Below are 54,318 nucleotides of genomic sequence, written 5' to 3'. Positions count from 1 at the left end.
GTGCCAACGATGCCCCAACACACATGTAAACCATGCCCCAGGAGACCCCGTCAACCATGCCCCAAGACATGCGTCAACTATGCCCCGAGACAATACACCGACAGCTCCCCCTCAAAGGGGGAGCAAAGTGGGTTGCGCCCCCTGAGAAGGAGACAAAGTGGATTGCGCCCCCTTGAGAGGGGGCGCGAAGAGGATTGTCATGCGTGTGACGCATGGCGGATTGCGCCCCCTTCAGGGGGAGCTGGCCGGCGAAGCCGGACTGAGGGGGTGCGGAGGGTCCGCAATATGGAATGAGACATGGGCGGCGGTATGTCCAGTTCGCGATGTGAGACGCAACGGGAGGCGTCTTACCGGCGCGGACGTGCCGAAACCGTGACGAAACAAGGATTTCCACCCCGAAAACGTCGCTCCGCATGCCGACTACCTCAATAATCCGCAAAAATCAAGACTGTTGTTCCGGGAATTTTTTCTCTATCGTTCTGATGGATTGTGAAATTAGAGAGGAAGACCCTGGAATGTCCGCGTTGCTCAAGCGCGTTCCGGTGAAGCTCGTCGCGTTCGCCGGTGCGTTGATGATGATCGTGGCGATGGCCGTGACCCCGTTCGCCGCCGTCCCACAGACCGCGCTCGCCGCCGGCTCCTCGTCCGGACTGTCCTCCGCCACCAGCAAGGCCACGGACTACAAGACGTGGTCCGCGGTCTCCGAGGCGATGGCCGAGCAGCTGCAGGACGGCCAGCAGGAGTACGAGGACGGCAACACGTCCGGCGCGACTTCCGACTTCATGGCCGCGTACAACTCGATCTACGTCGCCTCCAACTTCACCGCCGTCGTGAACTCCACGATTGGCGCGGACAAGCAGACCTCCCAGCAGCAGGCGTTCCAGGACATCCAGAACCTCTCCTACGTGCCCGGCAACAACGATGAGCTCGATCAGAAGATCACCGCGCTCGTCGCCGACCTCGACGCCACCGCGCAGCAGCTCGACGGCAACGCGCAGCTCGCCAAGCCGAAGGCCTACGCCGAGGCCCTGCAGGCCGAGCTCGACAAGGAGCGCAAGGAGCTCGACGCCAAAAAGAAGAAGAACCCGGGCAAGGGCAACCGTTCCTGGACCGACGTGGCCAACGAGATGACCCCGATTCTCGACAACGCGTACAAGGCGTACGAGAACGGCGATGGCGCCAAGGGCGCCACGCTCGTCAACGACGCGTACTACCAGTACTACGAGAAGCTCGGTTTCGAGAAGAACGTGATGAACGCGATCTCCGGCAACCGCGTCTCGCAGGTCGAATACCAGTTCAAGATGACCCGTTCCGCGATGAACAAGGGCAAGGACCTCAAGTCCACGAAGAAGCTCGTCGACGACCTCAAGGCCATGCTCGTCAAGGACGCCGGCATCCTCGACGGCGGCGCCGCCGACAAGGAGGGCGGTTTCACCAAGTTCATCACCAGCGCCGTCGGCCAGGCGTTCCTCATCCTCATCCGCGAGGGTCTTGAGGCGTTGCTCGTCGTCGCCGCCGTGATCGCCTACCTCGTCAAGTCCGGCAACAAGCGTTTCACCAAGTGGATCTACCTGGGCGTCGTCGCCGGCCTCGCCGGCTCAGGCATCATCGCCGTGATCTTCACGCTCCTGTTCGGCGGCTCCGGCCCGCAGCAGGAGATCATGGAGGGCGTGTGCGCCCTGATCGCCATGGGCATGCTCCTGTGGACCAGCAACTGGATGCTCAACAAGTCGAGCGTCGAGGCGTGGAACCGCTACATCCGCACCAAGACCGAGGCAGCCGTCAAGTCCGTCTCCGCACAGGTCGAGGCCGGCGAGAAGGTGGCGTTCGGCACGATCGTCTCACTCGCCATGCTGAGCTTCCTCGCCGTGTTCCGCGAGGGTGCCGAGACCGTGATTTTCTATCAGTCCATCTACTCGATGAGCCAGGATTCGAAGGGCATGTGGACGGGCGGCATCGCCGCGGCCGTCGTGCTGGTGATCATCTTCCTGATTATCCGCTTCACCTCCGTGAAGATCCCGATCGGCCCGTTCTTCCTCGTCACGTCGATCCTGATGTCCGTGCTGGTCGTCGTCTTCGCCGGCGGCGGCGTGCACGCGCTCATCGAAGGCGACCTGCTGCCCGCCATCTACCTGGACGGCGTGCCGACGAACGACTGGCTCGGCTTCTACCCGTACGTCGAGTGCATCGTCGCGCAGGTGCTCGCGGCCGTCGCCGTGATCGCGCTGTTCGTGGTCGGTTTCGCCAAGCAGCGCAAGCTCAAGGCGTCCGCAGCGAAGGCCGGTTCCGCGAAGGCCGGTTCCGCCAAGTAAGACTTTCCCGAGTAATCGATAATTCAACCAACAAGCTGTGAAGTCCCTGTTGTGGGGTTCCTTCACTCCCACAAGAAAAGGATAGAGAAATGATGAAGAACAAGAAGATCGCCGCCCTGCTCGGCGTGCTGCTCGCCGGCTCCATGGCGTTCTCGCTGGCCGCCTGCGGCTCCTCCAGCGACACCTCCTCCGCCAAGTCGGACTCCTCCTCGCAGTCCTCCGACACCAAGTCCGACTCCTCCTCCGACGCCGGCACCGGCTTCGAAGAGGTCCCGGTCGGCCCGTCCGGCACCGCCGAAGAGCAGGATCAGGAAGTCGGCCCGCTGACCGTCGGCGCCGTCTACTTCCAGCCGATCGACATGGAGCCGTCCTCCATGGGCCTCAAGGCCGCGGACGCCTCCTTCCACCTCGAGGCCGACATCCACGCCAACAAGAAGGGCACCGAGCTCGGCTACGGCAAGGGCGACTTCATCCCTGACCTGACCGTCAACTACACGATCATCGACAAGTCCACCGGCAAGGAAGTCGAGGGCGGCACCGCCACCTCCGGCACCTTCATGCAGATGAACGCCTCCGACGGCCCGCACTACGGTGCCAACGTCAAGCTCGACAAGGCCGGCACCTACCAGCTGAAGCTCTCGATTGAGTCCCCGGCCAAGAAGGGCTGGATGCTCCACGTCGACCCGGAGACCGGCGTCAAGGGCCACTTCTGGACCGAGCCCCTCGAAGTCACCTTCGACAACTGGGAGTACACTCCGCGTCAGTGGTGATTTCCGTAGGAAATCACCACGGCGGAGTGGCCGAGCCGTGAAGCGAACAGCCGTTCGCGTAAGCGAACGTCCGTTATTCGCCGGTGATGCCTCCCTCTGACGGGACATCGCCGTGAAGCAAACGCCAGAGGCGTTTGTAGGTGATGTGCGAGCCGCCAGGCGAGCCGACATGAGGTCGGCCGCAGGCCGTCCGCAGTTGCGGACGAGGTGGCATCGCGAAGCGATGACGGAGGGAGAGAAGAAGAGCGGCGCAAGCCGCGGAGAACACGGTATCGGCCGAAGGCCGATTCCCTCTCATCACGGCTGCCGCCGCGGTCTCTCCCCCAGTCGGCTTCGCCGACAGCCCCCTCGTCAGAGGGGGCTTCAGTCCGTTTTGCGGTAATCTCTCCCTCAGTCCGCCTATGGCGGTCAGCTCCCTCATCGCAGGGAGTCGCATACAATCGAAAGGGCGCGAATGCTGGAACAATTCGTTGCGGTGATGCCGGGGACGCTGGCACCCGCGTTGCTGGTCATGTGCCTGAGCGTGACGCTCACGGTCGGCGAGGGCAAGGATAAACCGTTCAGCGCCCATTGGCGTCTCTACGGCCTGCTGCTCGGCACGGTCGCGGCCATCGTGTTCGCCGCCCTCAGGGCCACCGCCGTCATCAACCAGCGCACCTTCGTCAACCAGCCGGTGCTCACCGTGGCCGTCGTCGTCGACGTGCTCGCCATCGTGGCCGTCATCGCCGGGCACTGGATTACTACGGACTGGCGCAAACACGCGCCGCTCATGCACGCGGCCAACGCGGTCGGCGCCCTCGCCATCGCGCTCACCGTCTTCTACGCGCTGCCCGATGTGATCCTCCAGCTCACGATCTGGGTGGAGCCGGGCGAGACCGCGTTCACATCCGCGATGCTGCTGCGCGCGCTCGGTTTCGTGCTCGGCGTCGTCATGTCCGTCATCGTCGCGGCGATCTTCCGCACGATGCGCAACACCGCCGTGCGGCCCGCGTTCACCGCGGCCGCCGCACTGATGATGGCGATCCTGTTCGTCCAGCACGCGACCGGACTGCTGCAGATCATCCAGGCGCACTCGCTGCTCTTCCCGCACTTCCTGTTCCAGCCGCTCGTCTGGTCCATCAACCACAACACGCAGATGATCATCGCGCAGGGCGTCGTGTTCGTCATCCCCGCCATCGCGTCGATCGTCGCCGGCTTCCGCACGCCGACGAAACCGCGCGACGGCGAGAACGAGGCCGACGTGCGACGGCACAAGGCGTTCCGCCGTCGTGCCGTCGCCGCGGCCGTGTGGAGTCTCGTCGCCGCGATCGGCGTGACCGTGACGCTCACCGCGGGCGTCGCCGCGACCACGCGCACGATCACGCTGTCGCCGCCGGAAGCGTATTCGCTGAAGGACGGCGTGGCGACGATTCCGTTCAGCCAGGTCGAGGACGGGCATCTGCACCGCTTCGAATACAAGGCGAAGGACGGTACCTCGATGCGGTTCATCATCATCAAGAAGAACGGCGGCGCGTACGGCATCGGCCTCGACGCGTGCGAGAACTGCGGCGACGCCGGCTACTACGAGAAGGACGGCAAGATCATCTGCAAGAAGTGCGAGGTCGCGATCAACCTGGCGACCATCGGCTTCAAGGGCGGATGCAACCCGATCCCGTTCCCGTACAAGACCGGCAACGGCAAGATCACGATTCACACCGCCGACCTGGACGCCCTAAGCGCCCACTTCCAGTGACTATGCATGCGCCCCCTTCAGGGGGAGCGGGGTGGAACGTGAGATGGTCTCCCTCGTCAGAGGGAGGCAACAACGGAACAAGGAGGAACAATGTTCTTTCTGCGAATGATCGCGCGGTCGTTCACGCGCCAGTTGCGGCGGCGGCTGCTCATCGCACTCACCGTGTGCCTGTCGGCTACGGTGAGCGTCGCGATGCTCGGCGTCGTGTTCGACGTGGGCGACAAGCTCAACGCCGAACTGTCGACGTACGGCTCGAACATCACCGTGCAGCCGAAGTCGGACGCCGTCGTCTCCGATCTGTACAACACGGAGGGCGCGACGGGCGGCGCGGCCGCCGAATCCGACCCGACGTCGTTCCTCAAGGAGTCCGACGCGGCGAAGATCAAGACGATCTTCTGGGCATTCAACATCACGAACTTCGCGCCGCAGCTCAACGTGCACGCCGAGGTCTCGGGGGCGGACGGTGGCGCCAAGGCCACCGCGCCGATTGTCGGCACGTGGTTCAACAAGAAGCTGAAGCTCGAATCCGGTGAGACCACCGTCGTGGGCGTCGAGGGCATGCGCTCGTGGTGGACGCTCGACGGCACGTGGCCGAAGGACGATTCCGATCAGGGCGTGATCGGCGCGACGCTCGCGCAGCAGCTCGGCGTCAAGCGCGGCGACACGGTCACGCTCACCAAGAAGACCGCGTCCGGGCAGACGCATACGCAGAAGATCAGGCTGACTGGCGTCTACGATTCCGGAGACGACGAGAACGGTTCGCTGTACATCGCCTCGTCCACCGCGCAGGTGCTCGCCGACCTGCCCGATTCGATCGACAAGATCGAGGTGAAGGCGCTCACCACGCCGGAGAACGATCTGGCGCGCAAGGCCGCGAAGAATCCGGCCGCGTTGAGCCAGGACGAGTGGGAGACCTGGTACTGCACCGCCTACCCGAGTTCGATCGCCTACCAGATCGAAGAGGTGATTCCGGGGGCCGTCGCCAAGCAGGTGCGTCAGGTCGCCGCGCTGCAGGGCAACGTCCTGCAGAAGACGCAGGCCGTGATGATCCTGATGACGGTGCTGAGTTTGATCGCCGCCGCCGTGGCCGTCGCGAACCTGATGGTCGCGTCGATCGGCGAGCGCTCCAGCGAACTCGCGCTGCTCAAGGCGATCGGCGCGACCGACGGCGCGGTCTCCCGCCTGATGATGGCGGAGACGGCGACCGTCTCGCTGCTCGGCACCGTGGTCGGCGCGGGACTCGGTTCGGGCGTCGCGCAGATCATCGGGCAGGTGGTGTTCGGTTCCGGCATCACGATGCGTCCGATGGTGTTCGTACTCGTGTTCGTGCTGCTCGCGCTCACGGTCGCGCTGGCCAGCGCCTCGTCGATCCGCTCGATCCTGAGCCTCAAGCCCGCGGAGGTGCTCCATGGTCGCTGATCGTCAAACTATGCGGCCCCCTCTGATTGAGGGGGCTGTCAGCGAAGCTGACTGGGGGAGAGACGAGTGGTATGGTGACTACCCCTCAGTCGTCTGCCGACGACAGCTCCCCTGACAAGGGGAGCCAAGAACGTGAAGGAGGGTTGCGATGACGAATACCGGCATGTTCTTCCGGATGCTGTTCAGCGCCGTGTTCCGCCGCCGTTCGCGTGCGGTCATGGCGGTCATCGCGTCGATGGTCGGCGCGGCCACGCTGTTCTGCCTGGCGATGATCTGCATCGCCGTGCCGCAGCAGATGAACCAGGAGATGCGCGCGTACGGCGCGAACCTCATCGTCACGCCCACCGGCGATTCCGGTTCGAGTACGGAGTCCGACGCCTCGGCATCCGGCGATTCCGCGTCGGCATCCGGTGATTCCGATGCGAAATCCACCGGCATCGACGCGGCGATGGTGCGGCACACCACCGAGATGGTCGCGGCGAAGGGCTCGCAGAAGCACGCCGCCTACCGTTACGAGAACGTGCGCGTCAACGCCGCGCCGTACGTGATGGCCGGCGTGGACGCCGCCCAGGTGAAGAACCTCAACCATCATTGGGTGGTGGACGGCTCCTGGCCGACCGCCGGCAAGGTGCTCGTCGGCCGTGACGTCGCCGACGCGATGGGTTTGAAGGTCGGCGGCTCGATCACCATCGGCTACCGCGCCTCCGACAACGCCTCTTCCTCTTCGGCCTCCACCGCCGAATCCCCCGAATCCGACGCCGCCTCCCAGTCCTCGCAATCGTCGCAGCAGATGCGCGACGGCCGCGTCAACAGCGACATCATGGACACCACCGGAACCGAGTTCCGCGTGGCCGGCATCGTCGACACCGGCGGCAGCGAGGACTCCATCATCTACGCGACCAACGCCGACGTCGACAAACTCACCGGCGTGAAGCGCGGCGTGGACGTCATCGAATACTCGTCCGGTGCGAGCGACCTGAACGCGCTCGTCGCCAGCATCAACGACATGACGTCGATGCACGTGAAGGCGCAGCAGGTCACGAAGATCACCGCATCGGACACGCGCATCATCACGATGCTGCAGACCCTGTTCTGGATCGTCTCGCTCGTCGTGCTCGTGCTCACGCTCGTCGGCGTCGGCACGACCATCAGCTCGATCGTCTCGCAGCGGCGCAACGAGATCGGCCTGCGCAAGGCGCTCGGCGCGAGTTCCGCCGCGATCGGCGTCGAATTCTACGTCGAATCCGCGATGTACGGCCTGATCGGCGGTCTCGTCGGCACCGCGATCGGATACGGGCTCGCCAGCTGGCTGTGCGTCGCCGTGTTCGAACGCGCGATCGCGTTCAACTGGGCGCTCGGCGTCGCGTCCGTGGTGCTCGCCGCGCTCGTCGCCGTCGTCGCCTCCATCCCGCCCGTCCACCGCGCCACCCGCATCGACCCCGCCATCGTGCTTCGCGAGGAGTAAGAGGAGTAAGGAAAACCACCATGTTGCTTGAACTCGACCATATTTCGAAGATCTACGGCGACCTGCATGCCGTGGACGACCTGAACCTCACCGTGCCGGAAGGCGAATGGCTGGCGATCGTCGGCTCGTCCGGCTCCGGCAAGACCACGCTGATGAACATGATCGGCTGCATGGACTCCCCGTCGAAGGGTTCCGTGAAGCTCGAAGGCCGCAAGCTCGAGGACCTCAACGCCTCGCAGCTCGCCGACATGCGCAAGAACATGATCGGCCTCGTGTTCCAGAAGTTCTACCTCGTGCCGCATCTGACGGCCGTGGAGAACGTGATGGTCGCCCAGTACTACCATTCGGTCGTCGACGAGGACCAGGCCATGAAGGCGCTGGAGCGCGTCGGCCTCAAGGACCGCGCCCACCATCTGCCGAGCCAGCTGTCCGGCGGCGAGCAGCAGCGCGTGTGCATCGCGCGCGCCCTCATCAACGAGCCGAAGCTCATCCTCGCCGACGAGCCGACCGGCAACCTCGACGAGAAGAACGAGAAGATTGTGCTCGACCTGTTCCGCCAGCTGCACGAGCAGGGCACGACGATCATCGTCGTCACGCATGACGCGCTCGTCGCCAGCTGCGCCCAGCGCGAAATCATGCTCAACCACGGCGTGCTCGTCGGCGAGAAGTGGAACGACGAGGCGGCGCGCAAGGCGTACGAGGCCGCCGGCGGACGCCCGGCCTCCACCGGCGCGCAGGTCGAGGGCGCGCAGACCGGCGAGACCGCCATCGGCTTCGCCGACCCCACCAAGGCCGCCAAGACCGGCGGCGAGGACTGAGCGGCCGGCGGCTAGGATGGTCGATATGCACGAACAGAGGAACGACAACACACGGAAGGCCGTCAGGACGGTCGCGCTGACGGCCGCGACGCTGGTGCTGCTGGGCGGCGTCGCCGGCTGCGCCGAGTCGAAGGCCACGCCGATGGACGACCAGTACGCCGGCAATTCGGGCGAGACCGAGAAGTCGCAGGAGGAGCAGTCGCAGTCCGGCGACTCCTCCGACTCGTCCGGCTCGTCGTCCGATTCCAGCGATTCCTCCGCCGCGAAGGACACCGGCAACTACAAGGACGGCACGTATTCGATCAACGGCCAGTACGGCCCGGTGGGCGAGGACTCCATCGACGTCCACATCACAATCAAGGACCAGAACGTCCAGACCGTCGAGGTGATCGGTCACCCGTTCACATCGATTTCGAAGAAGCACCAGACCGATTTCGCGAACGCGATCAACGGCGTGGTGGACGGCAAGCCGCTCAAGGGCCTCAAGGTCGACAAGGTCGCCGGTGCCAGCTGGACGTCCGACGCGTTCAACAAGGCCCTCGACCTGGCCCGCGAGCAGGCCTCCATCCAGTAGCCATCCAATATCCGCCGGCCGCCGGTCTCTGGCCGCCGGTCTCCGGGGTCTCAACAGCGTCCCCGTCGCTTTTCGGCGCGACTATTCCCGGGAATACGCGGCTTCGTCCGGGAATCTTTGCACTGATTGGTCCTCAGCGCAATAAATCCCGGAAGAAAGTCCCATTTCCCGGGAAAACTTGCACTGACCGGTTCTCAGCGCAACTATTCCCGGACGATACCTCAGTTTTCCGGGATTCCTTGCGCCGAACGATGTGCAACCGTGAAGCCGCGTCGCCGTGAAGCCATGTCGCCGTGAAGCCGCGTACACTGGTGGGGTGTCTGAATGGGATACATGGTCATCCGCCGCGCGGACTCGGTCCGGCGTCGCGCGGGCCGGCTCCGGCATCATCCGCACCTGGCCTGCCGCCGCCCGCCTCTGGTTCGCCGACCGCCGGCCGTCGGCCTTCACCGTCGCATTGCGCGAGCGCTTCACCCTCTATCTCGCCCTGATCGTCGCGTGCTGGCTGCCGTGGATCGCGCTCACGTGGCCCGGTGCCATGCGCGACGACACGATGGCCCAGTATCTCCAGGCGATGGGCCTGCACCACTACTACACGCAGCATCCGCTCTTCGACACCCTGATTTTCGGGCTCTTCTGGCATCTCGGCGCCGCGGTCTTCGGCTCCCCGCTCGCCGGCCAGGCCGTCTACACGATCGTGCAGGCGCTCGCCCTCGCCGCCGGCATCGCATTCATGCTCTGCTACATCCGCAAGCTCGGCGCGCCCCTGTGGCTCGTCACCCTCGGCCTCGTCTACACCGCGACGAGTTACGTGGTCGTCGCCGCCTCGACCACGATGGGCAAGGATTCCCTCCACACGGTCTTCTTCCTCCCGATGGCGGTGATCTTCGCCGAAACATGCCTCACGCGCGGCCGCGTGTTGCGCCGCATGCCGGTCGCCGTCGCGTTCACGTTGCTCACGTTCGCGTCCGTCGCGTCGAAGCGCACGGCCCTGCCCATCGTCGTCTGCGCCGGCATCGGATTGCTGTGCGTTTGCGCTGGGCGGAAGCCCCGTCGTGATGATCTCCCCGCCGGCACCGCCGCGCCGCGCCTTTCCGACCGCGTTCGCGCCGCTATCTGCCTTGTCGTCGCCGTCCTCCTCGCGCAAGGACTGTTCGCACCGATCGCCGCCGCCGCGACCCATGCGACCCCATCGCCCGGTCGCGAGGTCTGGGGCATCGTCACGCAGCCGGTCGCGCGTCTCGCCCACGACGATCCGTCCGCGATTGACCCCGCCCAGCGCCGCGCATTGGACGGGATCATGGATCTCGACAAGGCCGCCACGACCATCAATCCGCACCGGTCCGACGAGACGTTCCATACGCTCAAGGAGCCGCGTCGCGCCGACGACGGCACCGTCGTCGCGCCCGGTCCGACGACCGCGCAGAAGCTCGCGGCCGTGCGCGCGTGGGCGCGGCTCGGCCTCGCGCATCCGCTCGTCTACGCGCGCACGTATGCCGCCCAGACGCGCGGATGGTGGGATCCGCGCGTCAATTTCGCCTACCCCACGGACTCCGACTATCTGCTGCGCGGCGGCTATCTGAAGCAGTGGTCCACGTATCTGACCGCCGCCAAGGTGCGCCGCGCTGGCGGCGGCACCGGCGGCTCCGGCACGTCCGCCGGGTCCGCGCGCATGGCCGCCATCGCGCGCGACCTCGCGCCGCTCGCCGGCACGTCGGCGCGGCCGCGGTGGGCGCGCGACACGTTGCGCTCGGTCCGCGACTGGGTGCGCGGCACGGGCGCCGGCACGGTCGCGGCGGCCTCCGGCACCGCCGCCGGCAATCCGTTCACGTCGATGGCGCTCTATGTCACGTGGATTCCGTCGGCAGCCGCGATCGCGTTGATTGCGGAGTCGGTGACGCGACGTCGCCGTCGCACCGTCATCGCCGATTCTCGTGATTTCCGTGATTCCCGTGATGACGGGGGATTGCTCGCGGGCGTCGACGCGTCGATCGGCCCGCGTGTCGCCGCGTTCGGATTGCTGGTCTTCACCGTGATGTCGCTGTACGCCTCGCCCGAGGCGCTGTTCTGGTATCCGATTCCGGTGTTCACCGGCCTGCCGCTGTTCACGGCCCTGCCGTTCCTCCGCGATGCTCACGGCTCGCTCCACGCCTGATACGGTTCGCTCCGGGATTCGGCACGGAAAACCGTGGCAAACCCCGGAGCGAACCGTGACGACGAGCGAGCGAACCGTGACGTTCCCGGACCGGACCCCTACGCCATGATCTTCGTGCTCTCCACCTTGGCCACGTACCACTGGTTGAACCGCACCAAAGGCTTCCTCAGCACGAGTCCGACGAGCAGGATCGGCGGGACGAACAGCAGCAGCGCGCCCAGCGCCCGCCAGTAGTCCATGTCGTAGATGCCGGCGATGGCCGCGCGGATCATCGTCACCGAGTGGGTGACGGGCAGCGCCGGACTGATCGCCCCGATCCAGTTGGGCAGCATCTGCAGCGGGTAGGCGGCGTTCGAACCGGAGATCTGCACGATGAGCATGAGCACGCCGATCGCCTTGCCTACGTTGCCGAAGCTCACCACCATCGTGTACGTGAAGAACGAGAACACCAGCGAGCTCACCCATCCGGTGAGCATGAACAGCAGCGGATGCACGGCCTGCACGTGGATGAACAGCAGCGCGCCGCCCAGCGAGAACGTGCTCTGCAGCAGCGCGATCAGCGCGAAGATTCCGTAGTGGCCGAGGTACATCTGGTGCGGCCGCGGATCACCGAGCTCCTTGCGCGTGCGGCGCGACACCGTGGTCTTCAGCGTGACGACCATGAGCAGTGCGCCCACCCATAGCGGCAGGAGGATGTACAGCGGCGCGAGCGACGAACCGAAGTCGCTCACCGGGAACAGTGCCTTGCGCGTGAGCTGGACCGGCGCCGCCAACGTGGCGGCCAGCGTATCCGGATTGTTGCCGAGCACCTCCCGGACCGTGCTCATGTCGCCGCTGTCCAACGCGGCCGCCAGCTTCTCGTCGAACGAGCCGAGCTCCTCGCCGGCCTTCGCGAGCTTGTCGGACACCGATTCCAGTGTCTCGCGCACGTCGGCCAGATTGGCCTGCGCGTCCGCCGTGGTCGTGTCGAGATCGCCGAGCGTGCTCCTGAGCCGCGTGGCGCCCGCGTCGAGCACCTGCGTGGCGTCGGTCACCGAGGCGTTCAGCTGCTTGAGCTGCGGTTTGACCTGCGTGTCGAAATCGGATTTCACGCCGGCGATCGCCTGTTTCGCCTGCGTGGCGAGACTCTTGACCTGCGCATGCTGGTTCTGCGCGTCCGTGTTCTTCGCGCGCACGGCGTTCGCCGCGTCGGTGAGCCGCGTCTGGATCGTCTGCTGCAGGGCGATCGCCGTGTCGAGACGGTCGAGCATCGGCTGCAGCGCGGGCTGCAGGTCGGTGGGCAGTTTGGCCTGCAAATCGGCGATCGACTGGCGGATCGTCTGGTAGTCAGCAATCTGCGTGCCCACGTGCTTCGCCTGCGTGTCGAGCGCGGCTGCCGTGTCCGTGGCCTGCTTGCCCGCGTTCGCATACAGGTCGTCGACCGAATCGGCGACCGCGCCGTAGCTGTTCGCGCTGGCGGCGAGCGCGCTGGCGAGCGTGTCGGCGGCGGTGGTCATCGCGCCGGAGAGGTCGGTCGCGCCCTGTTTTGCGGTTTCGAGCTGCGTTCCGGCGGCGTCCGCCGCGTCGGAGGCGGTGTCGAGCAGCGCGTCGGATTCGGTGAGCAGCGAGCTCGCCGATCCGGTGATCGTCGCGTAGCTGGACAGCATCGACGAGGTGTCGTTGAGCGTGGTCGCGAAGTCGCCGATGTTCGCGCTGAACCGGTCGAGCGCGGTCTTGGCGTTTGGCGAGGAGAGGTCGTCGGCGAGCTGCGACGCGATCGACAGGGCGGTGCCGGTGAGCGTCTTGGCGAACATCTGGTTGACCTGCGTGCTCACCTCGTTCGCGCCCTCGTTGGTGAGGTTCGGGGCGAGCGCGTTCTTCTTCTCGTTGTTGTAGAAGTCGATCTTCACGTGGTCGACGTCGGCGGAGAAGAAGGTCATCATCTTCTTGCTGAAGTCCTTGGGGATGACGATCGCCGCGTAGTATTTGCCGGATTTCGCGCCGTCGATCGCGTCGTCCTTCGTGGTGATCGTCCAGTCGAGCTGCGAGTTGGCGCGCAGCGTGTTGACGACCGTGTCGCCGATGGTGATCTTGATGGGGATCAGATCGGACTTGTAGCCTTCGTCGACGCTTGCGACCGCGAACTTCAGGTTCTTGAGGTTATCGAACGGGTTCCAGCTGGCCGCGATGTTGAACCAGGTGAACAGGCCGGGGATCGCGACCAGGCCGATCGTGATGATGATGGAGACGACGTTGCTGGTCATGCGCCTCACGTCGCCGGTGAACAGTCGCCAGATCGTCCTCATCGCGCGGACCTCCCCTCGTGGTGTTGGTTGCCGTTGTGCTGGTCGCCGCCGCGCGTGTCGAACGTCTCGAACGTGTACGTGAGCGGCTTGGCGAGCTTCTCCTTCACCCGCCGCCTGTTGCGCTCCCGCAGCCGCTCCTTGTCGCGGATGTACGCGCGGATCGCCTCGTCGTCCAGATTGCCGAGCTCCACCTGCCGGCGCAGGCTGTCGTTCATGAACTCGATGGTGACGAGGAACGCGATGATCAGCAGGATCCAGACGATCCACGTGAGCAGCGCCTCGAGCTTCGTGTTCGTGGTGAGCGAGAACGTGACGGCGAGCACGATCGGCACGACGATGCCGGCGACGAGCGCGCCGCGCTTGAGCCGCGGGTAGTGGACGGCGAAGCGCGCCGCCTGCCGCTCGATGCGCTCGCGGTAGCCTTCGTGGCTGGACAGCATGCGCACGGCCGTGGAGAGCCGGTATTCGGTGCCGGGCATGTGCACCGGCTCGCCGATGATCATGTCGCTCTCCTCGATCTCGCGCGCGAACAGGCGGTTCACGTTCGCCATGAGAGGGCGCACGATCAGGCCGAGCGCGAGGCCGATCACGGCGAACAGCAGCAGGTGCGCGATCCGGGTGAACCAGTGGGCGCCGTAGAATCCGCCGATCGTCTCGCGGAACGCGTCGATCGAATACGTGAACGGGAAGAACGGGTACAGGTTGCGGAAGAAGTCCGGCATCATCTCGATCGGATACAGGCCGGACGCGCCCGGGATCTGCAGGATGATCAGCGCCACGCACACGCCCTTGCCGACGTGCAGGAACGTGGTCGACAGCGCGTAGATGAGCGAGGCGTACACGAGCGACGTGATCACGCCGGTCAGGACGAACGCGAACGCGTTCACCGTCTGCACGCCGAGGATGAGGTCGCCCACCGTCGTCACGAATCCCTGCGCGGCCGCGAACACGGAGAACAGGGTGAAGCGGCCCAGATAGCCCTGCGTGATCGTCATGTTCTCGATGCCCTCGTCGTCGGTCTCGAGCTTCAGGATCACGGCGAGCGCGAACGCGCCCACCCACAGCGCCATGTTGGTGAACAGCGGCGCCATGCCGGAGCCGTACGCGTTCACCGGGTAGAGGATCTTCGTGTCGAGCACGGTGGGGGAGAGCATGAACTCGGCGATGCGCTTCGTGTCGAGCGTGATGCCGCCGTCCGCGCCGCTGGTGCCGAACAGTTCGCCGAGCATGCTGGACGTGTCGAGCGCGCGCAGGTCGGTGGCGACCGTGTCGAGCCGCGTCTGCACGCCGGCGAGCGCCTTGTCGGTGTCGCCGAGCGCGGTGACCGTGTCGGCGGCCGCGCGGTCGATCTGGTCGAGCACGACGTTCGTCTGGCTGATGAGCGTGCCCTGGCTGGTGAGGCCGCCGGCGAGCGTGCCGGTCGTGCCGGCGAGCGTGTTGAGGCCGCTGTTGAGCTGCGGCAGCGCGCCGGTGGTGAGCGTCTTGCGCGCGTCGGTCGTCGTCGTGAGCGTCGACTGGGTGGCCGTGTTGAAGGTCGTGGCGAGGCCGGAGACCGACGTGACGGTCTTCGCCGTGTCGTCGTTGAGGGTTTTCGCGTTGGCGAGCGTTTCGGCGGTGGCCGCGTTTTTATCTTCCAGATTTTTGATGATTCGGTTGAGCGTCTGTACGGCTGTGTCGTCCGTTGGCAACTGTCCGACGATGGCCTTGAGCTGGTCGAGGACCTGCTTGTTCGTCTGGTTGACCTGCGTGAGCGTCGTCACCGCGTCGCCGACCGCGCCGTTCGCGACGGTGATGCCGCCCGCCACCCGCGTGACGCCGTCCGTCGCCTGCTGCGAGGTCTGCGACAGCAGCGACGTGCCGGTGTCGAGCGTGCCCGACGTGGTCGCCACGAATGTGTTGAGCGTCGACTGCGTAGCGCCGATGAGCTGCGACGCGCTGCCGAGTCCGGTGCTCGCGTCGGCGGCGAGGCGCTGCACGTCGGCCAGCGCCTCACGCGCCTGTTGCGTCTTCTGCGGCGTCGTTTTGAGCGTTTCGGCGAGTTCCTTGACCTTGCCGCGCGTGTTCGTCACGTCGCGTAGCGCGTCGTCGAGGGATTGCAGCGTCTTCGTCTGGAGCGTGCCGGCGGTGGTCTCGACCGTGTCGGTCGCCTTGTTGACGGTTTCGGAGAGGACCTCGCTTACCGTGGAGACGAACGTGCCGTTGACCTGCGTGTCCACCGTGCTCGCGCCGATGTCCGTGATCTTCGGGGCGATGGCGCTCGCCTTCTCGTTCACGTAGTATTCGAGTTTCGGTCGCGCGCCGCCGGTCACGACGCCGGCGAGACGGTCGCTGAAGTCCTTGGGGATGACGATGGCCGCGTACGCCTTGCCGGATTGGACGCGGTTCATCGCCTCGGCCTCGTCGGCGAACGTCCAGCCGAGCTGGTGGTTCGCCTTGAGTTGTGTGATGATCTGGTTGCCGAGGTTCTGCTTGCCGATGAGCGCGCTGTTCGTGCCTTTGTCGTTGTTGGCGACGACCACCTGGATGCCTTGCGTGTTGCCGTACGGGTTCCAGAATCCCACGATGTTGAACCATGCGTACAGCGGGGGGATGAAAGTCAGTCCGGCGGCGATGACCCATGCGGCCGGCACTTTCAGCATGCGGATGAGGTCGCGTTTCACGATCGCGAGAACGTTGCCCATGCCTGTGATTCCTTCTACTTGCTGTCGTTCGATGCTGTTGCTCGAAACGATTTTTCAGTGTTCACCCTAGTGGAGGGTGATGAAGGAACCCCGCCGATTGCCGTGTCGCTAGTCAATCTGCCCAATTTGTGATGGCTGATGTGTGCTTATTTTTGGCCCCCCTCTGACGAGGGGGCTCCCGGCGAAGCCGGGTGGGGGAGAGATAGCTGGAACGTGACGTTCGCGGTATCTCTCCCCCAGCCAGCCGCCGGTCATGAGGCGATGGAATCGCCGGAGGTGGTGGAGCCGGATTCGGTGTCGGACGAACTGCTGGACGAACCGGAGCTGCTCGAACCGGAGCTGCTCGAACCGGACGAGTCGGAATCGCCGTTGGAGGAGCCGCCCTGGCCGTTGGACGAACCGCCGGGGCCCATGCCGCCGCTCGGCGGCTCGCCCATCTGGCCGCCCATGCCGCCGCCCTGGCCGTTGCCGTTCGAGGAGCCGCTGGGCATCTGGCCCATCTGGCTCGTGCCTTCGCCGCGGCCGGAATCGGAGAACGCGGTGACGACCGCGCCGCCCGCGATGCCGCCGAGCAGGCCGCACACCAGCGTCACGCCGGCGATGATCGCCACCGTCTTGCCGCCCAGCTTCGGATGCTTTGCCTTGCCGTCGCCGGGAGTGCCGGGGAAGCCGTTGGATGCGCCGGGAATACCGGTGCCGGGCGTTCCGGGCGCGCCGTTGCCGGTTGCGGCGACGGCCGGATCGCCCGGCGCATACGGTGCCTGCGGTGCGCCCGGCGCCGCGAACGCGTTCGGGTCGGCGGTGCCCGTACCGGTTCCGAATCCGGTGCCGTTGCCGGCCGGAGTACCGGCGTATCCGGCGTATCGGGACTGGTCGCCGACCGGCTGGTAGGCCGGCTGCTGGGCGGACGCCCACGCCGGCTTCGCGCCGGCGGCCGTCCGGGCTGCGTCACCGGTGGTGTTGCCGGTGACGCTTGCGGTGCCCGTGGCCGCGGTGCCGGCAACGCCACCCGTCGGCGGCAGGGTCTGCGTCGCCGCGGCGGCGCGCGCGTCGGCCGCCGCCGGGCGCTCCTTCTCGGGGATGACCTGCGTCGCGTCGGTCGCGGCGGTGGTCTTGGTGTCGAGCACCTGGGTCTTGTTCGTGTCGTTGGTGGTCATGGCGGGGTCCTTTCGCGGGAAGTGTGGGTGAAGTTGTGAGGTGGTCTCTCCCCCAGTCATCCTTCGGATGACAGCCCCCTCGTCAGAGGGGGCCGAGTCAGAGAGGCCGAGTTGGAGGGGTCACATCGTCCAGGTGGTGGAGGTGTTGAACTGGGTGTCGTAGTCGGAGCGGTCGATCAGGTCGGTGGCGAGCGTGGTGTCGTCGCCGGTGGCCGTGTCGGGCAGGGTCGTCGCGTAGTTGCCGGTCACGGTGACCGTCACGTCGGAATCGCCCTTCACGACGGTCTTGCCGTTCGCCTTGATCGTCACCGTGTTCCCGTCGGCGTCGACGACTTTGCCGCCGTCCGCGACGTTCAACGCGGAGACGGTCGTGCTGTCGGTCACGACCCACGTGGAGGAGCCGTCCACGTTCACCGTGATCGGCGCGTCGCTCGTCGTGCCGTCGCTCGCGCTCGCGTTCTCGGTGATGCTCGCGGCGCCGGTCCACGTCGATCCGTCGAGCAGGTTCAACGTGACCGACGAGATCGTGTCCGCGCTGACCGTGCCGGCGAGCGTCTGGTTGCGCCCGGTGAACGTGACGGTCGCGCCGTTCGATCCGGCGGACCCCCAGTTGTTCGCGTCGTTGCCGGCCGCGGTGATGAGCGCTGCCTTCGACGAGTCGAAGTCGAGCGTCGTGTTCGACAGGACCACGTCGGCGGTGGTGTTCGTGAAGTAGAACATCGAGCCGGATTCGATCGACGATTTCAGCGTCGAATCGGCGGCCTGGAACGTCGCGTGCTCGCCGGTCGAGGCTTCGGCGTCGCCGGAGGTCGACTGGTAGATGATCACGCCGTTGGCGACCGGGTCGCTGGCCGTCTTGTCCGTGATGGTGCTCGTCAGCGTCGAATCCTTGATGAGGATCGTGTTGAGGCCCTCCATGCCGGCGATCTGCGAGCCGGTGGACGTGCCGGTCACGTTCGTCACCTGCACGTCGCCGGTCGAGTAGAGGAGCGGCGAGCCGGAGCCCGCGGTCTTCAGGTCCGCCTCGTTGAGCGAGATCGAGCCGCCGCCGCGGTCGGTGGCGACGGTCGCGCTATGGTCGCCCTGCGTATCCGCGGTGACCTCGCCGGCGAGGATCGTGCCGGAGTAGGTCGCGTCGAGGGCGCGCGAATTGTCGCCGGTCGTCGAGATCGTCGTGTCGTGGACGAGCGCGGTGCCCGAGTCGGTCGCGAACACGCCGTTCGAGCCGGACGAGTCGGCGGTGAGCTTCGACCCGTCGATGACGGTCTTCGACTTTTTGTCGACGGTCAGGCTGACCGAGTTCGTGCCGTAGAAGTTGTTGTTGTCGGCGCTGTCGGAGTCGCCGGATTTGGTGAGCGTTGCGCCGGTGAGCGTCAGCGTGCCGCCGTTCTGGGCGAGGGCCGCGTTCTGGTCGGCGTTGGTCGCGGCGGTCGTGTCGGACGACGTGATTTCCTCGCCATCGGCGGTGAGCGCCGCCGTGTATGAGCCGGAGTAGTCGTAGGTCATCGTGTTCGCGCCGCCCATGCCGGCCATCTGCCCGGAGACGATCGTATTGCCGCCATGGGCCGAGGTGTTGCGCAGGATTGCCGTGCCTGCCGCGCCGCCGCCGAATCCGACGATGAGCGCCGTACCGGCGGCGATTGCGGCGAGCTTGCCGGTCGTGGCCTGCGCGGTGCGGGCGCCGCGGGTGTTGTGGGGGGCGGCGCGTGCCGCGGCCCGTGGCCGATTCGTGCGATTCGCGGAAGCTTGTGGAGGTGGTGCCGCCCCGCCGCTTGCCGGAGGTGTTCCTGATGCCCATGATCGTGCCTTTCGTCGTGCCCGCCGCGATGCTTGCGGTGGCGGGCCTTTCGTGCTTGCTGATATCAGTACACCGCCGGTTCCGGGGAAAGGGCTTGCGCGAACGTGCAGGTCGTCTGCGACCTTGCGAAGCAACCTCTGAACAATTCTTGACCGTTACCTGAAAGCCCCTCCGCCTTGGCCCCTCTCTCTGACTTGGCCCCCTCTGATGGGACATCGCCGTATAGCAAACGCCGGAGGCGTTTGTAGGCGATGTGTGAGCCGACAGGCGAGCTGATGTGGGGTCAGCCGAAGGCTGTCCGTGATTGCGGGGGCCGTATAGCAAACGCCGGAGGCGTTTGTAGGCGATGTGTGAGCCGACAGGCGAGCTGATGTGGGGTCAGCCGTAGGCTGTCCTTGATTGCGGTCGGACTCCCGGCGAAGCCGGGTGGGGGAGAGATAGCTGGAACGTGACTGTTCGTGGTATCTCTCCCTCCGACCGCCTTCGGCGGCCACCTCCCTCGTCAGAGGGAGGCAATTCGGGGCCGGACGGGTCGCGTCGTCCGCCGTGGACCACTTCCCCGTCAGAGGGAGGCACTGCTCCCCGCTCAAAAAAGGGGTGCCAAATGGACGATATTCCCGATTTACAGCGTCAAACACCCGTTTCGATGGGGGTGAAACGGGTGTTTCGCGCTGTAAATCCAGGAGAACGGGGGTTTGAACCGGGGTTTGTGATGTCTGGGGCCACCCTCAGTCCCGCTTCGCGGGCCCCGCAATCACGGACAGCCTGCGGCCGACCCCACATCGGCTCGCACATCGCCTACAAACGCCTCCGGCGTTTGCTTTACGGCGATGTCCCGCCGGCGGGAGCGCGTAGCCGGCATGTTAGCCTGTTGGCATCGTGCGTGGGAAGGAGTCGTCATGGGGAGGTCATCGAGGATTGGACCATCGGGGACCGAGTCATCGCGATCGCCGAAGGCCGAGTCATCGCAAGCCTCATCGTCGCAATCGTCGCGAAACGAGTCATCGCAAACGGAATCATCGCGAAACGGCGCCGCGACGGACGGACGATCGGTGACGGACGGACGCACGGCGGCGGGCGAGGAGGCGGCGGTGGCCGCCGACCTCGTCGCCGCCGAACTCGACGAACAGGACCGGCTCGACGCGCGACGGCTGCCGTGGCTCATCCGCATGTACGGCGTGCTGGTGCTGCTCGACGGCCTCGTCACGCTGCCGGTCGTCGTGCTCGCGTCCGTCGACGCCGTGCGCGCGATCATGCGCGGCGAACTCACGTTCCACGCGGCCAGCCTGACCGCCATCCTCACCGGACTGCAGGCGCTCGTCCTCATCGCCAACGCGGCCGCACTCATCGTGTTCGGCGTGCTGCTGCTGCGCAACTGGCGACGCTACGCGGCCCGCTGGGCATACGTGCTGATGCCGGTCACGCTCGCCGAAGGCATGCTGTCGCTCGCGCTCGACGGCCTCGGCGCGAACCTCATCGCGCCGGCCGTGCGCATGGCGATCCTCGTCGCCGTGTCCATCGCGTGCGATCCGGGGCTCGCCGAGGAACGACGGCTGCAGCGTGCGCTCAAACGCATGGACGACCGCGACGCCTACGAGCGCGCCGTCGAGGCGGGCATGCTCGGGCGCGACCCGTCCGGCAAAGGGTACATCGCGCTCGACTTCTTCAACATCTTCTGGCTGTTCACCGTGGCCTGCGTGTTCGGCCTCGCCGTCGAGACCGTGTACCACTTCGCGATGTACCACGGCGAGCTCCAGGACCGTGCGGGCCTGCTCTGGGGACCGTTCTCGCCGATTTACGGGTGCGGGGCGGTGCTCGTCACCGCGGCGCTGAACCGGTTGTGGAAGTCGAACCCGTTCCTGATCTTCTGCGCGAGCGCGGTGATCGGCGGCACGTTCGAATACGCGACCAGCTGGTTCATGGAGGTGGCGTTCGGCATCACCGCATGGGACTACACCGGGCAATGGTTGTCGATCGACGGGCGTACGTCCGGCAAATACATGGTGTTCTGGGGGCTGATCGGTGTGGTGTGGGTGCGCTGGATCCTGCCGCGGATGCTGCGGCTCATCAACCGGATTCCGTGGAAGGTGCGGTATTCGCTCACCGCCGTGTGCGCCGTGCTGATGCTCGTCGACATCGCGTTCACGCTGATGGCGCTCGACTGCTGGTACGGCCGCATGGCCGGGTTGCCGCAGGATTCGCCCATCACCCGATGGTTCGCCACGCACTACGGCGACGCGTACATGGCGAACCGCTTCCAGACGATGACCATCGACCCGAGCAAAGCCGGCAGGGTGTAGGGGTCGGCTGTCTTCATTTGGCCCCCTCTGACGAGGGGGCTCCCGGCGAAGCCGGGTGGGGGAGAGACGGCTGGAACATGGCTGTTCGCGGTATCTCTCCCTCCGACCGCCTTCGGCGGCCACCTCCCTCGTCAGAGGGAGGCGATGGAAAAGGAGCATCAGCGTTCCGTCACAGGCCGTACTGTTCGTGGGCGAACTTCTCCAGCGCGGGGATCGAGCGCTTGACCTTCTCCGTGTCGATGCAGTAGGCCATGCGGAAGTAGCCGGGCACGCCGAAGCTCTCCGACGGCACGAGGATCAGGTCGTACTCCTTCGCCTTGAGGCAGAACGCGGTCGCGTCCTCCTCGAGCGCCTTCGGGAAGATATAGAACGTGCCGCCGGGGCGCACCACGTCGAAGCCGATTGAGGTGAGCGCGTCGTACAGCAGGTTCATGTTCGTCTCGTACACGCTCAGGTCGCTCGTCTCGTCGAGCACCTTCGCGACGCCCAGCTGGATCGAGCTCGGCGGGCAGTTGTGGCCGGTGCCGCGCGAGATCTGGCCCATCATCGGCACGAGCAGGTCGGCGTCCGTGGCGGCCGGGTTCACCGCCACGTAGCCGATGCGCTCGCCCGGCAGGGAGAGCGACTTCGACCACGAGTAGCAGGTGAGCGTGTTCGCGTAGAAGTTCGCCGGGTACGGCTGCGTGCCGCCGTCGAACACGATCTCGCGGTACGGTTCGTCGCTGATGAGGAAGATGTCGTGGCCGTATTCGGTCTGCTTGGCGGAGAGGATCGCGGCGAGACGCTTCAGCGTCTCGGCCGAGTAGACGGCGCCGGACGGGTTGTTCGGCGTGTTGATGAGCACGGCCTGCACGTTCGGGTTGAGGGCCGCCTCGAACGCGTCGAAGTTGATCTGGAAGTTCGCGGTGTCCGCGGGGATGACGGTCAGGTGCGCGCCCGTGCCGTTCACGTACGGCTGGTATTCGGGGAAGTAGGGCGCGAACGTGATGATCTCGTCGCCCGGCTTGGTGACGGCGCGCATCGCGTGCGCGAGTGCGCCGGCCGCGCCGGTCGTCGGGAAGATGTGGTTGCCGGTGTAGCTGGTGCCGAAGCGGCGGTTCAACGAGTCGGCGATCGCCTCCTTGACGGACGGGATGCCGAGCGACGGGGAGTAGCCGTGGATGGCGACCGGATCGCCGTGCTCGTACAGGTCGACCATCGTCTTCGCGAAGTCCGGCGGGGCGGGCACGCTCGGATTGCCCAGCGAGTAGTCGAACACGTTCTCGTAGCCGATCTCCTTGCCGCGGGCGGTCGCGTACTCGCTCAGCTCGCGGATGACGGACTTGCCGCCCAGCATCGCCTTGTATTCCTCGTTGATCATGGGTCGCTCCTTGTTCGAAGTCAGATACCCCTATTCAACCACCGTTGCGTCCGATTCGTGGTGCTCCCTCCACGTATCAGCATGACGCGTGATGAATCGGCCGAGCCCGCCAACGGCCCAAAGAGGCAGGTTGGCGACCCATGACTCATCACGGTAGTTGGCGAGACTGGTTCGTATGGCATGGACGATAGGGAATCGCGCATACGCCACTTTCAGACTTCTTGCCCGCAGATTCTGCTCCGCCTTCACCTCGATGGGATACACGGCGCCGTCTTTCTCGATGGAGAAGTCGATCTCCGCGTGCCCCTGCGGATTCGACCAGTAGGTCGGCTCGTACCCTTGGGCCACCAGCTGTTGGCAGACGTATTGCTCGGTCAACGCCCCCTTGAATTCGGTGAACACGCGGCGGTTTTCGGTGACGACGGACGGGTCGAGGCCGGCCAGCGCACCGAGCAGGCCGATGTCCGACGTGAACATTTTGAACGCGGAGGTATCGATGTAGCTATTCAATGGTTCACGCAGCGCCGTGACGCAATGTACCTGTTGGATGATGCCATAATCCTTCAGCCACATGATGCTCTCCTCGAAGTCGCGTGCTCGCGCTCCGGGGCGTACCACGCCGTATACGAACTTGCGGTTCTCCTTGGCGAGTTGGGTCGGCAGGGTGCGCCATACCAATCGGATTCGTTCCAGCATCCGTGGTGGTGCGTGCTTGGAGAAATCCAGATCGTATGCGTCGAGAATCTCCTGTTGGATGGATCGGATTTCCTGCATCGGTGAACCTCCCAGATGAGCGGATACGGCGGCCGGCATGCCGCCGACCACCGTGTAGCGCTTCAACAGGTCGGTCAGGCGCGTAGCGAACGTCGGGTTGATGCGTTCGGGTTCTCCGTTTCTGATCAGATCCGCCAATCGTTGTTGGCCGGCGTTGTCCAGATACTCAAGAAAGGACAACGGGTGGAGGGTCATCATATTGACCTTGCCTACGGGGAACGATGCGTCCGGATGCTTGGACACACCCATATAGGAGCCGGTCGCGATGATGTGTTGCTCCGGAGTCTCCTCGCTCAGGTATTTCAATGCGGTGAGCGCTCGCGGACATTCCTGAATCTCGTCAAGGAAGATCAAGGTCTTGCCCGGCTGTATGTCCCTTCCGGCATAGATGGATAGATTGTCGAGGACGGTGTGAGGGTCGAGGGTGTGGTCGAACAGGCCGATGGCGTCGATGTCGCGCATGAAGTCGATGCGCAGGACGTCGTCGTAGAATCGTCTGCCGAATTCGCTGACGATCCATGTCTTTCCGGTCTGGCGGGCTCCCCGAAGCAGCAGGGGCTTGCGATTCGGCTGCTGCTTCCATGTCGACAGGTCGTTCATCAGGCCTCTGCTGAGTCGCTCACCCATGATTATCCTCCTAAAATGTGGTAGTCAGCCACATTTTATCATCTAAAAATGTGGCTGGCTCCCACATTTTTAGATGATAAAATGTGCGGCGCTCCGTGGTCCACGATTCCCCGGGTGAAAATCGTGAACCGGAATCGGGGGTATCACTTTACTTTCATGCAAGTAAAGTGATATACTAGTCATGTCGACAACGCCATCTCCTCCCGGTCGAATCATCATTCGCTTGTGTAATCAGACAGCCCATCGCACGGAACGTTTCGCGCGCCGCCGCAGGCGCGCCGTCATCAACGCAAGGAGACCCATCATGGCCACGACACCTCTGAGCACCGTCGGAATAGTCGGAACCGATACGTCAAGCACAACCGCCGGACCCCCGGACCGGACCGACAGCCGGACCGGCGCGCCGCAACCCGCCATCGACCCGGCGGCGGCCGCGGCGGCGCTGAACCAGATAGCCGCCGACCGCGACGGCAACGCCGAACGGCTGATGCCCCCGAAATGGTGGTATCCGGTCAACGGCGTGATCGCCGGGGTCATGTACCTGCTGTGTGCGCAATTGTTCGCACAGTTCGCCGTCATCGAATTCGATACGGGCGGCTGGCTCGTGGAGGCCCGATTCCCGTTGCTCGAATCGGTATCGTATATGACCGCGGCCGCAGCGCTGTGCTACGCGCTGTTCGAATTGGGGGAGTGGCGCAAACGCCAGATCGGCTCCGACTACAGCGTGTTCATGGGCGAACTGCGGCCACGGAACGTGTTCATGTGGGTCGTGCTGATTGCGCAGCTCATCGTCCAGATCGGCGTGTTCGTCCTGCTGCTCTGGTGGATGCTCCATCAATCGGCGATGCCGGAGATGCCCATGGTCGTCGGCGTTGTGATGGGCGCGGTGCTCGCCCTCTGGGATTACCTGTACGATCGATACTTCATCGCGACGATCAAGAAGGAGGGGCGGTGAGCGCCATGGGCAGTGATGCAGGCAAAGCGCCGGGCTTGGGCAAGGCTCCAGGCATCCGCGGCTTCGGTGCCGTCGAGCCCCGGTTCGACGCCGTCATCCACGAGCCGACGCGCCTGCGCATCTGCGGACTGCTTTCCTCGGTCAGGGAGATGCGTTTCGCCGACATCCGCGAGGCGCTCGGGCTGAGCGACGCGATGTGCTCCCGCCACCTCAACACGCTCGCCGGCGACGGGTACATCGCCCTGGTCAAGCGGCCGGGCGAATCGACCCGTCACATGGTCACATGGGCGGCCATCACGCCGGAGGGCCGCCGGGCGCTCGCCGGGCACCTGGCCGCGTTGCAGGCCATCGCCCAAGGGGCTGTTCTCTAGGGCCTCCGGTCCACGGTTCCGAGCTGGAGGGAATCGTGAACCGGAGGCCTGCCGATCGGGAATCAGAAGTCCCAATCGTCGTCGTCGGTCTCCTCGGCCTTGCCCATCACGTAGGAGGAGCCGGAACCGGAGAAGAAGTCGTGGTTCTCGTCCGCGTTGGGCGACAGGGACGCGATGATCGCCGGGTTCACGTCGCAGATCTCCGCCGGGAACAGCGCCGGGTAGCCGAGGTTCATCAGCGCCTTGTTGCCGTTGTAGCGCAGGAACTTCTCCACGTCCTCGGTCAACCCCACGCCGCCGTACAGCGACTCGGTGTACTCCACCTCGTTGTCGTACAGCTCGTTCAAGAGGTCGTACGTGTACTCGCGCAGCTCCTCGCGCTTCGCCTCGCCCACCAGCTCCAACCCGCGCTGGTACTTGTAGCCGATGTAGTAGCCGTGCACGGCCTCGTCGCGGATGATGAGGCGGATCACGTCGGCCGTGTTCGTGAGCTTCGCGTGGCTGGAGAAGTACATCGGCAGGTAGAAGCCCGAGTAGAAGAGGAACGATTCGAGCAGCGTCGAGGCGACCTTGCGCTTCAGCGGGCTGTCGCCCTCGTAGTAGTCGAGCACGATCTGCGCCTTCTTCTGCAGGTACTCGTTCTCCTCGCTCCACGCGAACGCGGCGTCGATTTGCTCGGTCGAGCACAGCGTGGAGAAGATCGACGAATACGACTTCGCATGCACGGACTCCATGAACGCGATGTTCGTGTACACGGCCTCCTCGTGCGGGGTGAGCGCGTCCGGGATCAGCGACACCGCGCCGACCGTGCCTTGGATAGTGTCGAGCAGGGTGAGACCGGTGAACACGCGCATCGTGAGCGTGTGCTCCTCCTCGCTCATCGCCTGCCACGAGGGGATGTCGTTCGAGACCGGCACCTTCTCCGGCAGCCAGAAGTTGCCGGTCAGACGGTCCCACACCTCGAGGTCCTTCTCGTCCTCGAGTCGGTTCCAGTTGATCGCGGAGACGCGGTCGATAAGCTTCAGCGGTTTGCGCGGCACGGAAATCGGCGCCATGATTCTCTCCTTTTCGGTTGGTTCATTACGTTTCGGTGATTCGGTGGTGCGTGTGTCCGATTGTTCCGAATACACCTGCCGGTGCATGCGTATCTCTTGCTCCCCCTGAAGGGGGAGCTGGCGGCCGAAGGCCGACTGAGGGGGGTGATTCGGAAGATCCGGGATTCAGTCGGTTTCGCTGTCGCGATCGTCGCGGTCCGCGAACTCCTCGGGCGCGGTGAGCCGCAGGATCATCCGGTACACGGTTTTCGACATGATGTTCCCCTTCTGATGTGGTGATGTGTGGTGCGATGACGTAGGTAAGTGGGCTGGGGCGTTTGTATGCCCCCTCAGTCCCGCTACGCGGGCCAGCTCCCCCTAAAGGGGGCGCAGAGACGGCGACGGTTCTTGGCCCCCTCTGACGGGACGTCGCCGTGGAGCAAACGCCAGAGGCGTTTGCAGGCGGTGTGCGAGCCGGCTTATTTCTTGGCCCCCTCTGACGAGGGGGCTCCCGGCGAAGCCGGGTGGGGGAGAGATAGCCGGAACGTAACGTCGGCGGTATCTCTCCCTCCGACCGCCTTCGGCGGCCACCTCCCTCGTCAGAGGGAGGCAAGATGGCACCCCCATGGAATCGTGCGTGATGTGTGCGGCGTCAAGGCGCGGCGGGCGAAGGCGTACGGAGGTACGTCGAGTCCGCCGCAACGCAGACGACGCTCCATCAGTCTGGTGTGTGCGGAGACCGCTGTCCGAGACCGAAGGCGTACAGGAGGTACGTCGAGCGTCGAGGAAAGGCGGTATACGCTCCATCAGAGCATGCAGGAGACGCAGCCGGCCACTTCGGTGCCTTCGAGCGCCTGCTGGCGGATGCGGATGTAGTAGAGCGTCTTGATGCCCTTGCGCCAGGCGTAGATCTGGGCTTTGTTCACGTCGCGCGTGGTGGCGGTGTCCGGGAAGAACAGCGTGAGCGAGAGGCCTTGGTCGACGTGGCGTGTGGCGGCCGCGTACGTATCGACGATCGCCTGCCATCCGATCTCGTAGGCGTCCTGGAAGTATTCGAGGTTGTCGTTGGTCATGTACGGCACCGGGTAGTACATGCGGCCGATCTTGCCTTCCTTGCGGATCTCGATCTTCGAGGCGATCGGGTGGATCGACGACGTGGAGTGGTTGATGTACGAGATCGATCCGGTGGGCGGCACGGCCTGCAGGTTCTGGTTGTACAGCCCGTCGCGCAGGATCGCGTCGCGCAGCGCCTCCCAATCGGCGACGGTCGGCACCGCGACCCCGTAGCGCGCGAACAGCTCGCGCACGCGCTCGGTGCGCGGCGCGGCGGGAGCGCGGCCGTCCGTGTACTTGTCGAAGTAGTTGCCCGCGCCGGCCGGCTTCGCGTAATCGGAACGTTCGAATCCGACGAACGCCTTGCCGCGCTCGACCGCCAGGTCGTGCGACGCACGGTAGGCGTGGTAGGCGACGGTCATGAAATACATGTCGGTGAAGTCGAGCGCCTCGTCGGAGCCGTAACGCAGGCCCTCGCGCGCGAGGAAGCCATGCAGGTTCATCTGGCCGAGGCCGATCGCGTGGCCTTCGTCGTTCGCACGTCGGATCGACGGCACCGCGTCGATCGACGTGTGCTCGGCGACGGCCGTCAGCGCGCGGATCGCCGTCTCGACCGTGCCGGCGAGACCGCCGTCCATCGCCTTCGCGATGTTAAGCGAGCCGAGGTTGCAGGACACGTCGCGGCCCACGTGCTCGTAGGAGAGGTCGTCGCGGTAGACGCTCGCCTCCTGCACCTGCAGGATCTCCGAGCACAGGTTCGACATCGTCACGCGGCCGTCGATCGGGTTCGCGCGGTTGACCGTGTCCTCGAAGACGAGATACGGGTAGCCGGATTCGAACTGCAGCTCGGCGAGCGTCGTGAAGAACTTGCGCGCGTCGATATACGTCTTCCTGATGCGGTCGTCGGCCAGCATCTCGTCGTACTTCTCGGTGACGGAGATGTCGGCGAACGGCTTGCCGTACACGCGCTCCACGTCGTACGGGCTGAACAGCGCCATCCGCTCCTTGCGTTTGGCGAGTTCGAACGTGATGTCCGGCACGACCACGCCCAGCGCGAGCGATTTGATGCGGATCTTCTCGTCCGCGTTCTCGCGCTTCGTATCGAGGAAGCGCATGATGTCCGGATGATGCGCGTTGAGGTACACGGCGCCGGCGCCCTGGCGTGCGCCCAGCTGGTTCGCGTACGAGAACGAGTCCTCGAGCAGCTTCATGACCGGCACGACGCCGCTCGACTGGTTCTCGATGTGCTTGATCGGCGCGCCCAGCTCGCGCAGGTTGGAGAGGAGCAGCGCCACGCCGCCGCCGCGCTTCGACAGCTGCAGGGCCGCGTTGATGCCGCGCGAGATCGACTCCATGTTGTCCTCGATGCGCACGAGGAAGCAGCTCACCGGCTCGCCGCGCTGCGCCTTGCCGAGATTCAGGAACGTCGGCGTGGCCGGCTGGAAACGGCCGGCGAGCATCTCGTCGAGATAGGCGGTGGCGGCGGATTCGTCGCCGGCGGCCAGGTCGAGGGCGACCGCGGCACAACGCTGCGGGAAGTCTTCGAGATACGTCTTGCCGTCGAACGACTTCAGTGCGTAGGAGCGGAAGAACTTGAACGCGCCGAGGAACGTCTCGAACTCGAAGCCGGCCGCCGCGGCGTGTGTGTAGAACGATTCGAGGAAGTCGGCACTGTAGCGGGCGAACACGTCGCCGTCGTAGTAGTCGTGGTCGATGAGCCAGCGCAGGCGCTCGCCGGCCGTGGCGAAACGCTTCGTGTTCGGCTCGATCTCGCCCGTGACGTAGGCGCGCTCGGCCTCCTTGTCCTTGCCGAACTGGATGAGCCCGTGCTCGTCGTACAGGTTGAGTATCGCGTTCAGCGCATGATAATCGGTCGACGGATCGTAGGTGGTGGTCATGGAATACCCTTCAGGAGATTGTTCGGTCACGGTTGGGCGTCGGTGGCTTTCGCCACGGTGAGATGTCGGGGTCTCTCCCTCCGTCACGGCTGCGCCGTGCCACCTCCCTCGTCAGAGGGAGGCTGCGTCGTGTCGTGTTGGGGAGGCGGCGTCGTTATACCGGTAAGGTGCTTGGCCCCCTCTGACGAGGGGGCTGTCGAACGGAGTGAGACTGGGGGAGAGACGGCGGCGCATGTCGCCGATTCGGCGGACTTACCTCACCGCGTGAAGAACCTGACGAGGCCGTCGCACACTTTGCGCGAGTCCTCGCGCGTGCCCATCAGTTCGAAGCGGTACAGGTACGGGACGCGGCATTTCGCGGCGATGATGTCGCCGGCCGCGCCGTACGCGGTGCCGAAGTTCGTGTTGCCGGAGGCAATCACGCCGCGGATCCACGCGCGGTTGCCCGCATGGTTGAGGAATCGTTTCACCTGCGGCGGCACGGCCTTGCGCGCGTCGCCGCCGCCGTATGTGGGCACCATGATGACGTACGGTTCGCGCACGTTGAGCATCGCCGCGTTCGGTTTCAGCGGAATCCGGTACACGTTGATCCCCGCCTCGCCGAGCTTCAATCCGGCGACGAATCGGGACGTGTTCTCCGATGCGGAGGAGAAGTACACGAGCGCGCCGATCGCCTTGGCGCGTCCGCCCGCCGCCGCCGTTTCCGGCGTGCCGGGCGTCGCGTCGTCGTGTTCCGGCGTCTCGCTCATCCCATGCAACGCGACGGGCGCGCTGCGGCGTCCCGCGCGCGTCGCGTCGCCGCCGTCCGCGTCGTCACGTCGCGCCGCGGCGGCGACGTGACGACGTCCGCCCGCCGCGACGCCGGTCAGCGCGGACAGGTCCCCCGCGCCCTGCGCGCGACGGACGGGCGTCGCTCCGGTCAGGCCGGACAGGTCGCCTCCTGCGCCGCCGCTCGCGTTCGGTGTGACGCTCATGCGACGACCGTGTGCTGCTCGGCGACCTGCGTCGTGTTCGCCGTCGCGGCCTTCGCGAGTTCGCGGATCAGGTCCGGACGGTAGCCGGTCCACGAGTTGTCCGGGGTGATGACGACCGGCGCCTGCCGGAACCCCGCCTGCTGCAGCTGTTCCAGCGTGGACGGGTTCTGCGTCAGGTCGACCGTCTCGAACGGGATGCCGAGCTTGTCGAGCTGGCGCTTGGTGGCGTCGCACTGCGGGCAACGCGGCTTGGTGAACACGGTGACGGTCATGATGGTCTCCGATCGGACGGGTGTGATGTGGTGCGGGAGACAGCCTATCGAGGATTGATTGACGAGTAAACACTATCCATAGTGGCGTGTCGTTGATGATTTCGCTAGATGTAGTGTCTGCGTCTGACGTCGGTAAATCATTGGAATCCCAAAGGACACGCCGTGGGCGAGGTCGGCCCGGCCGCGGCCGGAATCGCCGCAAAACGGAAAATGTCGTCTTCCTCACATCACGTCCTCCCTCCGGCTCCCCTTGCAGGGGAGTTGTCATGCTTCGCATGACTGAGGGGTAGTCCCGCCGCCCATACGGCCGCTTGACATAAGACGCCACTCGCGCATCGGCGCACAGCGGGATAGACTTTTCTCGGAACAAGCTGAATCGACTGAAAGGCAAGGCAAATGGCCGAAGCTACGGCAAACATCGGTGTTATCGGACTTGCGGCGATGGGTTCCAACCTGGCCCGCAACCTCGCGCACCACGGCAACACGGTGGCGCTGTTCAACCGCCACTACTCGCGCACCGAGAAGCTCATGGAGGAGCACGGCTCCGAGGGCGCGTTCGTCCCGACCAAGACGCTGGAGGAGTTCGCCGCGTCCCTGAAGCGCCCGCGTACCGCGATCATCATGGTCAAGGCCGGCGGCCCGACCGATGCGGTTATCGAGCAGCTCGAGCAGGTGTTCGAGCCGGGCGACATCATCGTCGACGGCGGCAACTCGTTCTTCAAGGACACCATCAAGCGCGAGAAGGAAGTGCGCGCCAAGGGCTTCCACTTCGTCGGCTGCGGCGTGTCCGGCGGCGAGGAGGGCGCGCTCAACGGCCCGTCCCTGATGCCCGGCGGCACCGCGGAATCCTGGAAGACGCTCGGCCCGATCCTCGAGTCGATCGCCGCGAAGGTGAACGGCGAGCCGTGCGTGACCCACATCGGCACCGATGGCGCCGGCCACTTCGTGAAGATGGTCCACAACGGCATCGAATACGCGGACATGCAGGTGATCGGTGAGGCGTACGACATCCTGCGCCGCGGCCTCGGGATGGACGCCGAGGAGATCGCCGGCGTGTTCGACGAGTGGAACAAGGGCGACCTCGACTCCTACCTGATCGAGATCACCGCCGAAGTGCTGCATCACAAGGACGCCGCCACCGGCAAGCCGTTCGTGGACGTGGTCGTCGACCACGCCGGCATGAAGGGCACCGGCACGTGGACCGTCCAGACCGGTCTCGAGTTCGGTTCCCCGGTCGCCTCGATCGGCGAGGCCGTGTTCGCCCGCGCCCTCTCCTCCCACGGCGAGCTGCGCGAGGCCGCCCAGCAGGAGAACCTGGCCGGCCCGAACAAGACCATCGATCTTGATGGCGAGGAGAAGGCCGCGTTCATCGAGGATGTGCGTCGTGCGCTGTTCGCCTCCAAGGTCGTCGCCTACGCGCAGGGTCTCAACGAGATCCAGGATGGCGCGAAGGAGTACGGCTGGGACATCAACCTGTCCGAGGTGGCCCGCATCTGGCGCGGCGGCTGCATCATCCGTGCCCAGTTCCTGCTCGACCGCATCACCGAGGCGTTCAAGGGCGACAACCCGCCGGCCTCGCTGCTGTTCGACCCGTACTTCGAGAAGATCATCGGCGAATCGCAGGACGCGTGGCGTCGCGTGATCGTCAAGGCCATCGAGGCGGGCATCCCCACCCCGGTGTTCTCCAGCTCCCTGGCGTACTACGACGGCCTGCGCTCCAAGCGCCTCCCCACCGCCCTCACCCAGTCCCAGCGCGACCTCTTCGGTGCCCACACCTACGGCCGCGTCGACAAGCCGGGCGTGTTCCACACGCTGTGGGCCGAGCCGGGCAAGCCGGAAATCGAGGCGTAGCCTCGCTTTCCGGCTTGAGGAGAGCCCTGTGGGCTCTCCGACCGGCTCGGTGCGAGGCGGTTTACCGCCGAGCCAGATCTGAGTCCGGCCGTAGGCCGGTCCGTAATTGCTGATCGAGCCGGGCAACCCAGCATCCGAAGAGCAAGAAGCTCTTTTTCGGTGCAAGAAATCCCGGACGACACACCACTCGTCCGGGATTTCTTGTGCTGGCATCATTTCAGCGCAACATTTCCCGGACGATAGGGTAAATTTCCGGGAAATATTGCACTGGTCTCTTTTCAGCGCAAGTAATCCCGGAGAATAGGGTCGTTTTCCGGGAATCATTGCACTGACCACAGCTCAGTGCAACAAATCCCGGACGAAGCCGTCTATTTCCGGGATTACTTGCGCTGATATCGTCTCGGTACAACAAATCCCGGAGAACGGGGCTGTTTTCCGGGAATCATTGCGTTGAGCTGGAGTCAGTGCAACGATTCCCGGATGAAGCCGCCGATTTCCGGGATCACTTGCGCTTGGAAAGACGGGGAGACTCCGGAGACACGGGGAGACTCGGGGAAGCCTCGAAGCTTCCCCGAGTAGCCCCCGAGAAGCTCCCTGAGGCTACAGCTTCGTCACCGTCTCTTCGGTGGTGAACCAGGTGAACTCGTCCACACCGTAAGCGAAGGAGGACGGGTATTCCGGGTCCCCCTTCGGCACGACGTCACCACTTGGCACTTCGCCGCCTGCGGCGAACACGTGCGCCAGCGACTCCGCCTTGCCCGCTCCGGCCGCGAAGAACCACGTATGGCGGGAACGCGCGATCAACGGCGCGGCCAGGGAGACGCGCAGCGGCGGCATCTTGGGGGAGTGGGTCACACCGACCGTGAGCCGGTCGCGCACCTGCACCTCCGCATGCCCCGAGGAAGCGGGGAACAGCGAAGCGTAATGCCCGTCGGGGCCCATGCCGAGGATTATCAGGTCGAACACCGGCTCCGAACCCATCTCACGAACCAATTCGTCCGCGTAGGCGCGTGCGGCGGCGTCCACGAGCGCCTCGTTCTCCACGTCGGCGGCGGAACGCACGAACTCGTCGGGGCTGTCCGCGTCGCGCGTCACCTTCGCGATCTCCGCAGCCGGACGCGTGTCCGCCGGCATCTCGTGGATGTTCGCCTCGGGCAGCGAGCCCGCCGCCACGAGCCCGTCGAGCAGCAGTCGGCGCGCCTCGACCGCGTTGCGGTCGGGGGAGTCGGCGGCGACGAAGCGTTCGTCGCTGAACCAGAAGTGCACGCGCGACCAGTCGATCGACGTGGCCAGCGCGGCGATCGAAGCGTCGGTCGCAATCAGTCCGAGCGGCTGCGCGGCCGAGCCGCCGGAGAGCGCCACGTCGACGCGCGTGCGGCGCGAGCCGTCCGGCAGGCGCTCGTCCAGCGCGTCGAGCAGCGCCAAGACGAGCCGGGACGCCCCGGCCTTGATCATCACGTCTTTGTCCGGATAGACGACGAGTGTGCGACTTGCCATGTGAAACTCCTTAGTGACGAATCAGGTCCCAGCCTTCGTTGATGACGTCGGCGTAGATCTCGTCCGGGTCGATGCGGCGCAGTTCCTCGGTCAGGCAGTCCTCGATCGTGCGCGGCGGCACGGAGATCGCCTGCGGCGCCTGCCCCGGCATCGAGATCACGGCCTGGTCCTCGTGCGGGCGTTCCAGCGACACGGTGCCGTCCGCACGCGTGAACGCCACGCCGGTCACCGCCGTCGCGCCGTCGACGTATTCCACGTCGACCGGCACGTCGAGCGTGAGTCGCAGCCACGCGCACAGCAGGTCCATCGGCAGGAATTCGCGCGGTCCGGTCACCTTCACCGCCGTGACCGGCAGGTGCGGCGGCTGGTCGAGCATCGAGGCGAGCAGTCCGCGCCACACGGTCAGGCGCGTCCACGACAGGTCGATGTCCTCCGGCGTCCAGCTGCGGCGCAGACGTTCGATCGTCGCTTCCGGATTGTTGGAGCGCAGCGCATCGGTGATGCGGCTGCGTGCCATCGCGCCCATCAGGTCCTTCGCCGGGTTGGACGGCGGCGTGGTCGGCCACCATGCGACGACCGGCACGTCCGGCACGAGCAGCGGGATGACGAGCGTGTCCGGATGGTTGATGAGCCCGTTGCGGGGGCGCAGGATGATGATCTCGCCAGCGCCGGCGTCCGCGCCGAAGCGCACCTGCGCGTTGAGGTTCGATTCCGCGGGGCCGTCGGTCAGGTCGATGGCCGGGTTGTCGGTCTTCTCCATCGCCTTCACGTCGCCGTCGCCGGAATCGTCGCGGCGCGACGTGTCCGGCACGATCGCGATGACGCGGCACGGGTGCTCGCGGCTCGCCGCGTTGGCGACTTCGAGCGCGTGCTCGAGTTCGCCTTCGTCGGTGGCGATGAGCAGCGTGAGCACGCGGCCGGTCGCCGATTCGCCGCGCTCCTCGTGCAGCTCGTCGATTTTGTGCGCGATTTCGCGCGTGCGGGTGTTCGGCATATCGATGATCATGGCATCCTCCAATGGCGGCCTTCGCGCGCCAGCATCTCATCGGCCTCGGCCGGGCCCCACGTGCCCGCGCGGTACGGCTGCGGCTGGCCGAGCGTCGACCAGAACTCCTCGATCGGGTCGAGGATCTTCCAGCTCAGGTTCACTTCCTCGGTGGTGGGGAACAGCGGCGGGTCGCCGAGCAGCACGTCGAGGATCAGTCGTTCGTAGGCTTCCGGCGAGTTCTCGGTGAACGAGCGGCCGTAGCTGAAGTCCATGTTCACGTCACGGACCTCCATCGTGGTGCCGCCCGGCACCTTCGCGCCGAAGCGCATCGTCACGCCCTCGTCCGGCTGCACGCGGATCACGATCGCGTTCTTGCCGAGTTCGCGCACGGCGGTCTGCTCGAACGGCAGGTGCGGGGCGCGCTTGAACACGACGGCGATTTCGGTGACGCGCTTGCCGAGACGCTTGCCGGTCCTGAGGTAGAACGGCACGCCCGCCCAGCGGCGCGTGTCGATGTCGAGACGGATGGCCGCGTACGTCTCGGTGGTGGACTTCGGGTCGATGCCCTTCTCGTCCAGGTAGCCGACGACCTCGTGCGAGCCCTGCCAGCCCTTCGCGTACTGGCCGCGGGCCGTGTTGGCGGCGAGGTCCTTGGGCAGGCGCACGGCGGAGAGCACCTTGGTCTTCTCGGCCGTCAGGTCCTTCGCGGTGAAGCTCACCGGCTCCTCCATGGCGGTGAGGGCCATGAGCTGGAGCAGATGGTTCTGGATCACGTCGCGTGCGGCGCCGATGCCGTCGTAGTAGCCGGCGCGGCCGCCGATGCCGATGTCCTCGGCCATCGTGATCTGCACGTGGTCCACGTAGTTCGCGTTCCACACCGGCTCGTACATCGCGTTGGCGAAGCGCAGGGCCAGCAGGTTCTGCACGGTCTCCTTGCCGAGGTAGTGGTCGATGCGGAACACCGAGCTCGGGTCGAACACTTCGGAGACGACACGGTCGAGCTCCTTCGCGCTGGCGAGGTCATGGCCGAACGGCTTCTCGATGATGACGCGTCGCCACGCGCCTTCGGAGGAGCGCGACAGGCCGGAAGCGGCCAGCTGCTTGGAGACGATCGGGAACGCGCTCGGCGGCACCGACATGTAGAACGCGTGGTTGCCGCGCGTGCCGCGGTCGCGGTCGAGCTCCTGCACGGTGGCGCTCAGGCGCTCGAACGCCTCCGGGTCGTCGAACGTGCCCTGCACGAACCGGATGCCGGCCGCGAGGTTGTTCCACGTCGACTCCTTGAACGGCGTGCGGCAACGCGCCTTGACGGCGGTCTTGACGAATTCGATGAAATGCTCCTGCGTCCAGTCGCGGCGCGCGAAGCCGGTCAGGCCGAAGCTCGGCGGCAGCAGACCGCGGTTGGCCAAATCGTAGACGGCGGGCAGCAGCTTTTTCTGCGCCAGATCGCCGGTCACGCCGAAGATGACCAGACTGCACGGGCCCGCGATGCGCGGCAGGCGCAGGTCGCGCGGATCGCGCAACGGATTGGTCCAATTGGTATTCCCACTCATACCAATAAGAGTAATAGCCGTCGGCGGGGTATCGCCGACGGCTAAGGGAATTGTTCGGATAGTGGGCCTGTGAGCCGGCCCACTATCCGGGTGGGATGCGGCGTTTTCACGCCGGTCGCGACGTCACCGGCGCTACAGCACCTTCGACAGGAACGACCGCAGGCGCTCGCTCTTCGGATGGTTGAAGATCTCGTCAGGCGTGCCCTGCTCGTCGATCACGCCGCCGTGGGTGAACACCACGCGGCTGGAGACCTCGCGCGCGAAGCCCATCTCGTGCGTCACGAGGATCATCGTCATGCCCTCCTCGGCGAGCCCGCGGATCACCTCGAGCACGTCGCCGACCATCTCCGGGTCGAGCGCGCTCGTCGCCTCGTCGAACAGCATGATGTCCGGGTTCATCGCGAGCGCACGGGCGATCGCCACGCGCTGCTTCTGGCCGCCGGACAGGGACGCGGGACGCGCGTCGATCTTCTCGGCGAGGCCGACCTGCGCGAGCAGTTTCTTGGCGAGCGCGCGGGCCTCGTCCTTCGGCATCTTGTGCACGAGCGTCGGCGCGAGCATGATGTTCTCGGCGACGGTCATGTTGGGGAACAGGTTGAAGTGCTGGAACACCATGCCGATCTGCTCGCGCACCTCGTCGATGTTCGTGTCCTTCGCGCCGAGGTCGTGGCCGTTGACGACCACCGTGCCCGACGTGGGCGTCTCCAGTCCGTTCAGGCAGCGCAGCAGCGTGGATTTGCCGGCGCCGGATGGGCCGATGATGCACACGACCTCGCCCTTGCGTACCTGGAAGTCGACGCCCTTGATGACCTCGGTGCCGCCGTAGCTCTTGTGCAGGTCGCGCACGTCGACGACGAACTCGTTCGCCGTGTTCTCAGTCGATGCAGCCATTACTTGTTCAACCTCCTATCGGCGATGTTCGCGAGCCAGGTCAGCAGCGTGATGGCCACGAAGTAGATGACGCCCACCATGAGCAGCGTCTCGGTGACGCGGAAGTTCGCCGCGTACAGCTGCTGCGCCTGGTAGAGCAGGTCGGCGAAGCCGATGGTGAGCAGCAGCGAGGAATCCTTGAGCAGGATGACCAGCTGGTTGATGACGGCCGGCGTGCCGATTTTCACGGCCTGCGGCAGGATCACCCTGCGCATCGTCTGCGCGTAGGTGAGGCCGAGCGAACGCGCGCCCTCCGCCTGACCGGGGTCGACCGACTGGATCGCGCCGCGGATGATCTCCGTCAGGTACGCGCCCGAGTTGAGCGACAGCGTGAACAGGCCGGAGAACCAGATCCAGTTCGGGATGGCGTGGCCGACGAGCTGCGGCACGCCGAAGTAGAAGAAGAACGCCCACACGAGCACCGGGGTGCCGCGGAACACGGCCACGTAGGCGCGGGAGATCCACGCGAGCGCCTTGTTGCGGCCCACGCGCATCAGTCCGAAGCCGAGGCCGAGCAGCAGCGCCACGATGAACGAGAGCGCGGTGATGATCATCGTGTTCTTGAGGCCCTGCATGAGTGCGGGCAGCGACTGCACGGCCAGTTGCCAGAATCCGATGCGTTCCACCGTCTTCACGCTGTTCGTGTCCGCGTTCGTCGAGGCGTTCGCGCCCAGGTACTTGACGAGGATCTTGTCGTATTCGCCGGAATCCTTGAGTTCCTTGAGCCCGACGTTGAACGCGGCCAGCAGCTCGGCGTCCCGGCCCTTGTTGACGGCGAAGCCGTAGTAGCCCCTCGGCACCTTCGGCGTCACGGTCTTGAGGCCGTTGTTCTGCGAGATGCCGTAGGCGAGCACTGGGTAGTCGTCGAACACGGCGGCCGCGTTGCCGGCCTTCACCATCTCGTACATCGTGGCCGACTGGTCGACCGACTTAATGCTGAAGCCGTACTTCTTCGCGATGGACTTCGCGTAGGCCTCGCCTTCGGAACCGGTCTTCGCGGTGACGGTCTTGCCCTTGAGGTCCGCGTAGCCCTTGACGGAGTCATCGCTCTTCGCGATGGCCATCTGCACGCCGGACTGGAAGTACGGGTCGGAGAAGTCGTATACCTGCTTGCGTTCGTCGGTGATCGACATGCCGGCGATCACCGCGTCCGCCTGGTTCGAGCTCAACGCCTGCAGCGCCGCGTTGAAGCCGAGCGACTGGATCGTGACCTTGAATCCCTGCGACGCGGCGATCTTGTTGACCAGATCCATGTCGATGCCCACCATCTTGCCGTTCTCGCGGAATTCGAACGGCGCGAACGTGGTGTCGGTGGCGATTGTGTAGGTCTTGCCCTTCGCCTTCTTCGCGAGCGCGCGCGTCGCGTCGTCCACGGTCGACATGCTCTTGGTCGTGTCGCCGGCCTCCGTGCCGTCGGCGGCGAGCGCCGGCGTCGCCGACAGTCCGGCGACCATCATCACCGCGGCGAGCAGCGCCGCGACCAGTGCCGTCAGCGCCCGCAGACGGGCCCGCAGCCCGGCGGTCAGCCCGGAGTCGCCTCGTGCTGTACGCATGCGTGTCCTCCCTCATCTCGTCTCATCTCATTGTCTCGTTCAGATTACGAACGGTTTCAACCTATGAACGGTATGGGAGGTCTTTTTCCGGGCTGTTACGGAATTGTGCGGCTCACGCCCAGCGATCGGACATCGCGAACGCGTTGTGCATCAGATTGCTGGACGTGTACAGCACATCATTGAGCAGCATCGTCGTGTGTTCGCGCAGGTAGCCGGCCATCCGCTCGTTCGCGGCTTCCAGCGTCGTCGCGATTGTCGCGTCGTCCGCGCGTCCGGCGGCAGGCGCGTCGGCGGCGTCGGCTTCGCCGCGCCCGCCCGCGACCTGCGCCGTGACCGTCGCGTCCGTCTCGTCGACCAGACGATGGCCGTACGCGCGCACGCCTTCCGCGTACCCCTCCACCAGATTGTTCGTCTCGTAGAAGTGGGCGTCGGCGATGACCGCGATGAGACGGTTCGTCCAGTACAGGTTGCCGGTCGAGACGATCGGCGTCGTGTCGCGCAGATAGGCGGGCGTGTCGCGCACGTTCGCATAGAACGGCGCGACCGTCGTGAACGGGCCGGAACCGAACGACGTCCACATGACGGCACGCGCCGATTCCGGCACGTACGGGCGCACCTGGATCGCGACCATGTGGCCGGTGCGGTTGACGCCGATCGGACGGTAGCGGTGACGCGACTCCGGCGTGCCGAGCGTGCCGTACGGGTCGTACGGCGTGCCTTCGAAATGCGAGGCGAGGATGCGGTCGACGTCCTCGATCGTGATCTTGTTCTCCGGCACGCGGCACCACGGGATGTCGTCGGACGTGGGCGTGTAGCGGGCGGCCGGGGAATCCCAGTCCTCGCTCGGGTTGAGGCAGCGCTGCATGTACCAGGCGCGCGGCGTGTTGTAGATGTGGTCCTTCGCCGTGGACGTGCCGAACGCGGTGCGCGGGTTGAAGCGGTCCGGCGTCTCCACCGAGCCGTCCGCCGCGAAGCCGACCACGCCGCGCGCCGCGCCGAGGCCCGCGCCGCGCACGGGCACCGCGGACGTGTGCGCCGGCATCGTGCGGTCGAGGCGGTGCGCGGCCATCCACTCGCGCAGGTCGGCGCTGCACAGGTATTCGCGCTGCGGGCCGAACGCGTCCTTCAGGTCGAAGTCGTCGATGCCCAGCTGGTTCGGGATGGTCGCATAGCAGTCGTCGGGCACGCGGCGGGCGATCCAATGATGGCCGCCGATCGTCTCCACATACCAGATCTCATCCACGTCGGAGATGATCACGCCGTTCGACTCGTACGTGCCGTATTGCTCGAGCAGTTCGCCGAGTCGCTGGACGCCCTCGCGCGCCGTATGCACATACGGCAGGACGAGCGTGATGATGTCCTCCTCGCCGATGCCGCCCGGCTGCTCGGGGCGGTAGTCCGGGTTGGACGTGCCGTCCGGATTGGTCGGCTCGCCTTGGGCCGGGCGCAGTTCGACCAGCGGATCGGCGGCGAGCACGCGTTCGTTCACCGCGATCGTCTCCGTGGCGCTCATCGCCACGTTGCGCTCGCTCGCGCCCGCCTCGGCGAGGATGCCGCGATTGTTGAGCACGTTCGGGGCGATTGTGTACCGGCATGGTTCGCCGGCGTCCGTCAGATCGATCTCGACGTGGGAGAGGACGGCGCGGTAATGGCGCGGCTGGTCCTTGGGGTTGACGGTGACGAGTCGTTTCGGATCGTAGCGGCCCGAACCGGAGTCGTCATCGCGCGCGATGATCGTCGATCCGTCGATGCTGGCCGCTTTTCCTACAAGAAGTGTGGTGCAAGACATGCTGCCCACTGTAGTAGGTGCGGTGTGGTGGGTGGGACGTGCGGGGCTGGGGTGCGGGCCCCGGAACACAAAAATCCCTTGGAATCATTGAGATTCCAAGGGATTCGCGGTGCCCCCCGTGGGATTCGAACCCACAACCCACGACTTAAAAGGACGCTGCTCTAACCGTTGAGCTAGAGGGGCAACGTTTCTAAAATACACACGCCGCGCGGACATTGCAACCCTGCGCCGCCGGTTTCCGTGTCCGTCGGCTACGTTGGCCTGCTCGTGAGCGAGGCGCGGGCGGGACACAAGTGAGGCAGGGGCAAGACACAGGGCAAAGAGAAAGCCCGGTGGGAAGACCGGGCTTGAGAGAGAAGAGAGAAGAAGGGATTCAGTTATCGCGGCTTTTCAACCGTGATTCCCAGTAAACCCCCGCCTCTTCAACGTGTTGTGTGCAAATGCTGGGAAAACCATGAGAATCATGTGGCGTTCCGGTGCGGCCGACGACGGTCAGCCGACGACGGTCAGTTGAACCCGGTCAGCCGACCCCGACCGGCCGACACCAATCAGTTGAACCCGACCACGCGTTCCGCCACGCGGTATCCCCACCGGATCACGGACCTGCCCGCCGACCCATGCAGGTTCAGCGCGCGCGACATCGGCTTGCGGCGCACGTCATGGTAGATCGACGGCGAATACGTCTTGATCCCGGCCCACAGCCGCTTCTTCTTCGCATAGTTCTCCGGATCGCGCGAGAGGATCAGGAACACGCTCGCCACCGAGCTTTCGATCGCGAGGAAGTGGATCATGTACCGGTACAGCCCGTCCGGCACGGTCCCGCGTTCCGGCGTCGCCTCGACCATGCACTGGTTGACGTGGATCAGCTGGTCGACGCGTCGGATCATCACGTCGGTCTGCACGCTCTGCCCGTCGCGTCCGATGAAGTAGTGGTAGAACGGCGTGTCCAGGTAGCGCAGCGACTTCACCCACGGGAACGGCTGGTACGCGTAGATGAAATCGACGTAGAACGTGTGCTCGGGCAGCCGCATGCCGGACGCGCGCACCACGGACGTGCGGAAGATCAGCGCGTGCATGAGGATGTACTCGGCGAGACCGAAATGCCCCATGTCGTCCCACGTGAGGCGCTCGCCGGTCTTCATCGCGTGACGGAAGTTGACCACGTGCTTGCGGCGCTTGCCGACCTTGTCGTACACGTAGTTGGTGACGAGCATGTCGACCGGGTCGCCGCCCGCGATCTCGTCGCGCAGCGCGGCCATCACCTCTTCGAGCGAGTCCGGGCCCACCCAGTCGTCCGCGTCCACGACCTTCACGTACATGCCGCGCGCCGCCGCGATGCCCGTGTTCACCGCGCCGCCGTGGCCTTTGTTCTCCTGGTGGATGGCACGCACGATGCCGGGGAAGCGGCGTTCGAACGCGCGCGCCACCTCCAGCGTGGAATCCTTGGATCCGTCGTCGACGATGAGCACCTCGATGTCGTCGTTGCGCCGCGCCGCCGTGAGCGACAGCACGCAGCGCTCCAGATACTCCTCCATGTTGTAGGAGGGCACCACGAAGGTGAGCGTCTTGCCGGTGGCGGCCTGTCCGTCGGCCGTCGTCGATGCCGGTTGCGTCATAGTCACGATCCTCGAAATCACATCTGGTTTGTTCGGTTCAACGCCTCACCCTAGCACCGGGCCCACTCGGACGGGACTTATGCGCATATCCTGCACATCCGGTTCATGTTCCGTCACGCCGCGTGCGTCACGCCGGTTCCGGCGTCGCCGCCGTCCGCCGCGTCGTTCGGTTCCTGCGGAACGGACGACTGCGGCGTTCGCGCCGAGCCGTCGTCCGGTCGCGTGTCCGGTCGTGTGGTTTTCCGTGATTTCGCGGTTTTCGCGGATTTGCCTTCGAAGATGAGCTTCGGTTTCGAGTCGAGTCGGCTCAGTCCGTGCCATGCGAGATCGACGATGTATGCGGCGAGCTGCTCCTTGCTGACTTTCGGCCGGTCCGCCCAGTATTGTCCGGTGAACACGGTCATGCCGACGAGCATCTGTGCGTAGTACGGCACGCCTTTGGGAGAGAGTTTCTGCCGTTTGAACGCGGCGATGAGCAGGTCCTCGACGCGCATCGAGATGTCGCCGAGCAGCGAGCTGAACGATCCGGACGGATCGGTGCTCGGCGAGTCGCGCGACAGCACCTGGAACCCTTCCGCGTTCTCCTCGATGTAGGTGAGCAGCGCGAGCGCCGTGCGTTCGACGATCTGGCGCGGATGCATGTCCGGGTCGTCGAGTGCGGCGGTGAGCGCGGCGGTGAGCGCCTGCATCTCGCGGTCGACGATCACCGCGTACAGGCCTTCCTTGCCGCCGAAATGCTCGTAGACGATCGGTTTGGAGACCTTCGCGGTGCTGGCGATCTCCTCGACGCTCACCGATTCGAATCCTTTCGATGCGAAGAGGGATCGTCCGATGCGGATGAGCTGTTCGCGTCGCTGATACGACGTCATGCGTGAGGAATTGGCCATGCCCCTTAGCTTAGCCGCCGTCGCGGGACGTGCCGGCGCGGGTGACGGCCGTCGTTAGACTGGGGGTCATGGATAGCAATACATTGGCCATGGTAGGCGTCGCCGTAGTCGCGATTGTCCTGATTTTGTTGGCAGTCTGGTTCTCCAAGTCGCGCAAGCGCGATCTTGACAAGACGATCGAGGAGCGGGAGGCGCGCCGCGATCTGCCGGAGAGTGCGGAGCCCGAGCCCAAGGCGGAGGCCGCTTCGGAAACCCCCTCCGGCGCGGAGCGCCACCTCCCCCTGAAGGGGGAGGAAAAGAAGGCTCCCGAACCTGAATCCGCGGACCACCCCCAGTCGGCTGCGCCGACAGCCCCCGCCAGCGGGGGCGAGAACGAGGAGCCGGAGCCGGCGGCGGAGGCCGCGCCGGAACCCGCGCCCGCGCCGGCGCCGAAGGCGGAGAAGCCGGAGTCGGTGGGCGGGCGTCTCGCCCGGCTCAAGGCGAAGCTCGCCAAGTCGAGCAACCCGTTCGGCAAGGCGCTGTTCGACATCCTCGCGAAGGACAACCTCTCCGAATCCGATTGGGAGGACGTCGAGGACACGCTCCTGCTCGCCGACGTCGGCGCCGAAGCCTCCGAACAGCTCGTCGACGAGTTGCGCACCGACGCGCGTGTCACCGGCAAGGCCGATCCGGCCGAGGTACGCGCCGCCCTGAAGGAGAAGCTGCTCGACCTGGTCGGCCGCGATACGGACCGCCGCCTCAACGCGGACAAGCCGGGCGCGAACCGTCCGGGCGTCATCATCATGGTGGGCGTCAACGGCACCGGCAAGACCACGACCGCCGGCAAGCTTGCCCGCCTGTTCGTCTCCGAAGGCAAGAGCGTCGTGCTCGGCGCGGCCGACACGTTCCGCGCCGCCGCCGCCGATCAGCTCGAAACGTGGGGCGCGAAGGTCGACGTGCCGGTCGTCCGCTCCGACAAGGACGGCGCCGACCCGGCGTCCGTCGCGTTCGAGGCGAGCGCCAAGGCCAAGGAGCTGGATGCCGACGTGCTCATCATCGATACGGCCGGCCGTCTCCAGAACAAGGCGAACCTGATGGACGAGCTCGGCAAGATCCGCCGCGTCACCGAGAAGAACCTTCCCGTGGACGAGGTGCTGCTCGTGCTCGATGCGACCACCGGCCAGAACGGCATGACCCAGGCGAAGGTGTTCGCCGAGGCGATCGGCATCACCGGCGTCGTGCTCTCCAAGCTCGACGGTTCCGCCAAGGGCGGCATCGTGATCAGCGTGCAGAAGGAGCTCGGCGTGCCCGTCAAGCTCGTCGGCCTCGGCGAAGGACCCGACGACCTCGCCCCCTTCGACCCGGAAGGCTTCGTCGACGGCATCCTCGCCTGAATCCATCCCCGCACTGCGACCAAGGTCCCGGACCATGTCATGGAACATGGTCCGGGACCTTTGCGTTTTCGTCACGTTTCGATTCGTCCCCGCCGAATCCCCGCGAAATCCCCGAGGAATCAACGCGAACGCACCCCGCATCGCCGTCGCGATTAACAAGCGCGTAACCTGCCGTAACGAAACGAAAACCATCCGGGCGTTCACTATCGAACCGTTAGCCCCCGCTGGGGGACGACGAAAGAACGAATGGCCTCGCCCGAGAAGCGGGGCGAAAGATGTGAAAGAGAGGGAGGTAGACATGGATTCCGGAAACACCGCATGGATATTGACTTCCGCGTCCCTGGTTTTCCTCATGACGCCGGGCGTGGCGTTCTTCTACGGTGGCATGGTCCGCGCGAAGGCCGTGCTGAACATGTTCATGCTTGAGGCGGCCGCGCTGTCGGTCACGATGATCATCTGGACCCTGTGGGGCTGGTCCATCGCCTACGCCGGCACCGACGTCGCCGGCATCTTCGGCGATCCGGCCTCCGGCTTCCTGCTGAAGGATTCGATGGTCGCCAAGGACGGCGTGTTCACCACGACCGGCCTGAACTCCAACAACTATCCGGTGTCCGTGGACGTCGCCTTCCAGGTCGCGTTCGCGATGATCACCGTCGGCCTGATCTGCGGCGCCATCGCCGAACGCGTCAAGTACAGCACGTGGATGATCTTCGTCGCGCTGTGGGTCACGTTCGACTACGCCCCGATGGCCCACATGGTCTGGAACGGCGGTCTGCTGTCCGGCTCCGGCGCGATCTCCACCGCCATCGGCGCCGCCGCCCACGATTTCGCAGGTGGTACCGTCGTCCACATCAACGCCGCAGTCGCCGCCTTGGTGATCGTCCTCATCATCGGCAAGCGCAAGGGCTTCGCCGTGCAGCCGTTCCGTCCGCACAACGTCCCGTTCGTGATGCTCGGCGCCTTCCTGCTGTGGTTCGGCTGGTTCGGTTTCAACGCCGGTTCCGCGTTCGCCGCGAACGGCACCGCCGGCTACGCCTGGGTGTCCACCTCCGCCGCGACCGCAGCCGCCATGCTCTCCTGGGGCTTCACCGAGAAGATCCGCTCCGGCCACTACACCGCGATGGGCGCCGCCTCCGGTATGGTCGCCGGCCTGGTCGCCATCACTCCGGCCGCCGATGTCGTCTCCCCGCTGTGGGCCATCGTCCTCGGCGCGATCGCCGGCGTGCTCACCTGCCTCGCCTGCGGTCTCAAGTTCAAGCTCGGCTACGATGATTCCCTCGATGTCGTCGGCGTCCACGGCGTGGGCGGCTTCACCGGCACCGTCCTCATCGGCTTCTTCGGCGAGGGCACGGGCCTGTTCGCCGGCGGCGACTGGAAGCAGCTCGTCGTCCAGATCCTCATCGCGCTGTGCGCCATCGTCTACTCCGCCGTGATCACCGGCATCATCGCCTTCGCGCTGGAGAAGACCGTCGGCTGGCGCGTCACCGAAGCCCAGGAAGTCGGCGGCATCGACCTTGCCGACCAGGGTGAACGTGCCTACGATTTTGCTGGTACCGCCAGCTCCGTCCTCAAGGAGGTGAGGTGAGATGAAGCTCATCACCGCAATCATTCAGCCCCATAAGCTCGACGACGTCAAGGAGGCCCTCGCGGCCGCCGGCGTGCACGGTCTGACCGTCTCCGAAGCGAACGGCTACGGCCGTCAGCGCGGACACACCGAGGTCTACCGTGGTGCCGAATACACCGTCGACCTGATTCCGAAGATCCGCGTCGAGGTCCTGTCCGACGACGCCGATGCGGAGACGCTCGTCGGCGTGATCGTCAAGGCCGCCGGCACCGGCACGATCGGCGACGGCAAGGTCTGGGTCGCCCCGCTCGACTCGGTGACGCGCGTGCGCACCGGCGAGTCCGGCTCCGCCGCGATCTGATAGCAGACGTCCCTCCCGCCCGGCGCATATCGTTCACCGATCGCCGGGATGGGTCGGGCCATCAAAGAGACAAGAGGTCCCCGCACGCAGCCCCCAAGCCGTGCGGGGACCTTTTCTTACCTCATCGGCCCCCTCTGACGAGGGGGCTCCCGCGCAGCGGGTGGGGGAGAGACCTCCCTCCGTCCGTCTTCGGCGGCCACCTTCTTCGTCGGGGGACAAGAAGAACAAACAAGGAGCACACGCGAAATGGCATCGGCGGTCGATGGTTTGAAGCAACGATTCATGGCGATGAGCCAGCCGGACGCGGACGGCGTCTACCGCGACGGCGCGGCGAAACGCAGGGCCCGCACCGAACTGGCGATGGACTGCCTCACGCGCCTGTGGGACGAGGCGAAGGCGAACGTCGACTTCGACGTGCCGGACCACGGCATCGGCCTCGCCGCCGTCGGCTCGCTCGCCCGCGGCCAGATCGGCCCCAGCTCCGACCTCGACCTCGTCCTCATCTACGACTCCCACGCCCTGAACGACCAGAAACTCAACGAACTCGCCAACAAGCTCTGGTACCCGCTGTGGGATTCCGGCCTCGACCTCGACCATTCGGTGCGCACCCGCCAGCAATGCGAATCCGTGACCGACCATGATCTGCCCGCCGCGATGGGATGGCTCGACGTGGAGCCCGTCGCCGGTGACATCGACCTCATCAAGACCACCGCCGATTCGATTCTCGAACGCTGGCGCAAGGCCGCGCGAAAGCGCCTGCCCGAACTGCTCGCCTCCGCCACGAGCCGGCTCGACGAGTTCGGCCGCCTCCAGTACATCAACCAGCCGGACATCAAGGAGGCGCGCGGCGGCCTGCGCGACTCGGTGCTCGTCTCCGCGCTCGCCGTCTCCTGGCTCGCCGACCGCCCGCACGGCGCCTACGACGACGCGGTCGACCGGCTGCTCGACGTGCGCGACTGCATTCACCTGGTCGCGAACAAGGACACGAACCTGCTGCTCACCCCGTATCAGGACAAGGTCGCCGCGATGCTCGGCCTCGCCGACCCGACCCTGCCCGCGGGCGGCGAGCGCGAGGCGAAGTCGATTGACGACATGCAGACGCTGCTCGCGCGCATCGGCCGGCGCATCGCGTTCTCGCTCGACTCGACCGCCTCCCGCGCCGAGCATTCGCTCACGCACGAGAAGCCCCGTTTCGCGTTCTTCCAGATGATGTCGCAGCGTGCGGGTGGCCACCGCGAGGCGCCGAAGTTCGAGAACGTCGCGCCCGGCGTCGCCGTCCACGAGCATGAGATCGTGCTTGCGCCCGGTGCCGATTCGTCGCGCGACGCCTCGCTCGCGCTGCGCGTCGCGCTCGCTTCGGCGCGCCGCAAGCTGCCGATCAATCCGGGCACGTTGGAGAATCTGCGTCGATGCCCGATCCACAGCAATCAGTGGGATGCGACGACGCGTGACCTGTTCGTGCAATTGCTCGCGTCCGGTCCGGAGCTGATCCGCGTGTGGGAGGAGATCGATTTCGCCGACATCCCGGGCAAGTGGATGCCGGAATGGCTGGGTATCCGCAATCGTCCGTCGGTGTCGGCGGCGCACCGTTACACGATCGACCGTCACTCGGTGGAGGTCGTCTCGCGTCTCACGCGCGACATCGGATTCCCGTCGCCCGCGGACCGCGAAGGCAGGTCCGAGGGCGTCGTGACCGGCGGCGCGGGCTCCGGTGCGCCGCAATACGATGACGTGCACTACACCGCGCTGCTGCTCGCCGGCATCCTGCATGACATCGGCAAGCGTTCCGGCGTCGCCGACCACGCGGCGGAAGGCGCGCGCCACGCGCCGGTGATCCTCAGGCGCATGGGCTACGACGCGGACACGATACGCATGGTGACGCTGCTGGTGCGCGAGCATCTCACGTTGAGCGAGTTCGCGACCGGCCGCAATCCGAACGATCCGAACACCGGCTCCGACCTCGCGAACCGTCTGCGCCACGACCCGATGCTGCTCGACATGCTCTACGATCTGACGCGTGCCGACGGCTCCTCGCTCGGCGCGACCTCCGAGGAGGCCATCACGAAGAAATACGGCTGGAGCACGTGGCGCGAGACCTTGGTCAAGCAGATGGTCGCCGCCACCCGCTATCACCTGTAGTCCCGTTTGTCCCGGTTCCCTCCGCCTCCGTCACCTTTCAATCCCCGTCCGTCACGGTTCCTTCCATGTTTTGCCACGGAATACCGTGGAGAACCAAGGAGCGAGTCGTGACGGTCGTGGATGGGACCGTGACAATCAAGGACGTGAACTCGTCTTTATCTTGCGGCGGCCCGCTCAATCACCCATCCACGCGTCGCCGTGCGCGCGAATCCCGTTGAACGTCGCGCGCAATCCGATGAACACGACGTTCAGCACCGCCCACAACGCGACCATGCGCGCGGCCGGCGCGTCGAACGCCGCCGTGCCGGCGAGCGCGCCGACGCAGGCGAGCGCGAGCAGGTACGCGACGGCGGTCGCGCCGCACGTCGCGGCCAGATAGCGGTAGTCGCCGGCGCCGATGAGGATGCCGTCGAGCGCCCACATCCATCCGCACAACGGCAGGAACACGCCCTGCGTGACCATGCCGACGACGATCAGCGACTGGACGGCCGCGTCCGGCGAGAACAGGGGAGCGGCGGCGAAGCCGACCGCGATCATGCCGGCGCCGATCGCCGCGCCCGCGACGGCGCCGGCGCGCGCGGCCGCGGCGGTCGTCGCGCGCGCACCGGCGCGACGCCGCGCGCCGAGTTCCGCGGCGACGAGCGCTTGGCCGGCGATGCCGATCGCGTCAAGCATGTTGAGTACGAAATTCCACGTCGCGTTGACCGCCTGGTATGCGGCGAGCACGGTCACGCCCATGCGCGCGGCGAGCATGACGGTCGCGACGAGGCATGCGCGCAGGGCGAGCGTGCGCAGGAACAGCGGCACGCCGTCTCCCGCGCTGTGCGCGATGCCGGCGAGCCGCGGGCGCACGGACGCGCCTTCCGCGCGCGACCACAGGATCGCGGGTACGGTAAGGAAGATTCCCATGAACCATTGCGCGATGAGCGTGGCCGCGCCGGAACCGGCGATGCCCCAGCCGAGCGCGATGACGAACAGGATGTCCAGGAGCGTGTTGACGATCGCGCCGGCGATGGCGGCGATCAGGGTGATGCGCACCTTCTGAAGCCCGCGGAAGATGCCGTTCGCCGCGTAGACGAGCAGCATGCCCGGCAGGCCGAAGACGATCGCGTCGAGGTAGCGTTCCGCCTCGTCGAGGACGGGGCCTTCCGCGCCGAGTGCGGCGCACAGCGGCCGTCCGGCGAGGAACAGGATGACGGACACGACGACGCCGATACCGAGCGCCAGCCACATGCCGTCGATGCCGGCTTCGAGGCCTTCGCGCCGGCGGCCCGCGCCGATGAGCCGCGCCACCTGCGAAGTGGTGCCGTAGGCGAGGAACACGCACAGTCCGACGGTGGTGAGGACAATCGTCGATCCGATGGACAGGCCCGCGAGCGAGGCTTCGCCGAGATGGCCGACGATGGCCGTGTCGATGAGGATGAACGCGGGTTCGGCGATGAGCTGCCCAAACGTCGGAATCGCCAGCGCCGCAATCCGCGCAGTAGTACGGCGGGTGTCCGGGAGCGGGGAGGTTTCGGAGTCGCCGGTGTCGGCGCTGCGGCGGTCGGAGTTGCCGGTGTCGGTGGTCATCTCGTGCTCCTGCTCGTCGTCGGTCGTTTCCGCCCGTCCACTGTAGTCGAGGGGATTCCAGCCTCCCGGCTCCCCTTGTCAGGGGAGCTGTCGGCGTAGCCGACTGAGGGGTAGTAGCCGGGTATGTGAAATCCCGGCTGTCTTGGTCCGCCGTTGGCGGCGCGGCCCTCTGCCTCGGCTAGGGGGATCTGTCTCATAAGGCCGGGGAGCGGCGTCCCCTCCCTACTCTGGCTCCCCTTGTCAGGGGAGCTGTCGGCGTAGCCGACTGAGGGGTAGTCCCGGGACGTGACCGGGGTGTTCGGGTTGTCGTTGGTGGCGATGGCCTCTGCCTCGGCTCCCCTTGTCAGGGGAGCTGTCGGCGTAGCCGACTGAGGGGTAGTAGCCGGCTTCGCCGGCGTGGCGCAGCCCCGTTCACCCTCCGTTCATACGCGATTCCGACGCTGTTACCACGGTGTTACGTGTCGCGCAAGTCGGTGTCCATGGGTGGGAAAGTAATCCACACGTTATCCCCAAGTTATCCACCAAGTTATCCCCATAGTGTGGATAACTCAGTGGATTTCCACCGCCAAAACGGGCCGAAAATGTGGATAACTTTTTCTTATCCACAGTGCCATTCGGCGTGTCGCGGCATGACGGTGGCTGATTGTGGGCAACCCGGTGGATAACCACCCGTTCTCCCACATCTAGTTGTGGACAACCCCCTCATGCTCCATATCTATGGTGGATAACCACAATGGGGCCGCACCTTCCCTGCTCCCCCTTCAGGGGGAGCTGCGAGAAGGAGAACGCGGCATCGCGGTCAAGTATTCCCTGCTCCCCCTCCAGGGGGAGCTGTCGCGCAAAGCGCGACTGAGGGGGTGTTCGAAAAGCGGCCAACACGGACCCCACACAAAACGAAAGGCCCGGCCGATGGGGGCCGGGCCTTTCGCGAAGGAGAGAGGAAGAAGAAAGAAGGTGTTCAGTTATCGTTATGGGGACGGGAAGAAGGGAAACGTCCTCGCCGGTCCGCTTCCGCCAGCCTCCGATGATGGACTTCATCGGTTCGGGCTTCCGTTCGCCGGTGATTACATATAACCGCGCGAACCTCAACGCAATGATGCGAAAACCTTGGAACACCATGGCAATCCCCATGGGATACGCCGACGACGCCCGTGTCGGGGCTCTCGGAGGCCGGCGCGCGGCCCGGAATGCCGGCAATCCCCGCGTGTCCGCATGGTGGCGTGGGTTCGCGGGCGGTTCACGCCGCTCCTTATAATCATTGCGTTTACGTAGCATATGCGGCAAACGCTCCCGTCCCACGAGAGGGCGGGAGGCAGCGGAAGAAGATTGGATAGCAGTGGCTCTCATCGTGCAGAAGTACGGCGGCTCGTCGGTCGCCGATACCGATTCGATCAAACGTGTGGCCAAGCGCGTCGTCGAAACGAAGAAAAAAGGCAACAAGGTCGCCGTGGTCGTCTCCGCGATGGGCGACACCACCGACGATCTCATCGACCAGGCGCTGAGCATCGACTCCAACCCGCCGGAGCGCGAGATGGACATGCTGATGACCGCCGGCGAACGCATCTCCATGAGCCTGCTCGCCATGGCCATCCACGCGGAAGGCAGCCGCGCCCACTCATTCACCGGACAGCAGGCCGGCTTCTTCACCGACGCCCGCTACGGTGCCGCCCACATCAAAGCCGTCAAGCCGGACCGCGTGAAGAACGCGCTCTCCCTCGGCGACGTCGCCATCGTCGCCGGCTTCCAGGGCATCAACGCGAAGGGCGACGCGACCACGCTCGGCCGCGGCGGCTCCGACACGTCCGCAGTCGCGCTCGCCGTCGCGCTCGGCGCCGACATCTGCGAGATCTACACCGACGTGGACGGCATCTTCACCGCCGATCCGCGCATCGTGCCCACCGCGCGACGTATCCCGTACGCCGGCTACGACGCGATCCTCGAAATGGCGTCGTGCGGCTCGAAGGTGCTTGCGCTGCGCTGCGTCGAATACGCGCAACGATTCAACATGCCGCTGCACGTGCGCTCCTCCTTCTCGCACCGTCCCGGCACGCTCGTCGTGCCCGAGGGCGTCGACCCGCGCAGCCTGCCGAACATCGACTGACGCGACGCGACATCACGATCGAACAGTAACGCAACGAAACGTAACGAAACCGAAAGCGACATCATCACCATGAGCGAGAACAACGACAACAAATCGATGGGCGACCTGTTCCCCGACCTCGGACCGGAGGCTCCGGTCATCTCCGGCATCGCGCACGACCGCAGCGAGGCGCTCGCCACCGTGCGCGGCGTGCCGAACGAGCCGGGCATGGCCGCGAAGGTGTTCACCGAGCTGGCCGCCGCCGGCATCAATGTGGACATGATCGTGCAGGCCGGCTCCTCCGCCGGCACCGCCGACATCTCCTTCACCGTGCCGGAGGCCTCCGTCAAGGCCGTCGAAAGCGCGCTGCTCGACGCGCATGAGGCGCTCGACTACAAGTCCTTCGATGTCGATCCGAACGTCGGCAAGGTCGCGGTCGTCGGCGTCGGCATGAAGACCCACTCGGGCCTCGCCGCCAAGTTCTTCCAGGCGCTGAGCGACAAGGGCATCAACGTGCTGATGATCTCCACCTCCGAGATCCGCATCGCCGCGCTCGTGCCGCTCGACCAGCTCAACGAGGCCGTCAAGGCCCTCCACACCGCCTACGGCCTCGACGCCGACAAGGTGGAAGCCGTGGTCTACGGCGGCACCGGTAGGTGATTGACGGGCGGCTGTAGGTGCCGGGCAGGCCGGGCGTAGTCCGCGCGTTGCGTGTCCTGTAAGGATGCGGGTATAGTAGGCGGTGCTAATTCCCAATAAGAAGTTGGCCTCGTTAGCCGCTTCGATTGCTCGGCAGTTTCTGCCAGGGGCGGGTCATATGACCCGCCCCGTTTTTTGTTCCAGTAGTATGCCGGTATCAGCGGATTCTCGGAGTGGAGGAATGGACCATGAAAGACATGCGATACAGGATCGGCATCGACGTCGGCCTGAACTCGGTGGGATTGGCCGCGATTGAAGTCGATGATGATGACATGCCGGTGCGCATTCTCAATGCGCAGTCGGTCATCCATGACGGCGGCGTCGACCCGACCAAGCAGAAGGAGGCGATCAGCCGGAAGAACATCGCCGGTGTCAGCCGACGGGCACGGCGCATGGTGCATAACCGTCGTCAGCGCCTTGACAGCCTCGACGAGGCACTCAAGAATGCCGGATATCCGACTGTCGAATCGGAGTCATTGACCGCGCCGTTCGAGGAATGGCATGTGCGCGCCCGACTGGCCGAATCCTTCATCGAGGACGAGGCCACGCGGCGCGAGGAACTGTCCATCGCCCTGCGCCATATCGCGCGGCACAGGGGATGGCGCAACCCGTACCATCGCGTGGAATCGTTGCTGGTGGACAACCCGTATTCGGAGCAATACGAGGAACTGAAGAAACGTGCGGAGGAACTCGCCGGCCGTACCGTAACGGGGAATCCCACACCGGCGCAGCTTGTCGTGGTTGTGCTGCTGCTCGGCTATGCGGAGCCGCCGCGCCTGCGCACCAGCACCAAGCATGGCGCGGGGTTGCTGCCTCAGCGGCTTATGCAGGAGGATAACGCGAACGAGTTGAAGCGCATCTTCGACGTGCAGCGCGTTCCACGCAGTGAATGGGAGCCGTTGCTCCGTGAGGTGTTCCAGGCTAAATCGCCCAAGGGGTCCGGGGAGAAGAGGGTAGGTCGTGACCCGTTCGATCCTTCGCAGCCGCGCGCGCTGAAGGCGTCGCTGGCGTTCCAGCGGTATCGCATCGTCAATGTGCTGACGAACCTGCGTATCCGGGAGGAAGACGGGTACGAGCGGCCC

At 65.6% G+C, this 54,318-nt stretch carries 38 protein-coding genes and 1 tRNA gene (1 of these 39 cut by a window edge); 19 read left to right on the top strand and 20 right to left on the bottom strand.

The annotated features are described in order from the left end of the window. Positions 1–572: 572 nt before the first annotated feature. From AC1AYX_RS08125 to AC1AYX_RS08090, 8 genes are all read left to right on the top strand, one after another. Positions 573–2,312, top strand: coding sequence for an FTR1 family iron permease (locus AC1AYX_RS08125; RefSeq protein WP_476503009.1), 1,740 nt, complete (start codon positions 573–575; stop codon positions 2,310–2,312). Between the two features lie 89 nt (positions 2,313–2,401). Then, the gene (locus tag AC1AYX_RS08120; protein ID WP_084686236.1) at positions 2,402–3,082 is read left to right on the top strand and encodes an iron transporter; all 681 of its coding nucleotides are present in this window, start codon (positions 2,402–2,404) and stop codon (positions 3,080–3,082) included. Between the two features lie 454 nt (positions 3,083–3,536). After that, the gene (locus AC1AYX_RS08115; protein ID WP_476503005.1) at positions 3,537–4,814 is read left to right on the top strand and encodes a Fe-S-containing protein; all 1,278 of its coding nucleotides are present in this window, start codon (positions 3,537–3,539) and stop codon (positions 4,812–4,814) included. 90 nt (positions 4,815–4,904) lie between these two features. Beyond that, a complete protein-coding gene (locus tag AC1AYX_RS08110; protein WP_476503004.1) occupies positions 4,905–6,233 on the top strand; it encodes an ABC transporter permease in 1,329 nt (442 codons plus the stop codon). A gap of 148 nt (positions 6,234–6,381) precedes the next feature. After that, on the top strand, positions 6,382–7,698 hold the full coding sequence (locus tag AC1AYX_RS08105) for an ABC transporter permease (protein ID WP_476503003.1): 1,317 nt from the start codon (positions 6,382–6,384) through the stop codon (positions 7,696–7,698). A gap of 20 nt (positions 7,699–7,718) precedes the next feature. Beyond that, complete coding sequence (locus AC1AYX_RS08100; protein ID WP_476503002.1) at positions 7,719–8,516, top strand: ABC transporter ATP-binding protein; 798 nt, start codon at positions 7,719–7,721, stop codon at positions 8,514–8,516. 25 nt (positions 8,517–8,541) lie between these two features. Then, a complete protein-coding gene (locus AC1AYX_RS08095; protein WP_476503001.1) occupies positions 8,542–9,090 on the top strand; it encodes an FMN-binding protein in 549 nt (182 codons plus the stop codon). 316 nt (positions 9,091–9,406) lie between these two features. After that, positions 9,407–11,245, top strand: a complete 1,839-nt coding sequence (locus tag AC1AYX_RS08090) for a DUF6020 family protein (RefSeq protein WP_476503000.1) — start codon at positions 9,407–9,409, stop codon at positions 11,243–11,245. A 98-nt stretch (positions 11,246–11,343) separates the two neighbouring features. Here the strand turns inward: AC1AYX_RS08090 and AC1AYX_RS08085 are convergent, their stop codons facing one another. The 4 genes from AC1AYX_RS08085 to AC1AYX_RS08070 all read right to left on the bottom strand — a co-directional run bounded on the left by AC1AYX_RS08085 (position 11,344) and on the right by AC1AYX_RS08070 (position 18,892). Further along, positions 11,344–13,530, bottom strand: coding sequence for a YhgE/Pip domain-containing protein (locus tag AC1AYX_RS08085; RefSeq protein WP_476502999.1), 2,187 nt, complete (start codon positions 13,528–13,530; stop codon positions 11,344–11,346). After that, on the bottom strand, positions 13,527–16,211 hold the full coding sequence (locus AC1AYX_RS08080; RefSeq protein WP_476502998.1) for a YhgE/Pip domain-containing protein: 2,685 nt from the start codon (positions 16,209–16,211) through the stop codon (positions 13,527–13,529). The genes AC1AYX_RS08085 and AC1AYX_RS08080 overlap by 4 nt, the downstream gene beginning before the upstream one ends. 251 nt (positions 16,212–16,462) lie before the next feature. Continuing rightward, positions 16,463–17,368 (bottom strand): hypothetical protein, encoded by a 906-nt coding sequence (locus AC1AYX_RS08075; protein ID WP_476502997.1) that lies wholly within the window; start codon positions 17,366–17,368, stop codon positions 16,463–16,465. Positions 17,369–17,488: 120 nt separating this feature from the next. Next, complete coding sequence (locus tag AC1AYX_RS08070; protein ID WP_476502996.1) at positions 17,489–18,892, bottom strand: adhesin; 1,404 nt, start codon at positions 18,890–18,892, stop codon at positions 17,489–17,491. 1,326 nt (positions 18,893–20,218) lie between these two features. Here AC1AYX_RS08070 and AC1AYX_RS08065 point away from each other — a divergent pair. Further along, positions 20,219–21,466, top strand: coding sequence for a putative ABC transporter permease (locus AC1AYX_RS08065; protein WP_476502995.1), 1,248 nt, complete (start codon positions 20,219–20,221; stop codon positions 21,464–21,466). Between the two features lie 169 nt (positions 21,467–21,635). Here AC1AYX_RS08065 and AC1AYX_RS08060 read toward each other — a convergent pair whose 3' ends face one another. Continuing rightward, the gene (locus AC1AYX_RS08060) at positions 21,636–22,826 is read right to left on the bottom strand and encodes a pyridoxal phosphate-dependent aminotransferase (RefSeq protein ID WP_476502994.1); all 1,191 of its coding nucleotides are present in this window, start codon (positions 22,824–22,826) and stop codon (positions 21,636–21,638) included. Positions 22,827–22,856: 30 nt separating this feature from the next. After that, on the bottom strand, positions 22,857–24,227 hold the full coding sequence (locus AC1AYX_RS08055; protein ID WP_476502993.1) for an ATP-binding protein: 1,371 nt from the start codon (positions 24,225–24,227) through the stop codon (positions 22,857–22,859). A gap of 304 nt (positions 24,228–24,531) precedes the next feature. Here AC1AYX_RS08055 and AC1AYX_RS08050 point away from each other — a divergent pair, with 304 nt between their 5' ends. Both AC1AYX_RS08050 and AC1AYX_RS08045 read left to right on the top strand, forming a co-directional pair. After that, positions 24,532–25,182 carry a hypothetical protein gene (locus AC1AYX_RS08050; RefSeq protein ID WP_476502992.1) on the top strand — a complete coding sequence of 217 codons (651 nt, stop codon included), beginning with the start codon at positions 24,532–24,534 and terminating at the stop codon, positions 25,180–25,182. 5 nt (positions 25,183–25,187) lie between these two features. Then, positions 25,188–25,553, top strand: a complete 366-nt coding sequence (locus tag AC1AYX_RS08045; protein WP_476502991.1) for a transcriptional regulator — start codon at positions 25,188–25,190, stop codon at positions 25,551–25,553. Positions 25,554–25,615: 62 nt separating this feature from the next. Here AC1AYX_RS08045 and nrdF read toward each other — a convergent pair whose 3' ends face one another. The 4 genes from nrdF to AC1AYX_RS08025 all read right to left on the bottom strand — a co-directional run bounded on the left by nrdF (position 25,616) and on the right by AC1AYX_RS08025 (position 30,784). Beyond that, the gene (gene nrdF, locus AC1AYX_RS08040; RefSeq protein ID WP_214313705.1) at positions 25,616–26,608 is read right to left on the bottom strand and encodes a class 1b ribonucleoside-diphosphate reductase subunit beta; all 993 of its coding nucleotides are present in this window, start codon (positions 26,606–26,608) and stop codon (positions 25,616–25,618) included. Positions 26,609–27,393: 785 nt separating this feature from the next. Beyond that, the gene (nrdE, locus tag AC1AYX_RS08035; protein WP_476502990.1) at positions 27,394–29,538 is read right to left on the bottom strand and encodes a class 1b ribonucleoside-diphosphate reductase subunit alpha; all 2,145 of its coding nucleotides are present in this window, start codon (positions 29,536–29,538) and stop codon (positions 27,394–27,396) included. Between the two features lie 257 nt (positions 29,539–29,795). Then, complete coding sequence (gene nrdI / locus AC1AYX_RS08030; RefSeq protein ID WP_476503008.1) at positions 29,796–30,287, bottom strand: class Ib ribonucleoside-diphosphate reductase assembly flavoprotein NrdI; 492 nt, start codon at positions 30,285–30,287, stop codon at positions 29,796–29,798. Positions 30,288–30,508: 221 nt separating this feature from the next. Then, positions 30,509–30,784: a glutaredoxin family protein gene (locus tag AC1AYX_RS08025; protein WP_476502989.1), complete on the bottom strand. Its 276-nt coding sequence runs from the start codon at positions 30,782–30,784 to the stop codon at positions 30,509–30,511. 396 nt (positions 30,785–31,180) lie between these two features. Between AC1AYX_RS08025 and gndA the strand changes: the two genes are divergently transcribed. Further along, on the top strand, positions 31,181–32,635 hold the full coding sequence (gene gndA, locus AC1AYX_RS08020) for an NADP-dependent phosphogluconate dehydrogenase (protein ID WP_476502988.1): 1,455 nt from the start codon (positions 31,181–31,183) through the stop codon (positions 32,633–32,635). A 600-nt stretch (positions 32,636–33,235) separates the two neighbouring features. Here gndA and pgl read toward each other — a convergent pair. The 9 genes from pgl to AC1AYX_RS07975 all read right to left on the bottom strand — a co-directional run bounded on the left by pgl (position 33,236) and on the right by AC1AYX_RS07975 (position 43,430). Beyond that, the gene (gene pgl / locus AC1AYX_RS08015) at positions 33,236–34,132 is read right to left on the bottom strand and encodes a 6-phosphogluconolactonase (protein ID WP_476502987.1); all 897 of its coding nucleotides are present in this window, start codon (positions 34,130–34,132) and stop codon (positions 33,236–33,238) included. Positions 34,133–34,142: 10 nt separating this feature from the next. Beyond that, a complete protein-coding gene (locus AC1AYX_RS08010; RefSeq protein ID WP_476502986.1) occupies positions 34,143–35,138 on the bottom strand; it encodes a glucose-6-phosphate dehydrogenase assembly protein OpcA in 996 nt (331 codons plus the stop codon). Beyond that, positions 35,135–36,673 carry a glucose-6-phosphate dehydrogenase gene (gene zwf / locus AC1AYX_RS08005; RefSeq protein WP_034529736.1) on the bottom strand — a complete coding sequence of 513 codons (1,539 nt, stop codon included), beginning with the start codon at positions 36,671–36,673 and terminating at the stop codon, positions 35,135–35,137. Before zwf ends, AC1AYX_RS08010 begins: the two co-directional genes overlap by 4 nt. A 132-nt stretch (positions 36,674–36,805) precedes the next feature. Continuing rightward, entirely contained in the window at positions 36,806–37,564 is a 759-nt protein-coding gene (locus AC1AYX_RS08000) for an amino acid ABC transporter ATP-binding protein (protein ID WP_034529733.1), read from the bottom strand. Then, complete coding sequence (locus AC1AYX_RS07995; RefSeq protein ID WP_476502985.1) at positions 37,564–39,156, bottom strand: amino acid ABC transporter substrate-binding protein/permease; 1,593 nt, start codon at positions 39,154–39,156, stop codon at positions 37,564–37,566. The genes AC1AYX_RS08000 and AC1AYX_RS07995 overlap by 1 nt, the downstream gene beginning before the upstream one ends. A gap of 112 nt (positions 39,157–39,268) precedes the next feature. Continuing rightward, positions 39,269–40,945, bottom strand: coding sequence for a C69 family dipeptidase (locus tag AC1AYX_RS07990; RefSeq protein WP_476502984.1), 1,677 nt, complete (start codon positions 40,943–40,945; stop codon positions 39,269–39,271). A 110-nt stretch (positions 40,946–41,055) separates the two neighbouring features. Beyond that, positions 41,056–41,128, bottom strand: a tRNA-Lys gene (locus AC1AYX_RS07985). 365 nt (positions 41,129–41,493) lie between these two features. After that, complete coding sequence (locus AC1AYX_RS07980; protein ID WP_476502983.1) at positions 41,494–42,561, bottom strand: glycosyltransferase family 2 protein; 1,068 nt, start codon at positions 42,559–42,561, stop codon at positions 41,494–41,496. 113 nt (positions 42,562–42,674) lie between these two features. Beyond that, positions 42,675–43,430: a TetR/AcrR family transcriptional regulator gene (locus AC1AYX_RS07975; RefSeq protein WP_476503007.1), complete on the bottom strand. Its 756-nt coding sequence runs from the start codon at positions 43,428–43,430 to the stop codon at positions 42,675–42,677. A gap of 86 nt (positions 43,431–43,516) precedes the next feature. Here AC1AYX_RS07975 and ftsY point away from each other — a divergent pair, with 86 nt between their 5' ends. The 4 genes from ftsY (at position 43,517) to AC1AYX_RS07955 (ending at position 48,885) form a co-directional block, all read left to right on the top strand. After that, the gene (ftsY, locus tag AC1AYX_RS07970; RefSeq protein ID WP_476502982.1) at positions 43,517–44,821 is read left to right on the top strand and encodes a signal recognition particle-docking protein FtsY; all 1,305 of its coding nucleotides are present in this window, start codon (positions 43,517–43,519) and stop codon (positions 44,819–44,821) included. Between the two features lie 298 nt (positions 44,822–45,119). Next, positions 45,120–46,406: an ammonium transporter gene (locus AC1AYX_RS07965; protein ID WP_476502981.1), complete on the top strand. Its 1,287-nt coding sequence runs from the start codon at positions 45,120–45,122 to the stop codon at positions 46,404–46,406. A gap of 1 nt (position 46,407) precedes the next feature. After that, complete coding sequence (locus AC1AYX_RS07960) at positions 46,408–46,746, top strand: P-II family nitrogen regulator (RefSeq protein WP_034529718.1); 339 nt, start codon at positions 46,408–46,410, stop codon at positions 46,744–46,746. A 246-nt stretch (positions 46,747–46,992) separates the two neighbouring features. Then, entirely contained in the window at positions 46,993–48,885 is a 1,893-nt protein-coding gene (locus AC1AYX_RS07955; protein ID WP_476502980.1) for a [protein-PII] uridylyltransferase family protein, read from the top strand. Positions 48,886–49,059: 174 nt separating this feature from the next. On the opposite strand, the gene AC1AYX_RS07950 is transcribed toward AC1AYX_RS07955, so the two are convergent. Then, complete coding sequence (locus AC1AYX_RS07950; RefSeq protein WP_476502979.1) at positions 49,060–50,457, bottom strand: MATE family efflux transporter; 1,398 nt, start codon at positions 50,455–50,457, stop codon at positions 49,060–49,062. Positions 50,458–51,793: 1,336 nt separating this feature from the next. Between AC1AYX_RS07950 and AC1AYX_RS07945 the strand changes: the two genes are divergently transcribed. From AC1AYX_RS07945 to cas9, 3 genes are all read left to right on the top strand, one after another. Continuing rightward, on the top strand, positions 51,794–52,558 hold the full coding sequence (locus AC1AYX_RS07945) for an aspartate kinase (protein ID WP_163197055.1): 765 nt from the start codon (positions 51,794–51,796) through the stop codon (positions 52,556–52,558). Positions 52,559–52,627: 69 nt separating this feature from the next. Then, complete coding sequence (locus AC1AYX_RS07940) at positions 52,628–53,197, top strand: ACT domain-containing protein (protein ID WP_476502978.1); 570 nt, start codon at positions 52,628–52,630, stop codon at positions 53,195–53,197. A 227-nt stretch (positions 53,198–53,424) separates the two neighbouring features. Beyond that, a protein-coding gene (cas9, locus tag AC1AYX_RS07935; RefSeq protein ID WP_476502977.1) for a type II CRISPR RNA-guided endonuclease Cas9 crosses the window boundary here: on the top strand, positions 53,425–54,318 show its 5' portion. It continues 2,532 nt past the right edge of the window; only the first 894 of its 3,426 coding nucleotides appear in the window; it begins with the start codon at positions 53,425–53,427; its stop codon lies off the right edge, out of view.

It is taken from the genome of Bifidobacterium sp. LH_419, from assembly GCF_056356955.1.
The sequence above is the reverse complement of the archived record's forward strand: the minus strand, read 5'-3'. Positions and strand labels throughout refer to the sequence as shown.

Bases quoted from the DNA above. Each gene is read 5' to 3' on its own strand.
- AC1AYX_RS08060 (WP_476502994.1), bottom strand. From the start codon at position 22,826: ATGATCAACGAGGAATACAAGGCGATGCTGGGCGGCAAGTCCGTCATC.
- AC1AYX_RS07940 (WP_476502978.1), top strand. From the start codon at position 52,628: ATGAGCGAGAACAACGACAACAAATCGATGGGCGACCTGTTCCCCGAC.
- AC1AYX_RS08115 (WP_476503005.1), top strand. From the start codon at position 3,537: ATGCTGGAACAATTCGTTGCGGTGATGCCGGGGACGCTGGCACCCGCG.
- AC1AYX_RS07995 (WP_476502985.1), bottom strand. From the start codon at position 39,156: ATGCGTACAGCACGAGGCGACTCCGGGCTGACCGCCGGGCTGCGGGCC.
- AC1AYX_RS07955 (WP_476502980.1), top strand. From the start codon at position 46,993: ATGGCATCGGCGGTCGATGGTTTGAAGCAACGATTCATGGCGATGAGC.
- AC1AYX_RS08125 (WP_476503009.1), top strand. From the start codon at position 573: ATGATGATCGTGGCGATGGCCGTGACCCCGTTCGCCGCCGTCCCACAG.
- AC1AYX_RS07975 (WP_476503007.1), bottom strand. From the start codon at position 43,430: ATGACGTCGTATCAGCGACGCGAACAGCTCATCCGCATCGGACGATCC.
- AC1AYX_RS07960 (WP_034529718.1), top strand. From the start codon at position 46,408: ATGAAGCTCATCACCGCAATCATTCAGCCCCATAAGCTCGACGACGTC.
- AC1AYX_RS07990 (WP_476502984.1), bottom strand. From the start codon at position 40,945: ATGTCTTGCACCACACTTCTTGTAGGAAAAGCGGCCAGCATCGACGGA.
- AC1AYX_RS07980 (WP_476502983.1), bottom strand. From the start codon at position 42,561: ATGACGCAACCGGCATCGACGACGGCCGACGGACAGGCCGCCACCGGC.
- AC1AYX_RS08050 (WP_476502992.1), top strand. From the start codon at position 24,532: ATGGCCACGACACCTCTGAGCACCGTCGGAATAGTCGGAACCGATACG.
- AC1AYX_RS08085 (WP_476502999.1), bottom strand. From the start codon at position 13,530: ATGAGGACGATCTGGCGACTGTTCACCGGCGACGTGAGGCGCATGACC.
- AC1AYX_RS08025 (WP_476502989.1), bottom strand. From the start codon at position 30,784: ATGACCGTCACCGTGTTCACCAAGCCGCGTTGCCCGCAGTGCGACGCC.
- AC1AYX_RS08120 (WP_084686236.1), top strand. From the start codon at position 2,402: ATGATGAAGAACAAGAAGATCGCCGCCCTGCTCGGCGTGCTGCTCGCC.
- AC1AYX_RS08075 (WP_476502997.1), bottom strand. From the start codon at position 17,368: ATGACCACCAACGACACGAACAAGACCCAGGTGCTCGACACCAAGACC.
- AC1AYX_RS07950 (WP_476502979.1), bottom strand. From the start codon at position 50,457: ATGACCACCGACACCGGCAACTCCGACCGCCGCAGCGCCGACACCGGC.
- nrdI (WP_476503008.1), bottom strand. From the start codon at position 30,287: ATGAGCGAGACGCCGGAACACGACGACGCGACGCCCGGCACGCCGGAA.
- AC1AYX_RS08055 (WP_476502993.1), bottom strand. From the start codon at position 24,227: ATGGGTGAGCGACTCAGCAGAGGCCTGATGAACGACCTGTCGACATGG.
- AC1AYX_RS08110 (WP_476503004.1), top strand. From the start codon at position 4,905: ATGTTCTTTCTGCGAATGATCGCGCGGTCGTTCACGCGCCAGTTGCGG.
- gndA (WP_476502988.1), top strand. From the start codon at position 31,181: ATGGCCGAAGCTACGGCAAACATCGGTGTTATCGGACTTGCGGCGATG.
- nrdF (WP_214313705.1), bottom strand. From the start codon at position 26,608: ATGGCGCCGATTTCCGTGCCGCGCAAACCGCTGAAGCTTATCGACCGC.
- AC1AYX_RS08100 (WP_476503002.1), top strand. From the start codon at position 7,719: ATGTTGCTTGAACTCGACCATATTTCGAAGATCTACGGCGACCTGCAT.
- pgl (WP_476502987.1), bottom strand. From the start codon at position 34,132: ATGGCAAGTCGCACACTCGTCGTCTATCCGGACAAAGACGTGATGATC.
- AC1AYX_RS08095 (WP_476503001.1), top strand. From the start codon at position 8,542: ATGCACGAACAGAGGAACGACAACACACGGAAGGCCGTCAGGACGGTC.
- zwf (WP_034529736.1), bottom strand. From the start codon at position 36,673: ATGAGTGGGAATACCAATTGGACCAATCCGTTGCGCGATCCGCGCGAC.
- AC1AYX_RS08080 (WP_476502998.1), bottom strand. From the start codon at position 16,211: ATGGGCAACGTTCTCGCGATCGTGAAACGCGACCTCATCCGCATGCTG.
- AC1AYX_RS07965 (WP_476502981.1), top strand. From the start codon at position 45,120: ATGGATTCCGGAAACACCGCATGGATATTGACTTCCGCGTCCCTGGTT.
- nrdE (WP_476502990.1), bottom strand. From the start codon at position 29,538: ATGACCACCACCTACGATCCGTCGACCGATTATCATGCGCTGAACGCG.
- AC1AYX_RS08070 (WP_476502996.1), bottom strand. From the start codon at position 18,892: ATGGGCGGCGCGAACACGATGACCTACGACTACTCCGGCTCATACACG.
- AC1AYX_RS08010 (WP_476502986.1), bottom strand. From the start codon at position 35,138: ATGATCATCGATATGCCGAACACCCGCACGCGCGAAATCGCGCACAAA.
- AC1AYX_RS08045 (WP_476502991.1), top strand. From the start codon at position 25,188: ATGGGCAGTGATGCAGGCAAAGCGCCGGGCTTGGGCAAGGCTCCAGGC.
- AC1AYX_RS08000 (WP_034529733.1), bottom strand. From the start codon at position 37,564: ATGGCTGCATCGACTGAGAACACGGCGAACGAGTTCGTCGTCGACGTG.
- ftsY (WP_476502982.1), top strand. From the start codon at position 43,517: ATGGATAGCAATACATTGGCCATGGTAGGCGTCGCCGTAGTCGCGATT.
- AC1AYX_RS08105 (WP_476503003.1), top strand. From the start codon at position 6,382: ATGACGAATACCGGCATGTTCTTCCGGATGCTGTTCAGCGCCGTGTTC.